Here is a 57,671-nt window from a genome sequence, read left to right on the forward strand (position 1 = left end):
CCCATCAGATTGAAATACTGGACTTATTATTTGAATTAAATGAGCAAGAAGGCCGTACCATTGTGATGGTGCTACATGATATCAATTTGGCTTGCCGATATGCACATCACATCGTAGCCGTTCATAACAAATCCATTTATGCAGAAGGAAAACCGGAGCAGATCGTTACGCAGGACATGATTCGTACTGTGTTTCAGATGGAATGTGAGATTGCTGTTGATCCGTTGTTTGGGACGCCGACCTGTATCCCACATGGAAGGGGAAGAAAGTTAGACGGCGAGAAGCGTTACACCCAACTGGCTTAAGGATGAAGAACTGCAAGTGTCGATATCCTGGTATCGTCTGACCTAGGAACCATTGACCCAATCAGGCATCCTCGATGCTATTGACCGACATGTCCCAAGATGAAATATAAGGCAGCTGCTTGATTTGTTTCTTTTAAACTGACAAACGTCTCTAGGTTTCATAGTGGGGCGTTTGTCTCTTTTCTCCCATTGACTATTACATATACCCTCCATATCTAGCCTCAACCGTATCTTAGACTAAGTAAATCAACTTTACCTAGCCATACTACAATCGTTATTTTAACCCACCCTACGATCGTATCTCAGCAATATCACAACTCAAACACCGAACCAATCACCGAATCAATCAACATAAAGACTTATGATCATCTGCGTATCAAACACCCATTCTAAATATACTTAAAATTCCTTTAAAGTTTCCAATTGACATAAATACTATATTTACCATAAAATAGATTTAGGTGATATTGATAATCATTATCAAAATGAACCAACTAAAAATCGGATGAAGCAGAGGCTAGAGTGCGTCTTCATTGGATCGGGGAGGATTTCCAGTGTTTCCGAAAGGGATTCAGAATCTGCAAAACCGACTCATTCTAAGCAAAGCCCTGGAGATGGGAATCGACTGCAAGCCACTCCTTGCAGGCTGTGAGGATTTTCTGGAACTCTCGTCCCAGGATAGAAGAATCATCATCAACAAGACGAGGTCTCATCATCTACCGCTAATTGCCGGACTACTGGCGAAGAACAAGCAGGTGTGTAACATGCTGTTAGAGCAGCAAGGAATGCCTGTACCTTCCTTTGTTGTCCTGAGTGAAATGGGAGATGAGGCTGTTCATTTTCTAGAAGTGAATCAGTCGATTGTCGTCAAACCTCTTGATGCAAGTGGCAGTGCTGGCGTCACACTTGATGTACGGACTGTTCAAGAGATGGAGACCGCGATTGATCGAGCGTTAGCCCATAGTACAAGCATTATGCTCCAGCGCTTTGTGCGAGGGATAGATTATAGGGTTCTAGTCATTAATGGGGCTATTGCCGCTGTCAATAAATATCGTCCTGTCTTCGTGGAGGGCGACGGTATCTCAACGATTAAGGAGTTAATCCAAAGGTTGAATCAGGAAAGACTTCAATTGACCCATATCGGAGAATATGAAGCATTCCCGGAGCTTGAAGAGGATTCCGCACAACTGCATCAAGCCTTGCGTGCACAGGGAGTTATTTCTGAGGATGTGCCTTCCTTAGGCAGACAGATTGAGCTGTACCTTCTACGTAATTCAGCCGCTGGGAATATCAGTGAGTTCTATATGGATTGTACGGAAGATATGCATGAGGCTAACGCTCTCATGGCGAGCCAAGCTGCGAACGCACTACAGATTGATGTAGCCGGGATCGATATCCGCTGCTCGGATATGCGGGTCCCTATTACGAAAGAGAATGGAGGCATTTTGGAGGTAAACGCACTTCCAGATATGACGCATCACGTCTTTCCTCATGGAGGCACTACGCGTGATGTTGTGCGCATGTACTTAGAGTATCTTGTTCAGCATGAACTGTAGTTCATCTCAAATCGATCATAAGGAGCGTAATATGCAATGTCAGTAGAAGTGCAGTCCGACTATCTGAAGCTTCAAAATGAAAAGGAATCGAATGCGCGCTCGTACCCTAGACACTTTCCACTTGTGATCAGTAAGGCTAAAGGGATTACGGTTACCGATACTGAAGGTCGTGACTACTACGATTGTCTTGCAGGTGCAGGAACGCTTGCCCTAGGGCATAACCATGAGACCGTTACGGATGCGATTCGTGGTGTGCTTGATCAACAGATTCCGTTACATACCTTGGATTTAGCAACACCATTGAAGCTTGCATTTATGCAAGAACTACTCTCCATTCTTCCGAATGAACTAAAGGATACGGCCAAAATTCAGTTCTGTGGGCCAACTGGAGCCGATGCGGTAGAAGCGGCAATTAAACTAGTCAAAAACGCGACAGGTGGCAAGTCCATCCTTGCCTTCCAAGGAAGCTACCATGGTTCAACCCAGGCGACTATGGCGATGAGTGGCAATCTGAGCAAAAAGCAACATCTACAGAGCCTTTTACCCGATGTGCATTTCCTGCCGTTTCCCTACGAATATCGCTGCCCATTTGGGATGGGGGAAGGTATGACCGCCAAGCTTAGTGCCCAATACATTGAGAATCTGCTGGATGATTGCGAGAGCGGTATTGCGTTGCCGTGTGGCATTATTCTGGAAACTGTGCAGGGTGAAGGCGGAGTAATTCCTGCGGATATCGAATGGCTGCGGCAATTGCGCCGTATTACGTCTGAGCGGGGCATTCCACTGATTATTGATGAAGTTCAGACAGGCATTGGCCGCACGGGGCGGATGTTTTCATTTGAACATGCTGGGATTGTACCGGATGTGATCATCTGCTCCAAAGCGGTAGGTGGCAGCTTACCCATGGCCGTTGTGATCTATAAAGAAGAACTGGATCAATGGCAACCCGGCGCGCATACGGGAACCTTCCGAGGTAACCAGCTAGGGATGGCCGCAGGTCTTGCGACCCTTCGCCACATGCAAGAGCAGAACATTCTTCAGAACGTGCAATTGCGCAGCGAGCAGTTCATGCATCGATTGGAGCAATTGAAAGGGCAGTATGCAGAGATTGGAGATGTTCGGGGCAGAGGACTGATGATTGGGGTAGAGATCGTTAATCCTGCTGGCTCGAAGGATCGGTTAGGACATTATCTACAGAATGGAGCGTTAGCTGCATCCATCCAGCATGAATGCTTCAACAATGGCTTAATCGTGGAAGTCGGTGGTCGTCATTCGGCTGTGATCCGGTTCCTGCCACCACTCAATATTACAGAGCAGGAGACGGCAGCGGTACTGGGGATTTTTGAGAAATCCGTGCAAGCAGCTATTGCTTTAACGACAGCTACGGCATGAAGTTATCGCTACTCAAGGGTCATGCCGTTCTGTGGGCTATTCTTACGGGCGCCTTTGCTCTCGTGCTGACGAATAGTGCGTTTAATCTGCTGTTACCCTACTTTGTCCAACACTATGATATTTCGACGACAGCAGGGGGATGGATCATTGTATTGTACATGCTTGCGATGACGCTGACGATGCCGATGGCCTCTCTGATCGTGGATCGTTTGGGTAGAAAGCAGACCTATATGTTAGGCATATGTTTATATGGCATATTCTCCATCATTGGTGCACTGTTCCATGCCTATTTCGAGGTCTTGTTGATCGTACGTTTCATGCATGGCGTGGCGGCAGGTTTGATGATTCCGTTATCCCTTGTCTTGTTATTTGACTATTACGGTACCGAAGTGCGAGGCAGGATCACAGGAGCGTGGGGAATGCTCCTAATGCTTGCTCCAACGGCTGGTCCGACCTTAGGTGGATTCATCGTTGAGTATGGCAGGCTGGAATATCTATTCTGGTTAAACGTTCCGTTCGCTGTATTCTCCTTAATCTTATGCGGCAGATACATCCAGATGTATCTGCCAGCCCGCCGCAAGCGGTGGCATCTATCTAGCATGATCTTGTTGATCGGAGGGATAGGCGCTCTTAGTCTGGGACTTCAACTATATGCTAGTCCTATTGTGGGTAGCGGAGTACCTTGGAGCCTTATGGCCGTAGGGATTGCACTGCTCATCCGTTTTATTCAAACGGAGAATCGACGGAAGGAACCATTAATTCGCTATCAGCTTTTACGCCGGAATAAGGTGTTTCCGTTAACTGTACTCATCTCCACCATTCAGGATTGCGTGATGTTTGGGGTGATATTTGCTTTACCGCTGTTATTCCAAGATGTCTTTCACATGTCACCAGCTCTATCCGGTGCGCTGTTCATTCCGCTGTCGATCTGCACAAGTCTGTTCATGTGGATTGGCGGCAGTCTGATGGATCGTGGTCGGTCGTTGCAATTTATCGCATGGGGCACCGCTCTTGTGGCGTTCTCGATTGTATCGTTTGCCTTCCTGCCGCTGAATACCCCGCTTATTATTCTGGTCTTGCTTATGGCCTGCCGAGGAATTGGAGTTGGACTGTCAGGCATGAGCATCTCGGCTCTAGGATTACAGGCGTTATCGGAAGAGGATATGCATGAGGGATCGGCATTGTCCACGACGATTGAACGTTTAGCTTCATCGTTTGCGATCATGGGATTGACGTTGTTCTACGATATGCGATGGCAATGGCTTGCTCAGACAGGGGCATCGGTAGAGATGGCCAAGTGGGGTGCGCTACGAGAAATATGTATCGTGCTGGGAAGTGCGATCCTGCTAACTCTGCCCCTTGTTTTACTTATAGAGGTTGTTCAAAAAGTCCGCTTTTGATTACGAAGGATGCACGAGCGGCATCTCAGCGTCGAAGATGGAATTCAGCCGAAATGTCTGTTGCTCACGTAGGTTTGCCTACGCTCCGCTACTCCATTTCTATCTTCATCCCATTTTCTTGGTACTGAAAACCGCCCTTTTTGAACATGCACTTAAAACACGAAAGAAGGTTGGCCTCATTGTTCGAGATGGAAAACAAGCTCCAGTCTGAGGCGAAGCAGCAGGCGAATATACACTCATCCAAGCTGCTTCTCAACACGTACATTCGTGAGCTTGCATACAAGAAGCAAGATGATATACAGATCAATGCGATGACGAAGACGTTCCAAGTGTCGTTTCGGGTAAGTGATGTCATCGTTACTGGACGTTTATCGTATTACTCCGCCATGGGTGAGCATGAGTACGATACCATACAAACTCTCAGTGGACAGATGGTGTATGTGCAGAATCTGGTTCGCTGGATTACCCGTGAGCTGAGTGCTGAGGGAAGTGAAGGGGTCATCTCGCAGAAACATAAACAGGAAGTAGAAGAAGGAGTTCATGACGATCTCGTCCGTGATTTTGCCGAAAAGGTAGACAATAGCCTCGCGAACTTGACGCTGTTCATTGAAAAGGCTGGCGCCTTCGAAATGCATGATTACTGTACATCGGAACAGTCTCTATTGTATGGACATCCATTCCACCCGTTTCCCAAAAACTCACGTGGGTTCACTGAACAGGATGTGCTCAGGTATAGCCCGGAGCTACGTAATGCCTTTCCGCTTTGTTACATTGCCGTGAGGAAGGATGTGTATCGAGAAGAATGGGTGGAAGACCATCATCAGATTGAATGGCATGAGAGTGTTCAAGAACAGTTGGCACAAGTCGTGGAAAATTCATCTGAGCAATATGGCGTACTGCCCGTTCACCCTTGGCAATATAAGCACATCTTGGGTATATCCAAGGTGCAATCTTACATCCGGGAACGAAAAATCGTACTGCTTGGCAGCTTTGGCCCACTCGCCTATCCAACATCCTCAGTACGCACCGTATATGTGCCTGATATGAACTGTAATATCAAGCTGTCGTTGCATATGCAAATTACGAACATGATTCGTACGAACAGTGCGGAGCAGATGCGGAGAACGCTGGATGCTTCACGTTATTTGGTACAGCATGATTGTTTTGATCAGGACGAGCATACACACATTGCATATGAAACGGGAGTAACGACGTGTCACTTCATAGATGAAGGGTTGACCAGTTTGTTTACCGTAGCTTATCGCCCGATTGAATTCGATCCTTCGTGTACGTTCGTTGTATCCAGCCTAGTAGAAGCACCATTGCCAGGAATGCCATCCCGGTTGATGCGGATGCTCGGCGGTGGACGGGTAGAGGCAGAGCAGTGGTTATCCCGTTACTTGCGAATATCTCTCTTACCATTGGTGCGTGCAGGTGGGGAGCGGGGCATTCATTTTGAAGCTCATTTACAAAATACACTGGTGACCCTGCAAGAGGGTTGGCCTGTTGCCTTTATTGTGCGTGATCTCGAAGGGGTTAGCGTCGATATCGAGCATGTGAGATCGGGTGAACGTGACCGTTCTGAGCTGCTTTTTTATCCACGGGAGAAGGCGTGGGCAAGGACATCTTACTATTTTATGGTTAATCATCTGGGTTCACTTATACATGCACTTGCTAGGGATGTGGGTGTGCAGGAAGAGCATTTCTGGGAGATGGTGCGTGAAGTGCTTGAAGAAGAACTGAAGCGTACCGGGAATGCCTATGTTCAGCATTTGCTCAAGGCAGATGCATTTATGGCGAAGCAGAATCTGGTGAGCTGTCTTCGAGGAATCAGTCAAACACCGGATTACGTGGCCGTTCAGAATGTAATGAACCGAATAGGAGTGAAGTAAGTGGGAGCCTTTCAAGTCGAGACTGAAATCAAGGACAAAACGGAAGTACACAAGGATGTGCAGGAACGCATTATGCGTCAGGCACTGGAGGCTTTATGGTTCGAGGATATTATTGAGTGTAGGAAGCAAGGCAGAGAGTGGGGAACTACCGGAATTGATGGACAAGGGAAACCTGTTCAATACATCTGTGAAGCACAGCAGAAGTACTCGTTCGGTAGAGTGAAGATAGTTAAAGGGTCGATCCAAAGAGAAGGCGTGCCTATGACCGATCTGAATCGATTTCTGGAAGAAATGGTGCTGAACAAACTTACAGGAGTTCATGTCGATTCCTTCATTCAAGAGTTGCTGGAGACATTGGCGAAGGATAGTCAGTGCCGAGCTGTATTGGCAGAGTCGATTCCGATCGCGGATCATCATTATGATGCACTCGAAAGTCATATGACCGACGGTCATCTCTATCATCCAAGCTATAAGTCGAGATTAGGATTCACGCTAAAAGACAACCTGGCCTATGGCCCCGAATTCAACATGGATGTGTCGCTCTATTGGCTCGCGGTGAAGCAGACGTTGGTGCAGATGGCTCTCTCCAAAGGTTGTACATCAGATGATCTTGTGGGACAACATTTGACGGAGGCGGATGTATATCGGTTTAACCGCATTCTGCAGGGAGAAGCTGGCCTAGAGCTTAGTGATGTGGATGTTGCTGAGGGTGGTATTGCTGACAGTACCAGCATTAGTAGCACTACCAATAGTAGTAGTGGCGACAGTGATAATATTAGTAGCAGTAGCAGTAGCAGTAGCAGTAGCAGTAGCAGTAGCAGTAGCAGTAGCAGTAGCAGTAGCAGTAGCAGTAGCAGTAGCAGTAGCAGTAGCAGTAGCAGTAGCGGTAGCAGTAGCGGTGTTAGTGTTAGTGGCAGTAACAGTAACAGTGATGGAGTTGGCGTTACCCACGTTGATGCTCATGGTAACCCTTATGTGTTCGTCCCGGTTCATCCTTGGCAATGGGAGCACCAATTGCAGTCGGTATTTGCTGTTCAATTATTGGAGAAGGATATTATTTTCCTCGGGGCATCATCTTCTTCATATCGCGCCCAGCAGTCGATCCGTTCTCTCTCCAATCGGGTTAATTCTAGTGCTCCTTATATCAAACTAGCACTTAGTATTACGAATACATCAAGTACTCGTATTTTGGCTCAGCATACCACCCAGAATGCACCGCTGATCAGCGATTGGTTGGAACAACTTATTCAGGAGGATGAGCTGTTGCAGCAGGAGCAGTTTGCCATACTGAAAGAGGTCATGGGATTGTCCTTCAGATATGAGCAACTATCTGTGATCCTATATCGCCGTGCGTACGGAACATTCGGTGCAATTTGGCGCGAGAATGTATCCACCCATCTGCAACCGGGGGAGACGGCGTGGCCATTAAATGCATTGATGCTGGTGCAACCAAACGGTGTTCCTTTCATTCAGGCTGCAATCGAACGTCATGGTATTGCAAAGTGGAGCGAAGCGCTTGTTCGCACGATTACACTGCCAATCATTCATTTGTTGTATGCTCATGGCATTGCACTAGAGTCACATGCCCAGAATATTATTTTGGTGCTGGAGAATGACCTGCCGAAACGGATTATTGTGAAGGATCTGCATGATGGGGTTCGTTATGTACCAGATAAACTGCTTCATCCAGAGCGTGCACCAGAGCTGCATCCTGTACCGGAGACTCACCGTAAGTTCAATCGGTATTCCTTCATCTATGCGGATGATGTATCCGAGGTTCGAGACTATACCTATGATGCATTCTTCTTCATCTGTATGACCGATATTGCTCTGGCACTGGAGTCCTTCGGATTATCCGAGGAAGATTTCTGGCAACTGAGTGCGGGTGTCATTGTGGACTATCAGCAGCAGCATCCGGAATATAGCGAGCGCTTTGCGTGGTTTGACCTATTTGGCGAGGATGCGTTAATCGAAGAGATGACAAAGCGGCGCCTCTACGGTGATGGGGAACTGTATTTCCGCAAAGTCAGCAATCCGTTGAAGCTGGCGAAGGAAACATTGGTATGAGAACAAATACGTTGAAGGAAAAAATATCGCGAGGGCGTCCTGTGTTCGGCTTGTTTGTATCGATTCCACATCCGGTCATCATCGAGATGATCGGACATGCAGAATATGATTTTGTCATCATTGATCTGGAGCATGCAACCACGAATATGGAATCGTTGGAAGAGATGATTCGGGCTGCTGATCTATGTGGCATGACACCGCTCGTACGCATCTCGAAGGTAGAGCGGGCAGAGATTTTGAAAGTGCTAGACTGCGGGGCACAAGGCATTGTGATTCCTCACGTGGAAGGACGGAAGCAGGTGGAAGAAGCGGTTCATCACACCTACTATCATCCACTGGGGATGCGCAGTCTGAATAGTGGACGTGCTGGTGTATTCGGTAAATATCCACTTACCGAGTACATTGGACAGGCGAATGAGCAGATCATGGTGATTCCGATGATTGAGAGTGTGCAGGGCATCCAGCAGAGCGATAACATTTTGTCTCATCCACAGGTCAGTTTTGTGTTGGAAGGAGCTGCAGATCTATCGCAATCTCTCGGTGTACCTTGGCAGACGGATCATGCAGATGTCCGGTCTGCACTGACGGTCTTACATGAACAAGCGCAGCAGTATAATGTCCCGTATGCAACCGTGACGAGAGGTATCAAGGATATGACGCTGTGGACAGAGCGAGGGGTACATATTTTTGTGTTAGGGGATGACCGGAATACGGCTTTTCGTGCATATGTACGGAAACGGAATGACTATGGGAGTGTAGGTGGCCAGATATGATATCCAAGGTAGAAACTGTGATTCGCCAGATCCAAGAGGGCAGTGAAGAGCCTGTATGTGCGTATCTCTACGACCTCGCAGGAATCCAAGAACAGGTGAGCCAGATGTTACAGCACATGCCGCAACATACCTCCTTGTTCTACGCGATCAAAGCGAACCCTGATCCACGAATCATTGAAGCGCTTCTGCCATGGGTTAAGGGATTTGAGGTTGCATCGATTGGCGAATTGCTCAAGGTAAGACGTATTAGTGCCCAGGTTCCTATTCTCTTTGGCGGACCCGGCAAAAAAGAAGCCGAGTTAGAACAAGCGCTGGAACATCAGGTCACCTTGTTGCATGTGGAAAGTTTGCTAGAGCTGCGAAGACTGATTGCTATCGCGAAGAGAAAAAAGAAGGTCGCCAGTATTCTGCTGCGAATCAATCTGAGGAGCAGCACACTGCCACGAACCAAGATTGTGATGGGCGGTGGGCCAAGCCCGTTTGGATTAGATGAGGAGTGGATTGAGCAAGCGATACAGATTATACGTGAGGAAGGTGCAGGAGCCGTACACCTGCGCGGGTTTCACTTTCACTCGTTATCCAACAATACCGATGCGAGATTACATGCCGAGATGATCGAATTGTATTTAAACAAAGTACAGGCATGGCGAGACGCTTACGGTATACAGGTTGAGGTGGTTAATGCAGGCGGTGGGTTCGGTGTGACGTATGACGGCAGTCCGGGGTTTGACTGGCCGTTATTCACTTCTCTGTTGAATCAGAGCGAGGCGAGAAAGCGGCTTGACGGCGTTCAGCTGTACTTCGAGCCAGGACGGATTCTCGTCGCAGATCATGGTTATTATGCAACAGAGGTTACGGATATCAAAGTTTCCCATGGAGAACAGTTTGCCGTGATTAGAGGGGGAACACACCATAATCGGCTGCCTGCCTCATGGGGGCATAATCATCCTTTTCACGTTATGGCTACAGAGCACTGGGCGCATTCATACGCAAGACCAGAAGTGAAGCATAATAAGGTGCATATTGTAGGCGAGCTGTGTACACCGAAAGACCGGATGCATTCGAATGCAGAGGTAGAGCTGCTCCACGTCGGGGATATCGTTGTTTTTGAGAAATCTGGAGCATATTGCTGGACGATCTCGCACCATGATTTTCTGGGGCATCCGCACCCGGCATTCCATTATTTGACGGAGGGAAACAACCATGTCAACAGTGATGAAGCTTTCCAGTCTGCAAGCCGCTGAGCACCAGATCATGGAGGATCTGATTAATGCATTTCTGGCAGAGGGGCTATTGCCGCTTTCCGGCAATACCTTGATTGAATTGTCTGCTGCTCCAGAGAAAATCCGCCGAATGATGGAACCGTATCAGATCGGGCAGCGGGCAGGTTGGCCGAAGGATCAAACGTTGGGTAGACAAGAACGCACATTGGAAAACCAGCGTACGTTTGCAGAAGAAGGGGCATTGGAAGGACAGCGGACGTTGGAAGAGAGAAGGCTGTTGAACGATGAACAGTCACTTCGAGAAGAGGGAAATAGGTCGTCTCATGCTGGATTACAGTGGGAAGATGCTAGAAGCATAAAGGCTGGCCAAGCTCCTAAGTTTCTAGTTCATCTGGAAGGGATCGTATTCATGGTTCAGTCTAGCATTAGGCAGGGCAAACAGTGGGTACAGGGCTCCCCGATATATACTCAAAACACTGAAGGTGAATGGATTATGCTCTCTACACCGTTAGCCGTTGGACATGCTGTACTGCGGCTCGCACTTTCGGACGAAGCTTATGCGCATCCAGGCGTAGCTGAATTTGTGGATAGCATCGAGACGGCAACTGAGCAGTTGGCCTTGGGGCTAGAACAAGTGGATCAGCTGCATAACGTGAAGCCTTCCAATGCCTACGAGTGGTTCATTAAGGGAGAACGAATTGCGGCATTACGGGATCGGCCTTTCCATCCAACATCCAAAGCAAAGATTGGTTTCACGGAAAAGGATGTTCGTCGTTATGCAGCAGAATTCGGAGAGAAGATACCTCTGCGCTGGGTTGCAGTGCGTAAGGATGTCGTGCAACAAGGATGTGAAGATAACAAGGCGATATCAACACTTGATATATTGGATGAACCCCAGCGAAAGATGGTGGAGGAGGCATTCCAGCGTAATGGAATTGATCTGAAAACATATATGCCTATGCCGGTTCATCCGTGGCAATTGGAGAACATCATTCTCCCGCGTTATGCAGCGGAGTTCAAGGATCGCACGATCCTTGTGCTTGATGTAGAAGCTGGTGAGGTTCAGGCGACATCTTCTCTTCGCTCGATGTCTTCTGTGACAGCATCAACTTATATGTTGAAGCTTCCTGTCAGCGTGTTGTCTCTTGGCGCGGCACGTTATCTTCCGGTCGTTAAGCTATTGAATGGTTTGGCTGGAGAACGGATGTTACGTCAGGCGGTCGCTTGTGATGATTCCCTTGCCGGGAAAGTGTTCTTATGCCAAGAACAGAACTGGTGGGGCTACATGCCCGAAACGATGGGGCTATTTGATGATCATCCTCGCCATCTTGCAGCTCAGATACGGATCTATCCGCCAGAGCTTCTGCAGGAAGGGGTGAAAGTCATCCCGATGGCTGCCCTTGGGGTGTCACTGGATGGTCGACATCTGCTATCCGAGCTATTAGGTGAGGAGCTATCGAAAGATGATGTGATTGCCTTTTACACCAAGCTGGCTGGGTTATTTTATGATGTGGTCATGCGGCTCTTCAAGGTAGGAGTTGTCCCTGAAATCCATGGACAGAACTGCTGTGTGGTCTTGCGTAATCAGCAGGTGAAGGGGCTGTTGTTCCGTGACCACGATTCCGTGCGATTGCATCAACCTTACCTGGACAAGCATGGTATCGCTGATCCGGCGTATTGGATTAGACCGGGATACTCTAATAGTCTGTATAATGAGACGATTGAGAAGCTTATCTTTTATGTGCAATCTTTAGGGACACAGGTCAATCTGGCTGCCATTATTGAGGCACTCGTTGCAGTCTATGATCTGCCTGAAGCAAAGTTATGGGACATTACGGAGCAGATGTGGAAGGAAGCGTTACACCGTGTGCAGCTTCCGGAGGCTGACCGGGCTGAGCTATTCCGCCTAATATTTCAGAGGCGGGAATGGCCCGCGAAGTTAGTTGTCCGTCCGCTGTTAGAAGCGGATGGGGTGCCTGGGGCAATGCCATCGGGCAAAGGCGCGGGGCATAATCCTTTTTACATTGGATGAAATAAGAGGATTGGGGTGATCTGGCTCTGCCGGGTTGCCTTTTTTGCGGTTATGCAGGTGTGTATAAATTGTTCGTTTTATATTCAATCCTATGCAGTCACTAGATGGATCAGATGGTATAATCGGGTAGAGTAGGTGGGCTTATGTGACGATGATCGAAAAGGTTATCGGTGTAGCTTCATTTTTTATGTAAACGCAATCATATTGGGACAGGATGTGACAGAGCGATGAATTCGAGAAAACTCTTTAATGATGGATGGGCATTCGCCAAAAGTGGACTAGATGTTACGGAGCCTGGGGGATTAACGTTCGAACCTGTGGAGCTTCCGCATGATTGGTTAATTTATAACACATTGGATCTGTATGAGGATAGTATTGGCTGGTATCGCAAGTCGTTCCAGGTTACGAAGGATGATAAGCACAGAATGTTGTGTTTTGACGGGGTGTATATGGATTCATCCGTGTATGTGAATGGGCAGTTGGTAGGGGAATGGAAGTATGGGTATTCTGCGTTTGAACACGAGATTACAGCGGCCTTGGTCGAGGGAGATAATGAAATCATCGTCAAGGTGGTGCATCAGAGCCCTAACAGCAGGTGGTACTCGGGCGCGGGGATCTATCGTAATGTATGGCTGAAAACGAGGGATCACAATCATATCGTCACCAATGGTACGTATGTATCCATGCAGAAGCAGTCCGATGGCTGGCAGGTTGAAGTGGATACAGATGTCGTTATTGATCGGGACGCACAGCTTATGCACACACTGCTCTATGAGGGCAAGGTTGTAGCAACCACAACGGCGGCTGTGACGCTGGATACTCAGCAAGTTGAGGATGGTTATATAGCTAATGCTGGTTATGATAGTAAATCTAGCAATGCTAGTACTATTACGAATCGCCAGCAATTTGTAGTAGAGAACCCGAATCTGTGGGGTACGGAAGAACCGCATCTCTATCAATTGGTGACCGATTTACAGGTGGCGTCAGTGGATCACGACCAGACTCACGCTGCAGCTCAAGCTCAAGCTGAGGCTGAGGCGGGGACTGAGAGTCCAACTGAAAACCAGAATGCTCAGACGCAGATACAGCATCAGGGTAGCCTAGGTTATGAAACGATAGAGAGTTTCACCCAAAACGTTGGTTTCCGAGAAGTTAGGTTTGATCCGCAGGATGGCTTCTTGCTGAATGGGGTCAAAATGAAAATGAACGGTGTCTGCGAACACCATGATCTGGGTGCTTTGGGTGCAGCATTCAATCTTGTCGCTCTGCGTAGAAGGTTTGAGTTGTTACAGGATATGGGTGTTAATGCCATTCGAACCGCTCATAATATGCCTGCCAAAGAGTTCATGGAGCTTGCTGATGAGATGGGCATGCTGGTTGTTTCAGAAGCTTTTGACATGTGGGAGCGTGCCAAGACCCCTTACGATTATGCGAGATTCTTCCCAGAGTGGGCGCATACGGATGTAAAGAGCTGGGTTATGCGTGACCGCAACCATCCAAGCTTGATGATGTGGAGTATTGGTAATGAGATCTATGATACGCATGCAGATGAGCGGGGACAGGAAGTCACCCGGATGCTGATGGATTATGTGCTGGAATTCGATCCGAAGCATAATGCGCGTGTTACGATTGGTTCGAACTATATGCCTTGGGAAAATGCACAGAAATGTGCGGATATCGTGAAGCTTGCGGGATATAATTACGCGGAAAAATATTATGATAAGCACCATGAGGAACATCCGGACTGGATTATCTATGGCAGTGAGACGGCATCTGTGGTGCAGAGTCGGGGAATCTATCATTTCCCATTCGAGCAATCCATTCTGGCTGATGATGATGAGCAGTGCTCCGCGCTGGGAAACAGTACAACAAGCTGGGGAGCGAAGTCGGCAGAGGCGTGTATTTTGGCAGAACGGGATACCCCTTATTCGCTGGGACAGTTCCTGTGGACAGGATTCGATTATATCGGTGAGCCAACACCGTATCATACAAAGAACTCTTATTTTGGACAGATTGATACGGCAACTTTCCCGAAAGACTCCTATTATATCTACCAATCAGCATGGACGGATTACAAAAAGGCTCCAATGGTGCACCTATTCCCGTACTGGGATTTCAGCCCTGGTCAGGTCATTGATGTACGCGTGTGCAGTAACGCGCCAAAGATTGAACTGCAGCTTAATGGTGATACGATCGGCACGTATAACATTGACCATGCTCATGGAAAACAGCTTGTTGGCTGGTGGAAAGTGCCTTATGTCGCTGGTGAGCTGAAGGCGATTGCGTACGATGAAGTGGGCAATGTGATTGCAACCGATGTTCAGCGATCTTACAAGGATGCACAGGCTGTTCGTCTTCAAGCAGACCGTGAGCAATTAACTGCGAATGGGAAGGATCTTATTTTTGTCGAGATCAATGTGGAAGATGAGGATAGCAACCTGGTGCAAAACGCCAACAATCGTGTGCAGGTACGCGTGACGGGTGCAGGACGTTTGTTAGGGCTGGATAACGGGGATAGTACGGATTATGATCCTTACAAGGGGACAAGCCGCAGGTTGTTCAGTGGCAAACTAATGGCAATCATTGGCGCAACGAATGAACCCGGAACAGTGAAGATCGAGGTGTCCTCGGAAGGGCTAGTAGGGGCATCTGCGGAATTCCAAGCTGTGCATGTGAATGCAGGTACCGATGCTTCTGAGAATAGTACTCCGGGAATCCATGTTCAAGAATTAAATGATCAGGAAAGCGATGCTCAGGATACGAAAGTACAGGCTGTATTCGATCGTAATGAGGAACGGGCTATTCATACCGGCAAAGCAGAAGAAATTCCTTTGCGCAAAATTGAGATTGTAAGCCCAGAAGGACAGTTGTTAGACCCTTCAACGCCAGCAATGGTGGTGCAAGCGAAGTTGTACCCGGAGAATACATCGTACCGAGATATCGAATGGTCTGTGGTGAATGATGCGGGAATTGAGTCGAACATTTCCAAAGTAGAATTGCTCGATTCGGACTCGGTTGGGAATTCGGCTGAAGCAGGCCAAGTGAAGGTAACTGCGCTGGGAGATGGTGCATTCCGCCTTCGAGCTACGAGTAAGAACGGCACGGACAAGATCAAACTGATCTCCCAGCTTGAATTCACTGCCACCGGACTTGGAACGGCATATCACGATCCATACGCCTTTATCTCCGGTGGGCTCTATGATTATTCGAAGGGCGACGTGGGCAATGGGAACGAACGTGGTGTAGCGACGAGCCGAGATGGGGAGACACATGTGGGCTTCCGCAATATCGACTTCGGTGCATATGGTTCGGATACCATTACGATTCCGATCTTTGCTCTATCGAATGAAGAGTATCCCATTCAGATCTGGGAAGGTATGCCTGGTGAAGAGGGAAGCACATTGATTGCTGATGTGGTATATCAGAAGGAATCCAGATGGAATGTGTACCAGGAAGACACGTATACGTTATCCAAACGGCTGCGTGGAATTACATCGATTTGTTTTGTACTGAAGCAGAAGATTCACATCAAGGGCTTTACCTTTGAACGCCAAAGCCGAGCCTTTGAGCAGAATGCCGCTGCATCGTGTGACCAGCTGTATGGAGATACGTTTACGATTCAAGGGGATTCGGTTGAGGGGATCGGGAACAATGTCTCACTGGAGTTCGATCAAATGGACTTCACGGCAGCAGGTACATCCAAACTTGTAATCTGCGGTCATTCGCCTATCGACAAAAACACGATTCATATTCGTTTCTCAGGACCGGATGGGCAGAGCAATCAGCTCGTCGAGTTCACACAGTCAGAAGGGTATGAGGAGCGAGTGTTTGAGCTTGAACAGGTGACAGGTGTGCAAAAGGTGACCTTTATCTTCCTGCCAGGCAGTCAGTTTGACTTTGGCTGGTTCCGTTTTGAGTGATGAAGAACCCGGTAACAAATGTGACTTTGGTTAACGTCAAGGATGACCGAAACTACAATTACGAGAAGATTTTCAATCTTAAGAGTTACCCTCAGATTTTAGTTTTTCAGGACAACAAGGTCATCATGGAATCAAGTGAGCCGCAAGACATTATTGATTTCCTAGAAAAAAAGAATGATTAACGTCTTTCCAAAGTAGTGCAGCAGAGTAAACCCCTTCAATTAAACGTCTCCTTTAAGAGGCTGTTCACTTGTAGGGGATTCTTTGTGTTTTTTTGAACTCATGATAAAGTAAGGAAAACGTACCTTATGAAGATGAAGAGGGGTAGTCCTGATGACCGACAGCAGATTTAATCCGAAGGTTGATGAGTATTTAAGCAAAGCCAAGACGTGGAAGGAAGAAACGGTGAGACTCCGGGAGATTATTTTGGACTGTGGGTTGACCGAGGATTACAAGTGGATGCATCCATGCTACACGGTTCAGAACAAAAACGTGGTGTTGATCCATGGCTTCAAAGAATACTGTGCGCTTTTGTTTCATAAGGGAGCCCTGTTGAAGGATACAGAGGGAATCTTAGTGCAACAGACGAATAATGTACAGGCTGCCCGCCAGATTCGATTCACCAATGTTGAGCAAATAGATGAAATGGAACACCTGATAAAAGCATATATTCAAGAGGCCGTTGAGATTGAAAAGTCCGGCCAGAAGGTGGAAATGAAGCAAACGGCAGAGTATGCCATTCCGGAGGAACTTTCACAAAAGTTCGATGAAATGCCTGAACTGAAAACGGCATTTGAAGCTTTGACCCCTGGGAGACAAAGAGCATACATCTATTATTTCTCGGACGCTAAGCAATCGAAGACGAGAGCCTCCAGGATTGAAAAGTTTGTGAAGCCAATCCTTGATGGTAAAGGATTAAATGATTAGAGAATATGATCAACAGTTGACCCAGTATCGATCATGATGCTGGGTCGATTTGTTGATGGAGCTGTATCATTGGAGAACTAGTATTAATTTGATGATGTATCGTTTGAAAACTTTATCATATAGATGCTGAACTTTATTGTAGTAAATGTACTTTTCGCAGTAGCGGTAGTGTTGTTATCTTTTGTTGTTGATGGATTATTGTTCGTTAGTATTTATGTTCTCCGTATCTTCAATCGTCATCATGCCTCTGGTTGCTTCCCATGACACCTGCAAGCCTAAAGCTTCAAATGCTTCATAAGGTACCGTCGTTGAACCAGTATAATTATTTATCGGTTCGGGTAGTGAAATTTCTTCTTGTTGCACTGCCGTAACTTCGTCATACGTTAATTTTGCTAGCGTCATATTAGGGTAAAGTGTGATCGTTCGACCTTTATAGTTCAATAAATAAGAATCAATCGTTCCTTGTGTCTTGTGTACATCAAACCTGGCTCCAATCGCCGTAGCTATTTCTTTGGCAGGAAGCTGAACAGTCTGGGAAGTAACAACAGCACCATACATGGATTCGAAGCGTTCTCCGTTAAGGTATACATCTGTTCCTAATGGGGCTTGTACAGGTTTATATACCATTCCACCTGATGAAGTGGCAGGTGCGCCAGCCTCCTGATATTTATCGGCACCCCATCCCCATACGCTTCCCTCAGTGGAAAGCGCCAGATTGTGAGAGTAACCTGCTGCAATATCTGTAATATTGGATAGCTGATTCACCTTGCCCTCTTTTCCCGTTACAGTTCTACCATAGGTGTATACAGCTCCGTCTATGGTCAGTAACAGTATATATCCTGAATTAGCATCAATCTTCTTAACATCCAGTTCATGATGATAACTCGTTTTTTTACCTGTATCATCTAGACGCCAGACCTTGCCGTTCTTATCGAGAGCAAGAAGAGAGGTTTCTGTAGGTGTAACAGAGGTGATCTGGGATAGTTGTTTCACTTTCGTGGGTACAGACGGTGATGTACCTGGTTGATTGGACTCAGTCCACTTCCACACCGAACCATCTTTTTTCACGGCATATAGATCTTGACCCGAAGCTGCAATTTGAATGATGTTGGTTAAACTGCTGATAACTTGAGGTTTCCGTGTAAGTTCTACATCTGAACTATAAACCGGACTTTTCCAAGTCCATACAGTTCCATTACGGAGCAGAGCGGCCGATGAATACGCATCTGTAATAACTTCCTTCGCGTTGGTGATACCTTTCACTTGAGTAGGCATTCTGCCACCACCCCACTCCCAAACGGTTCCATCCGCTCGCACAGCCGCGTTATTACCACTGCCAGAAGCTGAAATAGCGATTACATTGTCCAGCTTCGGTATGCGAATGGGGCTGTACGTATGGCGATAGCGAATGTTCTCACTAACACCCAACTCTCCAAAAAGATTGCGGCCCCATGTCCATACTGACCCATCACTTCGTAAGGCAACTGTATAATGGTTAGCTCCTTTGATGGCTGTATAGTGAAGTGGGCTGGTGCTCTGATTAAAAGTCGAGCCTGTTTTGGCGTCATATGTAGCTGTTGGTGTTGTATGGGGCAAGTCAGCCGCTAGAACCTGCGATCCATCTGTTAATGCGGCGAGTACAATAGATGTAATTAATGTACCAGTTGCCAACGTTCTTAGGCTAAGGTTTGCGAGCATGATAACGCCTCAATTCTTTTAAATTTTTAGTAATAAAGTTATAACGTTAGTTAGAGGTATTAAGTTATACGTGCAGCTATGAAAAGATAATATGTTAAAGTAATAGGAATATATTGGTGTTACATGTTTGAAAGGAGATAAACTAAGGTGAAAATAATATATTGCAGTTCTCCGCTGGATGAGCGGAAAGTAGATGAGAGTTATGAGGAAGAGTATACATATGCGAAGCAACTAGGTCTGGATGTGGGTTTAATTCACCTGGAGTCACTGCTTGTGGATGGCAAGCCGAAGCGGGCAATTAAGAATCTAGTTGCCGCGATAGAGCCAACCCTGACGGTATACCGTGGATGGATGATGAAGCCAAGTGAATATGAGACGCTGTACAATGCGCTTACCTCAATCAATCTGTATCTGATTAATACACCTGAGCAATATCAGCATGGCCATTATCTGCCTGATTCTTATGATCTAATTAAGCCATACACCCCACGTTCCGTTTGGATTCATCAGTCTGAGATGGACAAGTCGGCGGATTGGCTAAGAGACACAGTCCAGACGTTTGGCAAAGCGCCTATTATGGTCAAGGATTATGTGAAATCGAGAAAGCATGAATGGCATGAAGCATGTTATATTCCAGATGCATCCGATCAGGCACACGTGCAAAAAGTGGTACAGACCTTCCTTGAGCGACAAGGCTCTGACTTAAATGAAGGACTTGTATTCAGAGAATACGCCCAGCTGGCATTCCTATCGAATCATCCGCAGAGTGGCATGCCCTTGTCCGAAGAGATGCGAGTCTTTGTCCTAGATGGCAAGCCGCTGTACGTGTCGAACTATTGGGATGAAGGAGAGGATCAGGACTTTGTCGCTCAATTAGAGTCGTTCATGGGCATAGCGAGCACGATTCAAAGTCGTTTCTTTACGATGGATTTTGCCAAGCTCACGGACGGTTCATGGATCATTCTTGAGCTTGGAGATGGGCAAGTGGCCGGGTTACCAGATTATGCAGATGCCCAGCAATTTTATATGAATTTGAAGTCAGCAATGATTGAGGTTTAATGAGTCACATTCACCGGAGTATAGAGTGTTAAATGGTATGGAGGTTAGGAGGAGGGATATGCGATGGAAAGAATATTTGAAGTCGGTTGGATTCAGCGTAGTGGGGCACAGCTCATATGGGTGATTCTAGCTGTGTTGGTATTGCAAATACTGCTCTCCATTCGAAATCGTATGTCAAAAGGCAGTTATACGGACGAGGAAATCGAACAGGCTGATCCACTATTTCTTGCTTATGTGTTCAATAAAGGTAAAATGCGGCTACGGGACACCCTTGCTTCATTATTTGCTCTGACCCGTTCAGGGATATTATCTCTCCGCGTTATACCAACCAAAGGACGCTATCAAGATGATCAATATGCGCCTAATGTGACGTTGGAATTTCAGAAGACGAAGCAGATCGGTCAGATCATGCCGGACGAAAGTGAATTAATCCAATGGTTTATTGGCGAGCATGGTTTTGGAGCACAGAAGTTCCGTCTAGACACGTTAGCTGGTCCCAGCTCACAGGAAAGTAAAAGTGCCGAGAACTTGTATTATTACCGTGAGAGAGAGAAGCTGGATAGCAAAAGGTTACGGCAGTGGGTGGCACAGATTCGTGAATCAAGAGGATGGGAAGGCATCGTTCGAACGCCATTATTACTTCGATTACTGGTAGGGCTTCTTTACCCGGTTCTCTTTATACTCGTTGCTGCATTAGGTCAAATGGATGGGTTAGGTATAATTGATATTTTAGGATTAAGCCTAGCACTGCTGTTATGGCTATTGAGTTGGAGGCGTGTGTATGTACGTTGGGTGTTCCAGCTTGCGGTATTTAGTTTATTCATGACGACTGTATTGATGGAGGGCGTTGAATTTGCATTTCGATCCGAGGTGCTGACCGCAATCATAATCATGTTATTCGTTCGTTTGTTCCTTCCAGGACGAGAGATTGCACCTATGGCTCGTGAATGGTCAAGATCACTGCACCGCTGGCGTAGGAAGTATAAAAAAGGGATACCTACAGAACGGCTCGGAGAAGCAGCGGAGTCGCTGGAACGAGTGTTGCAGACCGCTCTTGTACTACGAATTGGCTCACGTTGTAGCCGAAAAACGGATTGGACTCACCTCCAGAATCAATTCGAACCGGAGATTAGACAGATGCTACAGAAGGAGCAGAAGAAATCATCCAGGGCGGCGGTATCTAAGAACATATCGGCAACGCCTTTGCTCCTGCTGGTTCTATCTCTCCGGGGCGAATATCGCCCATTGTTTGCTGCCGAATATCCATACGAACGTCTGAACTACAAGGTTGGTGTATTCGAACATGGTACCCAAAAAAGAAATAGAAAAGCTAACTATCACAAAACGAGTGGTGCAAGCAGCAGTGGTACCTATACATCTTCATATGATAACGATAGCTCGTATAGCTCAGGGAGCGACAGTGATTCGGGTGGAGGCGGCGATTAGTCTCCGCGCTTCGTGCATTTATAGCATAATGGATTCTCCTGTAAAGTGATTTATTCCATAATAGTATAAATGTAACATATATTATAATGTGGAAATGGATATTTCATCTGTTGAAGGGGGAAGATGGGGGATGAGCTTCTGAATCACTTCCATGAACCCAAAGAAATTCTTCAATATGTTGAGAATGAAAAAGACCAAGAGAAAGAGTGAGATGCAGACCCTAGTTGATAAGTCGGGAGTTTCATTGCTTTCCAAGAGAGGATATGTAATATGAAAAAATGGTTTGTACTCGTTGTAGCGTTAATGCTTCTAATCTCCGGTTGTGGTCAGAATGATAAAGAGAAGGCCATCGATTATTTGGTGAATGGTCAAACGAATGATGTCTCGGTGATCGTGTTCTCCAACCAAGATTCTGATCGCGAATTTGTCGAGGGTTTGCTGAAGAAAATACAAGATATTAATACAAGCGTAAGGGCAGACAAACCGATTCAGCATATTAACTTCTATGATGTTAGTGTGGAGCAGAAGTTTGATTATGAGAAAATATTTGATCTCAATACCTATCCGGTCATACTTGTATTTGAGAAAAATGAAATCGTGTTGAAGGCAACGACCCCTGATGAAATTGTTCAGTACTTTGAGGGGAAATAAGAAGGTAAGAACTTACGTGAGTTACTGCTCGTTCAGTAAGTATCCAATCAAATACGAAGCTGTAAAGCCAATAAGCCGTATAACCACTCGCTAGATGATAGCTGGTGTGTTAACGGCTCTTTTTTTGCTATTATGCCTTACCTTCCTCATGCAACTGGCGCAAAAATTTCTTGATGTTCTCGGGAGCGCGGATAATCCCGTAGATTTTCACTTTACCAAATGCAGCTTGGGCTAATTCTAGCGATACATCCTTCGAAACAATTAAGCCACCAATGACTTTGATACTAAGCTTGGCACCGTTCCGCAAAACGTCTTCCAATCGTTCGCGATCAAAATCCATAATTCCCATCACATAATAGTACTCTTCTCTGAACTGCTTCAGATCTGCTGCATGACTATCCAATTGGTTACGAATTGCTATGCGGATCAGATCGGTACGATTCGTATAATACCCTTGGTCTACCAGCAGGTCGATCTGCCCCAAGTCAACAGGCCCGAGGTTAATGCTGACTTTCTCTAAGTCTGCCATTCTATCATCTCCATTAAGAGAACGCTGTATTCTCCAAGATTTGGCGGCTCTCTTTGTTATGTGTGCATGTACATCTTATGTGTATTAATTAAGTCATCGTCCTCTTCATATTCATTGAATTTAGCCGTGTTGTCAAGGAAAGGTGAAATAATGCATATTGAAATATTTGGAATTGTGTAATAATATATACTCCGATGAGATTCCCCTTGGATTCCAAATGGAATCTATATGGATTCTCGACTAGTTATAATCCAAAATGAGAAAGGTGGATCATATGAAACCAAAACACACGATTTGGCGTTTAATGAGTTATTCTCTACAGTACAAGAGTAGTTACGTTATCCTATTTTTCACGATGATTCTGGGTATAGGATTGGATCTGGGGATGGCTTGGTATCTGAACCAAGTAACGAATGCAGCCATTGCGGAAGGTCAGGTTTTATGGAAGTCTCTTGCCTTAATCGGGGTCATTATTCTTCTGCTCAATGTGATTAACAGCTATGTCGATACATACTTCAAAACCAGAGTATCCTCCAAGATCCGTAACCGTATTCGTCTGGATACATTGAAAAAATTACTTCGTTTGCCTGAATCACACTATAACGAGAATCATTCAGGTGAGTTGCTGAGCCGTATGACCAGTGATAACCAAGCCATTGGCCGTGCATGCACAGATACGATTATAGATCTCGTTCGCAGTCCGTTACTTGCCATCTTAGCTTTTGTCTATCTGTTAACGATCCAGTGGCAACTAGCCTTAATCTGTGTAATCATCGGTCCCATGACCGTACTAATCGGTGCATTATATGGGAAATCCCTCAGGAGAAATTCACAGGAACTCCAGACCGGTGTCGGGAAAATGACATCTCTTCTGCAGGAGATTTTCGGCTCAAGTATTGTATTCAAAACCTTCGGTTTAGAGAAAAAATTGTTCGGCAGATTCCATAAGAGCAGTGAGGACATCAGTCGCTTGGAGGTTGAAGGCGGGCGTATTCATGCTTCGCTGTCCGCTACAGCCATCGCGGTAGGACATTTTTCTTTTATTATTACATTCGTTATGGGCGCTCTCTTTGTGTCGAATGGCTCAATGACGATTGGCGGATTAATCGCATTTATCCAGCTTCTGAATCACCTGACTTGGCCGTTCACAGGCATGGCTTCACTCTGGGGAGATTTACAACAAGCCCTTGGAGCCGCAGATCGTATTTTCAAATTAATGGATCAAAAGCATGAGTATACAGAGTTGCCTGAGCAGACGATTAATCAGCAGCCTGCATATTTGGAGGTAGATCATCTCACATTTGCCTATAATCCGAGTCATCCCGTATTACATCAGATTTCATTCGCTGTGCAGCCAGGACAGGTGACTGCAATTGTAGGCTCTAGTGGCGGAGGAAAGTCGACGATCTTTAAGTTGTTATTAGGGCTATTCCAGCAAAATGAAGGGCAGATTCGAATCAATCATACGGATACGCAGTCAATGAAACTGGAGGAATTGCGAAGTTACTTTGCTCTCGTGCCTCAGGATAACATCCTATACAGTGGCACGGTTCGCGAGAATATTGCGAATGGCAATCTGAATGCCACGGAGGACGAGATTAGGTCAGCGGCACAGGATGCCAATGCGCTTGATTTTATCTTGGAACTACCAGATGGATTCGAGACAGACATCGGTGAGGGGGGAACCTTTTTATCAGGAGGACAGAAACAGAGAATTGCGATCGCCAGGGCACTACTTCGGAATGCTCCAATCCTTCTATTAGATGAAGCAACGGCTGCTCTGGATCGGAAGTCGGAAAGCTTAATACAGGAGGCATTGGAGAGATTAATGGTAGGGCGCACCACAATCATCATTGCTCATCGGTTGTCCACGATTCAGAATGCAGATGAAATTATCGTATTAGATCAGGGAAGAATTGTGGATCGTGGCAGTCATGAGCAGCTTCTGGCGGCTGGAGGGTTGTACCAGCAGTTAGTTCACAAAGGCAATCAGACAGATGTCATCGTGGATCCTAACGTGGGTGGAGTGAGTAACGCATAAGATGCATAGTGACCGATACGGAAGGAAATGGTAGGATGATGCTATATGAACTTCGGATATCAGGGAGGCAATCTAGCAGATGAGTGAACTGAAACTACACGATGATACATTGAGAGAAATTATAACGAAGGCGAAGGACTTTTTCAAAGCAGAGATTGTGCCTAGTCATCAAAAGAATACGGAGAAACTTCGGAGATTAAAGGAATTTAATCTGAATCCTTTTCTAGATAAGTATAAGGCAAGCTTTCTAACAGGGAAGGATGACCCGGTGAGTATCGCAAGAGCCTTAGTGTATCCTCGTGTGTTGGGGACATCCATTAATACTATTTTTGGAGATCGGCTTCAGAAGTTCTGTAGTGAAGTGCTGGAAGGATTCGCATCGACTACATCGGGCATCGATATTGAATTCATAGATAAAGTGGATGGACGGAAGAAATACTGTCAGATCAAAGCCGGACCCAATACGATCAATAAAGATGATATTGAGACGATCAAAGGTCATTTCAAAGCCGTTAAGAACCTTGCTCGAACGAATAAATTGAGTGTAGGTACAGAGGATTTAATCGTTGGTGTATTCTACGGTACTCGGGAGGATCTCAGTAATCATTACAAAGTTATTGATGCTGAATATCCGGTCATTATTGGGGAGGAATTCTGGTATCGGTTAACGGGTGAAGTGGATTTCTATCAGAGAATTACCGATGCTATAGGGGATGTCGCTTCTGAAGTCGATAGCTCTGAATTAATAGAAGATGTGATTCGCTCCTTGGCGAAGGAGATTGAAGAGACATTGAAACCGAAGAAAGTTTTAACTGAGATTTAAGTAGACTTTATGTGGAATTAAATTCCAATTTAACTAGTGGAAGATAAACGTGCTGATTGCTATCTATACGATGTGTTAAACGAAATATTGAGTGGAACGAGTTTTCTTGCGGCAGCAGTCGTTTTTGGAAAAAAAGATTAAAGTGGGGAGCCTAGTCCTCCTTCATGTATACCAAAAGGGGATGTCCCATAAGTCATGAATATGACGAGAGACATCCCCCTTAGTATTGTGTTGGTGTAATGAACCTGACACACGCTATTCGCTCCTATTTTCCCGGATCTGAGACCTAACGAATCGCAGAGGCGTTATTTCGCCGATTCAGTCGATTTTTTAGGTTTCTACACCGTTTTGTGACGAAATAGCATTACTGAGGTTCGTTAAATTTTGCATACATAGTTAATCTACTGTTTAAGATGCGTTAGGTTCGTTAGCGCTAGGAGCGAAAAGGAATTTCTTTCGAAAAGAGCCCCTCTGAAAAGAACTCCTCTATGATGTACTTAGTTCATCTGATTCAATACATTAACAATGGACAAGCCTACTGCCTTCGCCATGTTCACTGGAACGGCATTACCGATCTGTTTGTAAGCATTGTTCATGGAACAATCGAACACCCAGTCATCAGGGAAGCTTTGGATTCTAGCATATTCTCTAACGTTGAATGGTCTAGTTTCGTCAGGATGACAGCGCTCCGTCTGTTTCTGAGCTGGGGAACACGTTAGCGTGAGTGAAGGCTCATCCCAAGATAGTCTGCGAGCCATGCCTGTTCTGCCTCCGCCGGAGTAATAACTTTTGCCCATATACTGCATCGCGATGTTATCAGGTAGATCTCTCCAGTATCCACCAGGAGGCACGAGATCAAGCACTGTGCGTTTGGATTCGGGGTACTTTGCACCTTCGGATTCAGGAACGTTCTGCAGCACATCTTTCAAGGTTAATTGGTAACCGTAAGGCTGAGGAAGTTCATATTTCAGATCATATTGTTCAACGAGATCATTCCGAATACCGATCATGACAATGCGTTCTCTTTTTTGAGCGACATCATAATCCAGCGCCCGTAAGACTTTCCATGTCACGGTGTAGCCGATCTCGGAGAATACTTTGAGCATAAGCGCGAACGTTCTGCCTTCATCATGACTAATGAGTCCTCTTACATTTTCCGCTAAGAAGGTCTTCGGCAGAAGCTGCTTAAGGAGCTGAGCATAATAATAGAACATCGTACCGCGTGCATCGGATAAGCCCATTTTCTTACCTGCATAACTGAACGCCTGACAAGGGTAGCCTCCAGATAACAGATCGAGTTCTCCGATCCCAATGTCTTTTACAAAATTCTTAATTCCTTGCTCTGTAACCTCGATAATATCCTTCTCGATGACGTTCCAATCAGGTCGATTCTTTCTCAGCGTCTTACAGGCGTATTTATCGAACTCCACGAGTCCTTTGGATTCAAAACCTGCCTGTTCCAGCCCTAGTGCAAGCCCGCCGGCACCTGCGAATAGTTCGATGGCAGAGTATTTTCTGTTAGCGGTGATGTTATGAATATCAATGAAGTCTTGACCCTCAAAGTCATCCACATTCACTTCTAAATCCTCATCATGGGACTGTTCCACTAGCGTATCCGCTTCAAAGGGGAATTCAATCTGTTCGGACATTAGAATCTCTTCGAGTTCCACGTCCAAAACTTCACATAAACGCATCGCGTTCGTTTTAATCGGGTTAAAGTTCGGCGAAAGCAGCATCGACAGCTGATTCTTGCTGATACCTAACTGATCGGCTAATTCTTTCTGCGTGCTAATGCCGTGTTTATTCATATGTTGTCTTACTTTTTCTTTGCTGAGTGTATACAATCGATAACCCTCCAATAGAGTTAAAAAAATATTTAACTTTAATAGGGTTATTATATTGGAGCGAATCGGGATAGTCAATGAAATGCTAGAACATTCGTTTGGTTGTTCAACTTAGAAACTTAGGTCAACAGATAAGATTTACACGGGTCACTCCGATGACAGAATAACCTTCAGATCGCTGTTACCCCCAGATTTCTTTGATTCCCTTTTACAAAGGGTGAAATCCGGGGATAAAGGCGACCGCTCCGCTTCTTCCGGTTATTTCTGTCCTCTCCGTTAACGTGTAAATGTTAGGGTTGAACAGATTTGTAAGTTGAACTGGGTGGGAGGAGGGAATTACACGGGTCACTCCGAGAACAGAACAACTTCCAGATCGCTGTTATCCCCGGATTTCTTTGAATCCCTTTGTCAAAGGGGGAAATCCCGGGATAAAGGCGACAGCTTCGCTTCTTCTGGTTATTTCTGTCCTCTCCGTTAACGTGTAAATGTTAAGGGTTGAACAGAATTTGAAGTTGAACTGGAGGTGGGGAGAAGATGAGGGGCTTGTAAGGGAGCAACAGGGCAAAGTATCTATCAGTGTACTCTCTTACTAAAGATTGTTTTATTTTCGGATATTATTTTTCCGCCTGTAGCAAACTCCAGCAGACCAATCAGCAAGAACACAATTAAGAAGTACCATAATTTAGAGAAATCGGGGATGAATGCGAGTAAGGATTGAATCACAACAAAGAGACTATCTGCCATGAGACAGATGCCAAAAGCTACGCCTACTTGTGCACGTTTTCCCATCATGAATAGAGCCCCAGTTAACACTGTTGCTGCGGCAAGAATGACTGAGGGAAGGTGCCATAATGTGCTTAATTGCTGATTATACAAGATGAAGTAATCATCCGTAATGAAATGCATTAGGTCATTATATCCTCTACTAACCACCAAGATCATGACAATAATTTTTGCGAAGAGCCAATCATTTTTCATAGGTATGTACCTCTGCATTAGTTATAATGTTGAGCTGTCTATTGTATCTAATGGACTTCAATCAGCGTAACATATGGTGTACAGAGAAACTACCGTTATCCATACATTTTGTTAAAATAATACATATGAACTAGAGGATTTATAATTCTACTTTGTCAGGTGTTAAGCATTAGGATGAGTGTCTGGTGGAGAGGCATGGATCAACCCTCAGGAACAGACTTGTACAACGTATACGTGCCTCCCTCATCGGAATAGACAAACTCAGGTTGTTCGATAGAACGATATATTTGGGTACCTGTGGGCAACACAGAAGCTGCTCCTGACTGGAAGTTTTTGTTCTTCTCATAATTGTGAGAAATACTTCCATAGGGTGCGGTATTTACAGAGTTAAATTGTTCTTCATTAATTTTTTCGACTTTCTTATACAGGATCGACTCCAATATAAATATGTCGCTGTTCTGATCCTCTTTCATTATTGTTCGAGCCATTTCTTGAGTAGCGCTGGTCTCTGATGTACAGCCGGTGATACTTAATAGAGTGAGAGATAAGATGAGAAAATAAAATATTCTAATTAGCATCTGGAGTCCTCCTTTTTAAAATTAAGTAAAACTATTTATTTTAGAATTTTTGGCCTCGGCAGATCGACGGATGAAATATGAAATGAAGATATATAGATAAGAATACATAATAAAATATTTGATATTCTTTGAATGCTTCGTCTTCTACAGCCTCTATTAAGACAAAGAAGTACGAAAGAATACCTCATCTCTAATGTAAGACAAGATCTGGCCGTTTTGAAGACTTCTATTACGAACAATGAGATGATTTTGGACAGGAAAATAGCTAATGGCACATTATATGATGAGATCGTTTAGGCTGGGAGCAAATGATTTTATTGAGTGTGACTATAAATGATGCATAATTACGCAAATAGATTAGTGGGAAATAAGTTGTTTATTCTTTTCCATTACGACCTAGAATATGAATCTTCTGTTTGATTCTAATCCTTTTTCTAAATTGTTAAAATTTAGGGAGTACTATATTCGGGCTGGTGGTGAGAGTATCGATGCAACGAATTGAAGTTCATCCAGATCTGCTGGATAAGAAAGCCCAACTCGTCCAGCAGAAAAGGCAGGAATTAGAACGCATGGTAAGGGAGCTTGAGAAGTCCATCTACTATTTGCAGATGGAATGGTCTGGGGCGACAAGGGAGAGATTTTTTGCGGACTTCATTCGAATGAAGGAAGTTTTTCCTGCTACTTTAAAGCACTTGGAAGAAATGCAGAAGGATCTTACCTCTACATCAATGTTATTCAGAACAACCGACGAGAGCGGTAATTCTTTTGTGCGTCTTCCAGAACTAGAGCATAATTTTCGTAAAGGTTTCCTAGATAAGTTCTTTGGAGAACAATTAATCGGTTTAGGTCATACGACGAAGGCATTTATTAATGATCCTTCGGGTACAGTGTCCGATATAGCCTATGCCATGACAATCGGTAAGGTTGTTGATGCAGGCCGAGGTATCAAGTTTGCATGGGATGCCGCTTGGGGAAATGGAACAGCTAGATCTGAAGTGGAGCAAATTGTGGCTGAACAGAAAAAACAGATGGACGAGGAAGGTGTACGTTACTATAGTGGATCAATGACAGGCCAGGTTGTAGCTTATTTTATATTTGGTAAAGCCCTTCGTAAAGCCGACAGTAAGCATAGCGATCTGGGAGGATCGGGTGGAGGGAGAACGGATAATAGGCCAGGGGAGAAAAAAAATACTGAGCTTTCTGAACCAATGAAGGTTAAAACAAATAAGGGATTAGAGGTTAATTTTAAAAATCCCTCTGGAAACACAATTCATTGGGTAGAGCAAAACCCAAACAATATACGAAATGCAATTAGAGAATCATTAAAAAGTCCGAATGCAGGCAAAGCCCTTGAAGGGAAAGTAGGTGAGCATGTTAACAAAATAACAGAAGTAACCGGATTTGGATTAAAAGCAAAAAATATCACAACAAATGAGCTCGCAGGTGATTTAGATGTTGTGACCATAAAACAAATTATTGAAGTAAAAAAGTCTACTGCTGCACTGGACATGGAGCAAATAGATAAATATATTAATCCTGATAACCCTAAATTTTTTAATTATGATATGAAAGAGGTAGTCGTGTATTTTGACAAGCCCATTGATATGAATAATAAATATGTTTCAGAGAACATAAATCATCTTAAAGATTCAGGAGTTACCGTAGTCAATTCGTTAGATGAATTAGGAGGAATATTGAAATAATGGGAACTTCGGCGGTTATTCTATTCAATAGTGGAGAAACTCCAAAAATTAATGAGATAATCCCACGCTTAGAGAAGTTATTTGAGAAAGAAGATCTATTCTATAGTAGAGAATTAAATAAGGTCGATGGAACTGGAAACGTAAAATATTGTGAGTTTTGTATTAGTGATATCCCATTGGAAGAAAGTTATGAGAGACAAATCTGTTTAGGGGTAGCAGATGAACCTTACCCGTTTAAACTTATAAATTTTGATTGGGAGGATCCCGAAAAAGAATATTTCAAAACAATAGTTATAAATGATTTTGATGAAAATGAAGACTTATTATTTACTTTTCTCTTAGCTTTCTTAGAGGAGTACATGACTGCGAAGGTGTGGATTGAAGAGGATTGGTTCTATACCTTAGAAGATCTTAAAAATACTAGAGATCATTATCAAAATGACTGGAGTTATATTAATCCCCAAAAACAACACTGAAGTAGTGGTTCATTTGGAATATTATAAAGGAAAATAATAATTTGGGGTCAGTAAATCTTAAAAATTAATTCGATCCAAGAAGATTCACATGAAAATTTTTTGGTATCAACGTTACAGAAGTTTGTAGTCTCTCAAAAGTTAATAATAAACATGTTACTTATGAATGGATTTTCTATGTGATCTAATGAAAAGGATAGCTGAGAAGCTTCCTTTTTAAAAATAGAAAGATTTTTGTTTATCGTACCTTGATCAGCTTTGGCTGTTCAAGGTTTCTTTTTTAGGAGAACTTACCCAGTGCGAAAGAGGCGCCTATGAAATAGATAGAAAGGCATGCTTTCATTTGGAAACAGCTCCTGCAGATACAGTAATAATACAATTAAGAGAATATAAGAAGAGATGAAAACTGAATTCATTAACCAAATGACGTTCTAAAGTCTTCACCATCTAAAGCTCGAATGATATGATTATGTGAACTAGTTCAACAAACACCGGGTTCATGGTTCACTAAGTTACATGACACCCGTTCAGTACAAAGTTTCAACTGTGCTTCATGGCCTTCATCCTTAGCCACACATCGCGTGAATTCGCGGTCATTCCAGTAACTCTCGAAGGCCGCTTCAATCTTGCGCAGCACGTCGAGTGAATCCTTCTCCGTCACCTTGAGGTTCCACTCCATACCACTGGTCAGCGCCGGGTTGAATAGGTTGGAATAGCCGACATGCGGCTCTGAATCGCAAAAAAGATCAATCCAAACACTTCCACCTCGACATTCAGCCTTACGATTATCAAAAAGAAGTACTGGAGCAGCTGCACGCTCAGCGTACGCTGTACGGAGGAACGCGCAACCTGATCGTCGCCGCCACTGGCGTATGTATGGCGACTGCGGGAAGAGATGCCTGCAAAGATGGTGGCGGTGGCGAATAAGTGTATTGTTTGAAGATTTTTTGAAAATATAAGTTATATTATAAGTTGGAATGGAGCTGTAAGAAAGTGTGGAGTCAAATTGCGGAATGGTCAATAATATCAAAAATTAGTGGTCTGGGAAGTATAATTGTTTTCATTGGAACTTTAGTTGCTTTTATAAGAAAAAATCAACTAATAACTACTGTAACGTCTACTAAAATCGAGCAATTATTCTTTACTAAAGAAAAGAAGTTATATGTTAGAATGTTTAAATTTTTCATGAATTTTATTTTTTCTGTTTTGTGTAGTTGCCTTATAATTATTTTCTTTTACGAAATTAAAATTAGTTCGTCCATCGTCTACTATATTTTATGGGGAGCTATTACTAGTTATGTTGTTCTAATTTATGTATCTTATTTTAAGATAGATGTTTTTGATAGATTACTTCCAAAAGCCAATAAATTTATTGTGGTATGCATAATCTTTATTTTTCATATTGGATGTTTGTTCTCATTTATACCTGGTTTTTTAGTTGTGACAATTTTAGAAAGTCAATTATCTATAAACTTTAATGTAATTGAACAGTTGTTAGGTGCTATTATAGCTATTATTATAACCATTACCTTCGTGAATATTTGTTTTGTTGCTTTGACAATTCAGACAGCAACGCAACTATTGAAGAAATACAATAAATACTCTGAGGAGTGTTTTTACATTAAGGCTCCCGACAATATAAAATGGTATATCTATTATCCTATTGATAATGAGTATTTTTTACTTGGTAATGAGTTACATATTGAGGAGGCAACAATATTCTGTACAAAACAACGATCAGAGATACTCTCTGAAAAAATTTATTTTTTAAGATTATTGAGAAACGGAGAAGAATCAATAGAATATCACATATAAGAATCAGATGAATTAATTTCAATTACAGGCGGTGCATCTTGATCATATACAGCAGCAACGCATTAGCTTTCCGGGAATCAGTTGATAACAATCAAATTACAGTTCAGATTGAAGAAGCATTTATTAAAGGGATGGGGAAAAGACCTAATCAAGGAGAAGTACGTGCTTGGAACAACTCTATGCAGTTTATGGAAAAAATTATCCGTAATTCGAAGGTAGCAGATGACTGCGGGATATTAATTGAGTACAACATTCCTTCTACAAGTAAACGAATAGATTTTATCATTGCAGGTCAGGATGAACAAAAGAATGATAACTTTGTAATCGTTGAGTTAAAACAATGGGATGCAGTAGAGGCTATGGATCGCGAGGATGTTGTAAGGGCCTTTATTGGAGGTAGAACAAGAGAGACACCGCATCCTTCATATCAAGCATGGTCATACAAACAGTATTTGAGTGATATGAATGAGGCCGTATATTCCAAAGATATTAATGGATACTCATGTGCATATCTACATAACTACAGGACAGTACAGCCGGACCCCCTTCAATATAATCAATATCAGGATATCATCCGTGAAGCTCCTTTGTTTTTAGCCGATGATGCATCTAAACTTCAAGATTTCCTAAAAAGGCATGTGGGTCAAGGGAATGGAGTTAATTTACTTTATTTAATTGAGAATGGTAAAATTCGTCCTTCCAAGAAGCTAATTGATCATATCGATGGATTATTTCAAGGGAACTCTGATTTTGTTTTACTTGATGAGCAGAAGGTTGCATACGAGGCCATTATGAGCCTTGCCAAGCAAACAGATGTAAAACGCACAATCATTGTGCAAGGTGGGCCTGGAACAGGTAAATCAGTGATATCTATGAATGCCCTTGGTGGATTACTTAAAAATAAGTTGAATGTTAAATTCATTGCCCCAAATGCTTCATTCCGGACGGTTATGGTAGAGACCTTGACTCAGCGACAAGCTAGAAACAAAACTAGGACAAAGATGTTATTTACGGGATCAAGTCAGTTTTACAAAGAGCCAGCTGATATGTACGACGTACTTGTTGTGGATGAGGCGCATCGCTTAAAAGGTAAAGGAGCATATCAATATCTTGGGGAGAATCAGATCGAGGATATCATAAAAGCATCTAAAGTGAATGTGTTTTTCATAGATGATTTTCAACGTATTCGTCCTGAAGATATAGGTTCTATAGACGAGATTAAACGTTTAGCTGCCCTATATAATTCGGAAGTGCATGAATATTCACTAGCAGCACAGTTCCGTTGTTCTGGAGCAGAAGGATTTTTGAATTGGGTTGATGATGCTTTACAGATTCGTCCCACCGCTAATTTTGATGGTTGGGATCAAGATTCTTTTGAATTCAAACTAGTAGACACGCCTAACGAAGTATACGATCTAATCAAAGGTAAAAACGATCAGGGGTATAAGGCGAGGATGTTGGCAGGTTTTGCTTGGAATTGGACAGCTGATAAAGAAGGTAATCGCAATGGGGAAATTCCGGATGTAACTATTGAAGAACATCGTTTTGCTATGCCTTGGAATGCACGTTCTATATCAAGCACCTGGGCCATTCATGAGAGTGGTATAGATCAGGTTGGGTGCGTTCATACGTCTCAAGGTCTTGAGTTTGATTATGTAGGCGTTATCATAGGGAATGATCTTAAATTCGATTCGGAGAAAATGGAACTTTATTCAGATTATGATGAGTACAAAGATAGAATGGGAAAACGAGGACTTAAATTTAAGAATGAGGAACTAACAAAACTTATCAAAAATATTTATAAAATCTTGATGTCTCGGGGGATGAAAGGTTGTTATGTTTACTGTCGGGATAAAGAATTGATGAATTATTTATGTAGCAGAGCAAATTCAAAATGATGTGCACCATGGACTGTGCAAAGTAGAGAGCAACCCTATCATTCCATAAATGGACGGATAGGATTGCTGTTTCACATCAATATTCCTTTAATAACATTTTTAGCTACACGAATATTATCAGAAGAAGAATCTCTTAGTAGTTGTACAATTTCTTTGATTTGTTTCTCATCTTCAGTTACCTCAAACTCTTCTTCTATATAAGCAAATAATTGAATCAAATTAACTTCCAGTGACTCAGCGATCTTTGCCAGGTTCACCAAAGAAACATTCTTTTCTCCACGTTCAATCTGTCCTATGTATGAAAAATGAAATCCGCCTTTTTCTCCGAGGGATTCCTGTGAATACCCTCTTTCTTTGCGTAGTGCACGAATTCTGGCTCCAACCAGTTTCAAAACTTCTCTGTCCTCGTTCATGGTATTCACCTCTCTATGTTCAAAAGTGTAGACAAGTTTCCTGAAGGTAAACACCAAACGAAGAATACAAATAAATTATTTGATTACTATAGGTATCATTTTATTGTATAATACTGGTATTAACTCTTTGGAGGGATGACAATGGCAAGAAATTGGTTCAATACCGAAGCGCATTGTAATCACCAAGTAGATTTTACCCCACGTTTGCAAGATCATGATATTTCCACACGACCTAGGTTCAAACATACTCCTGCTTACCATATGCTACGTACCACATTAATGGCCTATCACAAACATGCTAAGTATCATCTCAAACTTGCCACCATCATGCGTAATCAAAATCAGTTCAAAGCCTGCCTCATTCTCTGCGATTGGGCTCTAGCCTCCATGATCAAGGCACTATATATCTATAAGTATCACTCAGTACATCCACCCAAGGAACTCACCATGAACGAAATCTTGCCTTTAGTGCATACGGACACTGAACCCGGATTGGATATCGCTTTGTTCATCGGTACGATACAACATATTTCTTCTCTAGCAGATTACCCGAACGACCAGTCAATAGAACTGAACAACATCGAAAAGCTTCTTCAACGAACAGAAGAGATATTGGATGAGTTGGCCACTCGAATGAAGGATGATTCATCAGAGTAAGATATTTTTTTAATTGATCATTTCGGTTAATTGTTTGGTTTATCTGTGTTACGCTTACAAGATAATATCATCCAAATAAAGGATATATGTTGCAGAGATTACAAAGGATTTTCTTTGCTTTGCATCTGGAATGTAGGTGTACATTTTGAAAAGAGTAATTGCTATCGCGTTTTTCATATTATCTGTAATGGAATTGGTCACATTGATCCTAGTCGGTAAAAGCTTGATGACTGGGTATATGGAACCGAGTACGTTTAGCGGGATAATTATATTTCCACTATGCGCTACGTATCTCTCGATATGGATGTTCTTTTCACGGCAAGAGTTTACCGGAGGACGAGTCGCGGGACAGATCAGTTTTACAGCGGCATTGTTGACGTCGTGCCCGTTGGTGTGTTTGTTAATCATTTTCTATTAAATCCATTCATCCCTTCTCATAGCAAATGGTATAATTGCAAAAAGGGAGATTCTGGCGCGAGGCTTGAAGGCTCTCACAGCAGAAAGGATGTTATGTCATATGCCTACATACAACAAATTGGTGCGGGACAAGATTCCGCATATTATCACATCCAGTGGGAAGGAATGCCGTACACGTATTCTTGATCCTGAGGAATATAAGCAAGAACTGAGAACGAAACTGCGTGAAGAAGCAGACGAATATGCAGAGGCAGCTAACGATCAAGACGCACTGGAAGAGCTGGCTGACATGCTCGAAGTGATTCGCGCTTTGGCTGAAGTGCATGGGGCGAATGTCGCACAACTGGACAAGCTGCGGGCAGATAAGGCAGAGGCACGTGGTGGATTCCAAGAACGGGTGTATCTAATCGATGTCGACGAAGCTTAACGTTAAACTCATCACGGATAACTTGGCAGATGAACTTATTGCCCGGATGCAGCATGCGTCCGGGATTTATATTATGACGTCCTTTATTATGCAATCGGGTGTAAGGCTGCTTGCACCACATTTGAAAAGCGCAGTTGAACGTGGTGCCGAGGTGCGAATGCTAGCTGGAGACTACTTATACATCACTCAACCCGAAGGGCTACAGGCATTATGCGATGTAGATGAACGGATTGAGGTACGACTGTGGCGGAGTATGGGAACGTCTTTTCACCCCAAGGCTTATTTGTTTGACTATGATAACGGGGAAGGGTTGCTGATTGTAGGCTCGTCCAACTTTTCGCTCTCTGCACTAAAGACAGGTTATGAATGGAATCTAGCAATGAATGCTGAGGCTGAACCGTATACATTCCAGATGGCACTGGATAAGTTCATGCAGAGTTTCTATCACGAAACAACCTTACCTGTTAACTCAGATTCTATCTCTCTGTACGAAGGAGAGTATCGTAAATATCATCAAAAAAATCCTGAGCTAATTCAGCGGATTACCGAGCTAGAGGAAGCAGAGTTTGGGAATCGACTACCGGAGGATGCGGAGGAAATGATTGCTGAATTATCTACGGAGATGATTGAACCGAGAGCCGCACAATCAGCAGCTTTGGAAGCACTCGAAGGCATTGTGGAAGAGCAGTATGATAAGGCGATGGTTGTGATGGCGACAGGACTTGGGAAAACGTATCTGGCTGGCTTCTTCGCTCGTAGCTTTAAAAGGGTACTGTTCATTGCACATCGGGAAGAGATTCTGTTCCAAGCGAAAAAGTCTTTTGCACGCATCATGCCAGAACGTAGCTTCGGCATCTATAACGGTCAGTACAAAGATGGAGAGGCAGATTGTGTATTTGCTTCGATCTATACGCTTAGTTTACAGCGACATCGGGATGTGTTTGCACCTGATGCATTCGATCTCATTATCGTAGATGAATTTCACCATGCGGCTGCAAAGTCGTATATGTCTGTCATTAAGCATTTTCAGCCCCAGTTCCTACTTGGCATTACGGCTACGCCAGATCGACTGGATGGTAAGGATGTATACGCCCTGTGTGATGGGAACGTAGCGTACCAAATGCATTTTATTGATGCGATTCGGCGAGGCTGGCTTTCCCCATTCCAATATTACGGTGTTTTTGATGACACGGATTATTCGCAGATTCGCTGGATGGGCACGAAATATGATGAAGAACAGCTCATGGCAGCACAGTTGCATGAGGATCATGTGGAGAAAATGTATTCGGCATGGCTTCAACATAAGCAGACACGTACGATTGGCTTCTGCTCCTCCATCCGTCAGGCAGATTATCTGGCTGCGTATTTTCGCAGTCAGGGAGTGAAGGTGCTGAGTCTACATTCGCGTACATCGGAGATGTCTCGTGAAGAAGCTATTCGGCGGCTTGATGAGGGCGAACTAGAGATTATTTTAACGGTGGATCTGTTCAACGAGGGGACAGATATTCCTCGTGTGGATACGTTGTTGTTCGCGCGTCCAACCGAATCACTTACAGTGTTCACCCAACAGTTAGGACGTGGTCTTCGGTTAGCGGAAGGTAAATCTCATTGTGTCATCATCGACCTCATCGGGAATTATCGGAATGCGGACATCAAGCTGAGTTTACTGGATATGCGTGACCACGAAGAAACAAGTGGGAAAAGAAACGATTCTTCTGTACCTGAGGTTCCCGCTAACTGTGTTATTCATCTGGATACCCAGGTCATAAACCTGCTACAGGAGTTAAGCCGGAAGAGGATGCCTCGTCGAGAGAAGCTGCATCAGGACTTTCTGGATGTGAAGAGAGAATTAGGACGTATTCCGACATATCTCGAGCTGCATCTGATGGGACGTTCCAAAAGCATTGGGTATCGAAGCGACTTTGGATCGTATATTGGTTTTCTATACTGGGCAGAGTTACTGTCAGCGTATGAGGGTGAAGTTTATATTCGTCAGGAAGCATGGCTGAGAGATGTGGAGAAGACCATCATGAACAAAAGCTATAAGATGGTTGTGCTACTTTACATGCTGGAACGTGGAGAGGATCACTGGATGGAGCCGATAACACCAAGCGAGATGGCGAGCTTTTTCCATACATACCTGACCGAGAAGGCATATCGGAAACGCAAAGACTTTTCGGATAAAGGTAAGCTCAAACTCTGGGACTGGAATGAGAAGACGGCATTTGAGATTGAAAAATTGATTATCGACATGCCGATGTCCATGTGGAGCGGAGCGAAGGGCAGTATGACTCGTTTCGTGGACGGAGTGTTTTCACTGAATGTGCAAGTGCAGAATGCAGACGAACGATCACTGTTATATCGTTGGACGAAAGAAATCTGTCTGTACAGATTGCATGCATATTTCGAGCGGGGAAACTCTAGTATACAAACTTAAGGATAGAAAAACCCTATCTAGAATGTAATTGAATATACCAACTAGGATGATCTAAACGAAAACCAGACTACTCACACGAATCTATGACATGTAGTCTGGTTTCCATTTTTTTGATTTCTTGAGCTCCATAGCGTGCAAACATATTGTACTTGTATCTCAATCGGAACTAACCTCTTCCTCGCTCTTTCGTTTATCAATGAATTCTCCAGGTCCGCCAGCTGTCTTAACTTCTAGGGAAGGTAGGTAAAAAGACAAAGTGAGAGAAGTATAGGGATCATCTTTAACATTACCATGCAATACCATTGTAGATGACATGGGTAAATGAATTTCGTAACCTTCAAATTCCACATCAGCATCGTAATACTTTTCGAAGTATTCTTGTCCAATAGGAATGGCCTTTTCATATAATTCTTTTCTTTCAGTTTTTGAGAGGCTACTGCAACCAGTCATAATAACTATAACTCCGAAAGTTAACAATATTAAACGAATGCTTTTGATGAAGTATTCACCTCTTTTCCAATTATCTAATAGCTATAAAAACTTGACTGCAAGGGGATATTACCTTTATTGAATCCTTTTTTTTATAAAATCCTCTGGGCCTTTAGCTGATCGTATTTCCATAGATGGAATATCTAATGATAGAGATATATTGATCGTTTGATCGTTTTTTACATAACCATAGAGGAACATAGTAGAAGAGTTAGGTAAGTTAATGTCATAGTCCGTAAATATGATTTCTACATCATAATGTTCTTGGAAGTATTTTTGTCCAATAGGAACAGCTCTTTGATAGTAATCTTGCTCTTCTTTATCACTTAAACCTCCACAACCAGTAAGTATAGTGATTAAAATAATAAAAATTAAGCCGCTACGGAGAGAGGTAATCATTTGAAATCAAGTCCTTTATTGGAAAAAAATAATTACTAAGGTATACTATACTTCAAAAAGAAGGTTATATGAATGGTAAATTATATTATACAAGTGAAAGTGCTGGATGACGGACATTGGCCTGCACCATGAGGGGGAATGGAAATTGAGTAATAAGATCATAGATTTCTATAAGGGCTACGAAGGTGAACCGGAGATACAGATCAGTTACAGATCCAAAAATGAAGGCAGCGTAACTTTACGAATTTGGGAAGGTTATTTTGATAATATAATGATGGGGATTAGAGCGGATTCTAATCATTGGACAGCCTTAGCGTATTATTATCATTTGCACGAAGGATGGTACGAGAATAGTCCGTGGGCCATTCCTGATATTGATGCGGCACTAGAGCAACTAGAGCTGGTTAATAAAGCCGAATTCTATGATGAGACTCAGGAGATACTTAAACATTTTATTGAAATATTGTTGAATGCCAAATCAAATAACGAGGAAGTTTGGATTGCATATGATTAATTGTAGTGAGCCCCGTTCTGTTATTGAAGTGGCTACTGTAAATATTCTTTAGTTGAATATATATATATACCATATACCGAAACCCTGAAAGGAAGACGCTCCAATGAAAAAGGTGGTTATGTTCATCGCTGCACTATGCGTGGTCACGGTGGCGGGGGCTTTATATGCTTCGGCAGGCAAAGTGAGCGCAGCGGCTCCAACGTATACGTTAACCGTGAATGGAAAACCGATGCAAGTAAGTAAATCTGAGCTGATGCCTTATGAGCAAAAAGGAACCGTCTTGGTGCCATTACGTGCTACGGCGGAAGCACTGGGCTACAAAGTCAGCTGGGTTGCTGCTGAAAAGGCCGTATCTGTCGAAGACAGCATACAGTCTGCTCTGGTGAAGAACGGCAGTACCCAAGTGACGTTTACAGGCAAGCTGAAAATCATCAACTTGAGTCAGGATATGGAGTTACCAGTTCCTGCACAGACCAAGAAGGGTACGATGTATGTGCCAGCTTCGTTCTTCGAACCTTTCTTCAATGAAGTTGTGGTGAACGAGGGCAACGTTTCGATCTCGGCACAGATGTCTTCGATTCAATAAAATTAGCGCCTGTACTAGCTCTACCACAGAAAGACCTTTAATGACTTGCAGCCTCTATAGGGAGGCGAGTCGTAAAGGTCTTTTGTCGTTATATATAAAATGAATTCCTTACTTACACGAGGCGCGATTCGTCACCTTCTCCTTGCGCATAAACCAGAATAGCTTGGTACAAAAACCTTAAAAAATACTCATCCCCAAACTGCTCAAAATATAGGGCATATCGGCGATCTGTCGTATAAGTCTCTGCGATACAGACCAGAATCTCAGGATCACAGACCATAAAGGATTCAAGCTGCTTTTTCCATTGATCTATCAGTTGTTGCACCTCCGTAGAAGCGGGAGAGTGATCCTGATGTTTCGCCAATTCATAAAATACTGTCTCCATGTTTACAGAGAACTGCTGGTAGGCTTTTTGCTGATCTTGTGCGGATAGTCTGTTCATATTGGCTTCGAATTCCTGATATTTAGAGGTGTCCCCATAGACGAACTTCGCCTCAGATTCATACTGTTCTTGAATGGTCATGATGGGAGAATCGTCAAACAGTTGAAGTTGAGAGATATCCGTTCCATTCACATATTCGTCCAACTGGTCAATGATCGTTTGTAGCTTTTGTTTTCGTTGCACGAGTGTACCGCGATGTTCTTTTAAAAGTTCCTTTTGTTCATCTTTGGATAATTTCATCATCGTTGCAATGTCTTTCAATGAAAAATTCATTTCTTTGAACAGAAGAATCGTTTGCAGATTCCCCAGTGCTTCCTGATCATATAACCGATAGCCATTGGCTTCAATTTTACTCGGTTTCAACAGATCCGTTTTATCATAGTAATGCAATGCGCGCTTGGTTACGCCGGTGATCTGCATAATGTCTTTAATGGTGAAATAGGGTGTCTTCATTCCAAAATCCCTTTGTTTCAGCAAGAATAATACTTGCCGGAGTAATGGTGGCTTCCATAATGGATGAGCCTGTTTGGTTCAGATAGTATTGGATTAAATGGTAGCCACAGGCATAGCCAGCAGCATAGGGCATTCCTACTGGACTGAAATTTTGCAATTTCGCCAGTTCATCGCCATATAGGTACGGATTAATCTGGTCGAATCCAGTCACTTGAAGTTGATCCTTCATGTTAGGTTTAATGATGGAATTCAATGTTTCCACGTTTGTTTTGGTCACCCAAGGTCCCAATAACTCTTCTCCATATAAGAATGTAGCAAAGTTTTCAGCAAGCCCCTCACTAACAATCATTTCTCCCAGGGTAATCTGTGGGTTCCACTGGATATATTGATATCTTACGTTATGATTGCATTCGTGAGCTAACACAGATTGGATTCGAGGTAGAGTATAGCTATTGGGGATGAGGTTCGCAATAATATACCCCGGAATGCCACCATCTCCGCTAATTCCTTCGTTCATCGTAAGGGAAGGACTATTCTTGTCACCTAATAAAATCGTGTACAGATATTCAGAGACGGATAACGTAATCCCGCTCTCCCTAAAGGTAGATAGACTCCTAGTAACGGCTTCATGACACTTTTGCCAAAATGCTTCAGACGAAATCGCTGCTAACGGCTCGCAGATCTCAGCGGTTATATCCTCAGGGGAGATATTCATGAAATTATTCATCATAATAACATCAAACCCATGTGGCTCACTCGCGCGAAATGGGATCTGCTGAATGTTCCATTTGTTCATAAAAGGCTCCATCATAAGTTGCCGGTACAGCTCTAACTTTTCCTCAGGTGCGGCTTCCATTATCGTTTTATAAATCTGATCTGAACGCAAAGCGGTAATCTGCATTAGTCATCTCTCCTTTTGGATAAGCTAGAGCCTATTATCAAGGATGACGTTACGTTACAGTCAAGGATGGATTATTAGCTTGTTGGGATATGTTCTTATATGGCAAAAAAACCTCTGATCCACTCCACGATTCCGGAGTTCACGATCAAAGGCTTCTAACCTATTCCAGTTTACCGCGCATGGTACGATTACGGCTTGATCGCATGTTGCCCCATAATTGATACAAGAATAGTGCGGCGAGTACACTCGCTGGTAATAAAAGGGGCTGCAACAGATTACCAATCGGCAAGGCGGAGAATCGAGATACGATATAACCAGCAATTCCAATGGTGGCGATTAGTACGGTGTTCCAAATAAGGAAAGACTTTAGCGTCGAGCCCAATCGCCGAGAGAGGTATACACTAAAAATGAATGCACAACCGAATAACGCATAGAATACCACTTCGGTCGTCGTTGACCAAGTGCCTACAAGTTGAATGGGTATCACATCTTCATTTGAAAGTTGACTTGAGGCGAGCCAGTACTGAGCCTGATCTAGGCGGTATTGTTCAATCCAGATATATGCACCGTAGACGAACGCCATTAGAATTAGATAGACCAGAGCTAAGAAGGAAACTCCCTTTGGAGTGGTTTTGCTTGTTTTCATCATTTCGTTGAACGACCTCCTAATATGACGCAAACGTACCTCAGACTAGAGGGTAGATTGTCACCAAAAATGGATATCCTTGTAGTATAATTCATCTCGAACTGAATCGAAACCATAAATTGTATATGTGAGATATTACGTTGCTTTTTCTGATATCCATAGAACTAGAAAAGTCGCCACCCAGCGGGACAGGTGTTTAGACGTAAATATTTCAAAAAACGCTTACAAAATTTCAATTCTGCCCTACCTTTTCGTCTCGGAAGCTGAGATAATGGGGAAGGCTAAATCAATGAAGACATTTAGGCTATATCAGAGATAGCGGTTACTAGACCGCTTACATATGAAATGGGAGGAATAGAGATGACCACACAGGTAACAGAACTCATTCAATCAAAACAGGGACAGGCATTGCTCGCGCAAATGTACGGGCCACAGCATGTCGAAGAGCAGGGTGCGCGTTATGTGAAGCTGGATGCTTCATTCCGTGAGCACTTTGGTGAGCAGGAGCAAGTTCAATTGTTCAGCTCCCCGGGGCGCAGCGAGATCGGTGGTAACCATACAGATCATAACCATGGTAAAGTTTTGGCGGGTAGCATCACGCTTGATACCATTGCGGTGGCTGTACCAACAGACGATAATGTGATTACGTTTTATTCCGAAGGATACGACAAGCAGTATATTATTGATCTCGCTAACTTGAAGCCGAACGCGGAGGATGACGGTACAACTGGACTGATCCGTGGTATCGCTGCTGGACTCGTGGAATTGGGACACAACATCGGTGGATTCAAGGCAGACATCTCCAGTAACGTATTTGCGGCTTCTGGCGTGAGCTCTTCTGCATCCTTTGAGATGCTGATCAGTGCGATCCTGAACCATTTCTACAATGATGGTAAGCTGGATGTGGTGACGCTGGCGAAGATTGGACAATATGCGGAAAATCACTTCTGGAATAAACCATCCGGTCTTCTGGATCAGATGGCTTGTGCCTATGGTGGATTGATCTCCATCGATTTTGCCAATCCGGCTGAACCTGTGATTGAGCCTGTGGAATGGAATTTCCAAGAAAACGGATATTCCTTGGTCATCGTGAATACAGGTGGTAACCATGCGGATCTGACCGAAGACTACGCTTCGGTGCCGAACGAGATGAAAGCAGTCGCACAGGCGCTTGGTAAGGAGTATGTTCGTGAAATTACGGAAGAAGATATTTATGCGAAGCTGCCAGCGATCCGTGAAGCGGCTGGAGATCGTGCGGTGCTGCGTGCACTTCATTTCTTGTCGGAGAACCAGCGTGTAGATGGACAGGTGCATGCACTGCGTGATGGACGTTTTGCTGATTTCCTATCCCTGATTACGGCATCCGGTAACTCATCATGGAAATGGCTCCAGAACGTATATCAGAGCGGAGCTTCCCGTGCACAGGAAATTTCGGTGGCTCTCGCGCTGACAGAGAACTACCTCAGCAAGCTCGGCGATGGCGCATGTCGCGTACACGGCGGTGGATTCGCTGGCGTAATTCTGGCGATTGTACCAAATGAGAAAGCAGAAGAATACATGAACTGGATGCGCGGTATGCTGGATACTCCAGTAATCGTAGTTAACGTACGTCAGCATGGTTCCATCTGCCTGAATGCGGAACTGAACAAGGCATAAGAGAGCATGCATCATTAATATAGAAGCAGCGATACACCTAAACATGATGTTTGGTGTTTACGCTGCTTTTTTGTGTAGGCTAATAAAGTGGATTTAGTCCTCATACATCGAGTTAAGAGGTTGGATATCATCTGGTACTGAGCCTGTTTTGACTTCATATGTATCATAGTCGACCATTGCAAATATTTCTTGAGATGTATTTCCTTTAACATGCCCCGTCAGTGATACGGTATGGGATAAGTCAGACGGAATGAATCGGTGGCCTGTAAACTCCACATCAATTCCATAGGTTTCTTTGAAATAGATTAGGCTGGCAATTTCAGCTTTATCAACTATTTCTTTTTTCTCACTGGGCATGCAAGCTGATAATAACACGATGATTAAACTAAACGTGAGGAACACGTTTAGAGGTGACCGCCTTTTATGATCAAACATATCTACTACTCCTTGCTGGAAATCACTTGATTTTTTTGTCCAATAACGCTCTTGGTACAACGGCTGTCTGAACTTCAAACGTATTATAATCAATCAGGATCGTAATCGTAGTTTCTTTGTTATTTTTAACATGTCCACTCAAACTGATATTGTTACTCAGATCCTTTGGCATGAATTTATGCTCAGTAAATTCCACTTCAGTATTATAGTGATCAATAAAATATTGATGACCCACTTGAGTGGTTTCTTCAATAACCTTGTGTTGATTGGGAATTGAATTGCATCCTCCCAATATGAAGATGAAGAATATAAAAGTGATTGATATAAATTGAATATTTTTTATAAAAATATCTTCAACCCCCCATATATGTGAAATGAATACTTAATAATTAATATACGTTAACTTTTTAACTCAGTAAACAGCGGTTCATAGGTGTGAAACATGTTTAACATTCGGGCCATTAGTCTGCCTATGGTTGGTGACTTCAGGATAATGGATACAACGAAATTCATGCAGCGGCTCTTTGACCACTCGAGGGTCAGTCGGGAACCGCTGTTTGTTGATGTTCTTGATTAGATCGGTTAGATAGTCGATTGAACCTCCATATGATATGCTCAAGGAGATACATTGCATCAGGAATTGCGGTGGATGTACATGTTAAGGATCTCTTCAACAGTACTTGATACATACATAATTACCCGTTGCCTGTGTGCAGGTGGCGGGTCTTTTAGATATAACTTTGGATTGCAGATCAGCGTGGAAGGAGAAGTGAAATAGAATGTTGTCTACGTTATATGAATGTCAGGAGGTTCGTAAAGTAGCTGATACTGGAACGGTATTTCCGATTCGTCTGCGAGTGTCCAATCCGACGTTAGTGATTCCCTTATCCGGAATTCATCTTCGTGCGGATGAGCGTGAGTACACGCTAGGGAGTGGGAAATGCATTTTTCTTCAGTCCATGTCTGGCGAACTTAAGTTGGAGCCCATTGAGCTGGAAGCGATGCATTCCGTATATATTATTTCGTTTCAGCGTTATCAGCTTGTGGAACAGACGGGAGATAGTGTTCAATATCAGCTCAGTGATGAGCAATTGCCGGAGAATGGCAGGGTAATGAAGTTTGTTCGGCATCTACAGGGCAGTCTTCAGGAGCTGGTAGAGCGTGTTATGCATGCGGCCAACCCTAAGCGTAATCCTCAAGTGAATCTAATGTTAAATGAATTACTTCAACAGGTGTTTATTCATTGGGATGATGCAGAGGGGAACTATGTGCGGGAACGATCCATTAAACAAGTATGTACTTATATGCAGCACAATCTGGACACCAATCTGACCCGGTTACAGCTTGCACAGATGTCGGGATTTAATCCAAGCTATTTTTCATCCTTGTTTCGTAAGGAAACAGGGTGGAGCTTCGGGGATTACCTCAATCGCCTTCGTCTGGACGAGGCCAAACGTCTCTTACTCACCACATCTGATTCAATCCAGACAATTGCACTTAGGACAGGGTTTTCGGATAGTTCATACCTGAGCAAAACCTTCAAAAAACATGTGCATATCACGCCAGGGGCCTTTCGTAGCTTGCAGCAGACGAAGCAGATTGCAGCTTTGCAATTTGTAGGAGCATTACTTGCGATCGGCATCACACCCATCCTGACCACAAATGAAATATATGATTCATCCGAGCTGCTTCATGATGAACTGCAACAAACGGTCGTTACCGACAATGCCAAGTTGGTCGAACAAATGAGAGAAGTGCGTCCTGAGCTTATCTTAGCGCCAACGTATTTTTATCATTTTCCAGATGTGCTGACAGCGTTAGAAGAGATTGCTCCGGTAGTTACGCTCGAATGGGGGAAGCTGGACAAGATCGAAGAGGTGGAGAAGGTTGGAGCATTGTTCACTAGAGAACAAGCATCTCGGGAGTGGATCTTTCAGTACCAATCTAACGTGAACGAGACACGTCGTTTATTGAAAAGTGTTATTTTGCCACAACAAACAGTGGGCATCTATGAACTGAATTACGATCAGCGATGGTTGATTCCGCATACGAAGGTGCGTTCCGCCTACAATTTATATCAGGCTTTGCAATGTGCTCCCCCTGATCGGATTCAGAAGGAGGTATTGGACAAGGACAGACCTTTATTTATTCAGGAAGAAGAAATGATAGAATATGCCGCAGATCATATGTTGGTCATTATACCTACTTCCTCTCATGAGAATGGGCTTGAGAAGTTAACTTCCAGACAGGTGTGGCAGCGATTGATTACAGAGCTGGGATGTCGTGTATATCCTCTGGTGCTGAATGAATTCTGGATGGATGATGGGCTGTCACTGGATAAACAACTGGAAAAGATACGACATGCGTTACTTTCTTCGAATGAATCCAACGATTGTACAGGCATGAAACCCGACCATAACACATCGACGATCCGTTAATCTGGTCGTTATAATAATGATTGTTATAGAGAATGATAATCATTATTAATTGGAGGGTGTTATGCAGACACAGAGAAGAGGTTTACATATTTTCAAAATCGTTATACTCATGATGCTAGTCTTGATGCTCGCTGCTTGCGGTTCAGCAACGAATACAGCAGCGACGGAGCAGGGAACTGAGGCGGATACAAGCACAGTGGCAGCGAATGGAGAACAGACAGATGGAGAAGCCAACAGCTCCGAAGAAGCTGGCAAGGAAACACATATCATCGATACGCCGAATGGAAAGTTGGAGTTACCTGTTCACCCGCAGCGTATTGTCGTAGATGGCTACCTGCCAAATATGTTGGCACTTGGGATCAAGCCGGTAGGTGCAACGAGATGGGAATTGGAGAACAAAGTCATTCAAGATCAGATTGAGGGCATTGCGGATATTGGTGAACGTTCGCTTGAGAGCATTTTGGAGCTGGAACCAGACCTCATTATTACTTGGGTGAATCCGGCGGCAGATGCTCAGATCATTGAGCAGTATGAGAAGATAGCGCCAACCCTTGTCATACCGTATAACCATTTTCCGGATATCCATGAGAATATGCGCTATTTCGGAAGTGTCTTTGACAAAGAAGCGGAAGCTGAAGAATGGCTTACAGGACTGGATCAGGTTGCTGCGGATGCACGTGAACAGATTAGCCCTTACATCACGCCAGAAGATACATTTGCTTTGATGGGTGTGTTTGTAGCTGATAAAAACTTCTATGTCTACGGTAACGGTGGCTACCGGGGTGGCGAAGCGATCTACACACATCTTAAGCTGAACCCACCAGAGAAGCAGCGTAATGAGATTATTGGCAAAGAAACGAACAGACAGATCTCATACGAGGTAGTTGGCGAGTATGCTGGCGATTTCATTTTCCTGGATCAAGGGGAGATGCTTCCAGAGGTGTGGGGCAGTAACGAAGGCGTATGGAAGACACTGGACGCGGTTAAAAATAATCGAGTGTTCCAACTCGATCCAGACTTGTTCTGGGGTAATGATCCGATCTCATTAAAGCTACAGATTCAAGAGATTGCGAAGATGATTGTGGAACGAGAGCAATCCAAATAAATGCTAACGAAGAGCCTGGACAATGTGTCCGGGCTTTTTTTTGATAATAGACTGTGCATAAGTTTTCACCGGAGCTGAACCATTCAATTATCGCAAGAAAAATGACAACAAAACGCGGTCTGTCTTCTTTGAAAGTACGATGATAGGTGTTTTTTATGTAAATATGGAGCCTGTTGAATCCCACACTTATACCTATTCTGTAAGAGTATATTTTCCAAATTAAGGTTGTGAGATCTGAGTAAAAAAGGTAAACTTTCCTTTCAAAGGATTTAGGCAATTGCAGCTTAAAATAGAAAGCATATACACAGCGTTCAGCATATCGCATCCATTTTATAATCGTGATAAGGAGAGTGAGTTTCTTGTCTATTACGACACCGATTCTGCAAAACATCAATATGCTCGGAATCCTTTTGTTGTTAGTGTGTAACGCGTTTTACTTGATGCATCTTCGTAAGGTCAGAAGAGAAAGAGCGTTAACAATGAGGGAGTCGTTGCTGGTTGTTATGGCGCAAGCAGGTTATTTACTGTGGGCAGGGAGCCATTTGCTTGAGATGCTATCTACTTAAGTGCAGGTAAGTATTTAGAAAAAAAGCAAACTTCCTCCACTTTGGAGGTGTTGATAAAGTAGGGTCTATGCGTAGATGTGAATAGATGGCATCGTCGTGTTATAAAAGGTTGGCTAATTTTGTGTTTATTTTCAATACGAGGGGAGAAAACGCAGAATGAGTACAAGCACTTCATGGGATCAGGAAGAGGAACGGATGTACAGCGAGCTAAAGGCTCTAGTGGAGGAAGTTGAGGGACAGGAGCAACGGAGAAAGATGTTGAATCGTATGATCAAACAGCTCCGAAACGCCAGATGGCGGAAGAAGATTCTGAACATGGACAATCATCCTTTCTCCAATCTGAGACCTGCGCAACTGGGAATTATGATTACGACTGGAGCACTTACTCCTATTGTATTGTTTTGCATTTTTATATGGGTATCACTATGGGTTGAATGATGTCGTTATAAAGAGAGCAACCGGTAGCAGGGAAAAGGATCTTTCCAAGCTAACGATTGCACTGATAGAGAGTGGCTCGCCATCCTCTATGAAAATAGGTTAATGTGATTCTTGGCTGTGGCCTTGATCTTGAGCCTGGATATAGTTTTGCATATATTGGTGATACTCACGGAAGCTGCTGATGTGATGCAGGGCATCTGATTTGGAAGCGGATTGCAGCTTGATCTTCCCATCACTAGGATGGTCTTTCATCTGAGCTACCACGGATTTGGAGCCTTGAATATCAATCGACATCTCTTGAATTCGTTGTAAAAGTGCCGGATGTCCGCCATATTGAAGCATCTCAGCAAGGGGTCTCATCTCCTCCAGTTTCTGACTGGAGCGCTCAAGTGTAGTCATCACCTTATCCCCATCGGTACTTGCACTCAGGGAAACCATGCGATGAATATGGTCTTTTTCCATCCGCTCCAAGGCTTCTAGGTGAGAAGCTTCCAGCCGTTTGGGATCACCGAAGCCTTGAGATTGAACGGTGTCATTAGTCTCGGCGGTATGATTCGTATTTCCGTTCCCGCATCCCCATAATAGGGACGAGCAGGCGAGAACTGCTCCAACGGCAACGATGCTTTTTAAACGCATATTGTCACTCCTTCAACATTTTCCTGAAGGTAGTATGAGCTAGAAGAATGAAAATAATCCCTTTTTATTTTACTTTTATTACAGACAATCAAGGAGACATCATGAACATATATACGAATCCGATCTGGAAATGGGCGATTACAGTCCTGTATCCGATTTTTTGGTTTAGCGTTATGACTTGGAAATCGCCACTGAACTCCTGGTTTATGACCATACTTATACTTATTCTCTTTTGCATGGTATGGGCAGGTGTGAAGGAAATGCTTATTTCGACAGGACTGACCTGGCTCGTTGCCATTCCAAGCTGGTGGTTTTGGGTCGCGCGTCCAGATCCATCTGCCACTGCTGCCAATTTTGCCGCACATGTATGGATCATTCTTGTTATTTATATGTGCGTTGTGTTTCTACCTCAGATGCTTATTCTCACAACACGAATGCGGGTGATGCTCTATTATTCCAAATGAACAGGGTAGGTCAGCCGCTACTATATAGAGCATACATCAGGGGAGGACTACGATTGAGGAAACAAATATTGAACAATAAGGAAACGAGTCATACGTATATCGTCGTATTTACCTTCTTATACGGTATGACGTTGCTAGCATGGCCTTTCGTTGCATTTGCTATTGGTATGTCTCTTGGGGCACCGACGCCAGTAGAATTTCAAGTTGCATCGGATTGGATGGGTAAAATTGTAGTCTCATATCCAATAAGTGTGATTGTGGCTATCATCGGAGGATGGGCTTCATATCGATCAGAACGGTATATCTTTCCTTACTGGATGATGCAACTACCTTTATTGTGGATTATTGCATTCTTTACTGTTCAGAGATTTGGAAAGTATCTACACTTTTTGGGTTAACGAGGGGAGACGCACATGAATATTCCTCAAAATAGAAAGAAACGTGGATTAGGAATAGGCTTGTTGATTGCAGCAATAGTTGGTGTACTGCTATTAATATTGAATACATATGGTTTTTCCAGAGATTTGCATACCATGCTTAACGAATATAACATTCAGCCTGAACAAGTGAAGGTTGTGGCAGATATTGATTCCAGAACTCAACTCGTTTTTTATGATAACTATGCTACAGAGGGCCTTTCCCTTGCTTTTGCACAGCAGAAGCGATGGTCTTCTGAGTTAAGGTTAACTGGAGGTTCTCTCTATGACGACCCTAGCGAAAGGGTAAATACCCGAATCTCTGCATTAAAGTGGTCGGATACGGACTATAACACCATCCTGTATGGAAAAATTCATGATCCGGACATTACACAGTTAAAAGTGAGCTATGACACAGCCTCTGCCTCAACTCCAATTGAAGCAAACATTGCCCCTTTAGCGAATGAGGACAGGCTCTGGTACGTTATCCTTACAGAACCCTTAACAGAAGTGAAGTTAAACATGGTTGGTTTAAACGAAGCTGGAGATACAATCTATACGTATGGAGATTCCGAGATCTAGGGCGCATCTAAGTAAATTCAAGCGAGCTTGCACTCAGAGCTGAATCATCGGCACGTCGTTGCCAACGTTATAGCTCCATCTATATAAATGGTTATTTTTTGGTATTTTTCATAGAAAGCTGCAATCGAGATGGACGAACCCGTCGGAAAGGATTAACATTAAACCTATCACGATCCTTGAGATAGCACGAGAAGAAATAGAGATGGTTAAGGGAGGAAACCTACGATGGCACGATCTAAGGTACCAGGAGAAGTACATGTTGGCTTTATTGGAACAGGTGTGATGGGCAAAAGCATGGCAGGGCATATCCAGCAAGCAGGCTATCCGTTACATGTCTATACCCGAACTGCAGCCAAAGCAGAAGCTTTGGTAAAGGAAGGTGCGGTATGGCATGATTCACCTGCCAAACTCGCGGCTGCCTGTGATGTAGTTATCACCATGGTTGGATATCCGAAAGACGTGGAAGAAATCTATCTTGGCGAGGACGGATTAGTGGCGAATGCCAAACCGGGCTCGTACTTGATCGATATGACTACATCTAGCCCATTGCTGGCTGCTCGGATCTATGAAGCGGCTGAAGCGAAAGGGCTGCATGCTCTGGATGCACCTGTATCAGGCGGCGATATTGGCGCTCGTGATGGCAAGCTCTCCATTATGGTTGGTGGATCTTCAGAGGCATTCGAGGCTGTTCGTCCTCTGTTTGAGCAGATGGGTACAAATATCGTATTGCAAGGCAAAGCCGGAGCTGGTCAACATACTAAAATGTGCAACCAGATTGCGATTGCTTCTGGCATGATGGGGGTATGCGAAGCACTCGCCTATGCGAAGACTTCGGGATTGGACGCGGAGAGCGTGCTGAAGAGCATTGCCACCGGTGCAGCCGGCAGTTGGTCGCTTAGTAATCTCGGACCGCGGATGATCGCTGGCGATTTCGAGCCAGGATTCTATGTGAAACATTTTATTAAAGACATGGGGATTGCCTTAGAATCGGCGAAAGCCATGGGCATGAAGACACCAGGGTTAGCACTGGCAGAGTCGCTGTATCAAGAGATTGCCCAGAATGGATTCGACGAGAAAGGTACGCAAGTCCTCTACACATATTATCTTCAAGCATAATAACGATCATAGTTACGATGATGACAAAGGTCGTGTGTTCTTTTTTCTTCCGATTGGAGAAAGGCACACGCCCTTTTTTTAGATAATAGAATTCATACGTTTTCAGCTGAGCTGAGCAATTCGATTATCGTAAGAAAAATTTCACTTAAGCGCGGTCTGTCTTCTTTGAAGTACGTCGATACAAGTTTTTCTTACAAACCCCCTCATATTTATGCGTCTAAAGTCACAGTATTGGTTAAATATCCATGTATAATGGAAGTGAAACTTGAATTTTTGGCGTATATCCCTTTAATTCTCCTGCTTTTTATCCGACATAAGTAATAGAAGTTTACATAATCAAGTTCATCATCCTCCAATGGATATTGTTCCGCTTCCCGCAAAGACCCGTAAACCTACACTAAATAGAACGGAGCTTGCCCATGTTCAAAAAAATAATGTCTCTGTTCAAGTCACAGCCAGAGCTAGCAAACTCGATTACTGCTTCAGCCCCGTCGATGTCTGCAACAATCCCAAGTCGGACACGGATGGCTCGTAGTCGTCGCAAAACGGAAGGGGACTGGACCCAGCAACCAGAGGAACCAAGTACGGCGGAGCAGCTGTACCGTCTTCCTTCAGCGTACAAATGTTTGCATGATTTACTTGTAACCAATCCCAAATCGCGCTCAGGTTACTCGCAGATTGATCATGTGGTCATCGGGCCAAGAGGGATATTCGTCATTGAGACTCGTAATTTAACCACAGGAGAGATTCGTGGGGGAAGAAGAGAGGCCAATTGGACGGTTAGCAGCAGCCGAATTAAGATGTACAATCCGTTAATGCAGCATCGCGGACATGTGGAGGCCATTCAAGCACATCTAGGGGATTACAAAAGGGTTCGCCTCATCTCCATGGTGACGTTCACCAATCGTTGCCGAATCAGCGTCGATCCTGCTGTTCGCTATGTTCAATCGGATGAACTGATCATCTATGATCATGAACTCGTAGAGACAATTCTGCGTAAGACAGAGAGACTTGAGTCAGAAGTCCCGGAGACGGTGTACAAGGAGCAGGACATTCAAGCCATCTATGAGATGTTATCCTCCGCGAATTCGACAGATCCTCAAGTTCGAGCAGAGCACATGGAGAAGGCGAAAGGGATTAAGTAGACTCGAGCCCTCTGTATAAGTTGTACAAGTAACAAGTGATTGACCTCAATTCAATCGGCATTCATGAACACCGTTGTCTTCTACTAGATAACGGTGTTTCTTGTTTTTCGGTGCGATATGGGTGGGTAGATTAGAGACCCACATGGCACAGGTATATCGACGTATACACCCAAGATTTAACTTATGCTAAAATACAAACCATATGTAATTGTGAACTATGCATGTTATGTGAATCAAATTGGTGAGCTATGGTATCAATCCATATGAATGGATTGCGTTCGGAAGTTCTATTCATTCTTTGATGTACAGGTTAATGAATCTCAGAGACAATCACAAGATAAGGGGAAGATCACACAATGAGTTGGAATCGTTCAATTAAAATGTTCGTTGCATTGTTTAGCTTGGCGGCTGTGTTGACCGCCTGCGGCGGAGGAGCAAAGGAAGCGAAGACGGCGGAGCCGACACAGGACTCCACTCCAGTAACGGCGGCAACTGAAACGCCAGCGGATCAGACAGCAGCTAGTTCGGATGCCGATACTTCATCTGATTCCAACACAAGCGAGACAGATTCTTCTGTAAAAGAGGGGCAGATCGGTCTTGATTCAACGATGGATGAACTCGTTGAGAAGTATGCGGACAACGTGGGATATATCCGAATTCCGTTAGATGATCATCCGGTGCGCCGTGTAAGTGAGAAAGATTCCAAAAACGTGAATATTGCCAACTATAGTGATGCTGTAGTCGATGTGAATACGGGGAGACCTATTCATACAGATTCACAGCCATTAATTGATGATGCATTTCCTTTTTTCACTACCGTTCAAGCACCGAATGAATCCTATATAACATGGGAGGAAGCGACTAACCTGGAGCGTGCTATGGTTAAGACGCTATTTATCGCTCGAGAAGGTCTGTTAATTACCGAGGAGGCGATGAATAACAAGGATTACAGCAATGCATCCTTCGTTAATACATTGCGTTTCTTCCAACAGTCCTCCGAGTTTGAATCAATGGCACCTGTTGCACAGACGACGGATGACATCACGCTAACCACGTTGTATGACAAGGCTCGTACATCATGGGCCAAGCTAGCTGAGATCGACCCTGCGCAGGATGAAGCTGCGTTTGCCGAGGTGTACAAGACAGCGAGAACGGATGCAAACAATGCGATGGGATTCCTGAATGTCCTTTTGTCTACGAACAAGGAAGAGCGAATCAAAGAAATTTACGGGGAATAATGACAGCTTGACCAAGAGCAAGTCTGGTCTGGTTGTACAATTCCATTACTTCGTTTGCAATATGCAACGCGATTCAAATGTGTTCAAACTCTGATTGCCGCTTCTGTGGTTGTCAGAGTTTTTCTGTTTTTTCGCATAGGGGTATGATATGTTTTTACAAGAAACTGGTAAGGAAGTAAGAGTGAGGTGCGTGTATGTGAAGTGGTGGGATGAAATTTGTAAACGCTTTAAATTCAGAACGAAGCTCATTTTGTTTTTGTCGGCGGCCACGGTAGTCATCTCAGGAATTACGGGGTTAATCACCTACCGCATACATATCGACCTTTTTAACGAAGAAGTGAGTCGTCAGTACAGCCTTACCGCAGAACAGATCCTTGCACGTCTAGATTCCCGGGTCAATGATATGTACAAAGTCACCGATTATATCACCCTGAATCCCTCCGTCAAAAATGCCATTAAGGCACAAGAAGCAGGCATCTCCTCCTATGATCAGATGAAGCTGGAAGATGAATTGGATGATCAATTGTACCAGGTACGATTGGATGCACCTGAGATTATGGGTCTCCGTATTTATGATTTGAAAGAAAATGTGTTTAATCTCGGAGCCTTTGCTGGTTCATTTCAACAGATGAATCCCTCCTATCTGGCAGAGATGGTTCATAGATTAGAAGGAACAGGTGGTGAATATGTTTGGAATCGTCTGGAATCGGATGCATTTATACAGGAAGAGAAGACCAATTGGATCTTAGCAGGACGATTAATGCGCTCTGTTGATCTGGAGACGTATGGTGTGATGTTAATACTGTTTAACACCTCGCTGTTTGAATCGTATCTCAAAGACCTGCGGCTAAATGATGAAGTTGCGGTGTATCTATTCGACACCAATGGTGAGCTTCTATATGCCTTTCATAATCAAGATGCTGATCCACCGCCCTTGAAGGAGTTGAGTATAGGGGCAACCGAGATTAGGGATGAACAGGGCACGACGCATTTGTATACCAAACAAACCTCAGACAAGGCTAATTTCACCTTGGTCAGCAAAGTATCACTAGCTCAGATTCAGAATAAAGGCAAGATCATCGTAAAAGTCGCTGTCTTCTCTGCGGTTGCTAGCATAGTATGTTCCTGGCTTATTATCACAATCATTAGTGGTAGGTTGTTGCGTCCGCTGGCGAGTATAGTCAATGCGATGAAAAGAGTGCGTGATGGACAGTTCAATACACGGGTGCAGATTGAGACCCGGGATGAGCTAGGTTTCATCGGTGAACGATTCAATGCGATGGCTTCCCGGATTGACACACTGATCCATGAAGTGTACGAGCGGGAACTCAGTGAGAAAGAAGCGGAGCTCAAAGCAATTCAAGCACAGCTAAACCCCCACTTTTTGTATAACACACTCAGTATGTTTTTCTGGAAATTCTATATGCTTGGTGACGAGAAATCAGCTCGCCTGGTCACTGCCTTGTCCGAAATGCTGCAATATACGCTTGAACCTGTACAGCGATTAACGACCTTACAAGACGAGATGAACCAGATCGAACATTACTTGCAGATCCAGCAAGCACGTTACCAGGAAGCGTTGTCGATTGAAATTTCCGTTCCTTCAGAATTGCTCCGTTGCCAGGTGATTCG

51 protein-coding genes and 1 pseudogene (2 of these 52 cut by a window edge) are annotated in these 57,671 nt (G+C 43.9%); 37 read left to right on the forward strand and 15 right to left on the reverse strand.

All coding sequences use genetic code 11. The features are described 5' to 3' along the window. The 11 genes from V6W81_RS04620 to V6W81_RS04670 all read left to right on the forward strand — a co-directional run. A protein-coding gene (locus tag V6W81_RS04620) for an ABC transporter ATP-binding protein (protein WP_338541790.1) crosses the window boundary here: on the forward strand, window positions 1–305 show its 3' portion. Its footprint begins 517 nt before the window's first position; the window shows 305 of its 822 coding nt (coding positions 518–822); its start codon lies beyond the left edge, outside the window; the stop codon is at window positions 303–305. 554 nt (window positions 306–859) lie between these two features. Continuing rightward, window positions 860–1,861 carry an ATP-grasp domain-containing protein gene (locus tag V6W81_RS04625; protein ID WP_338541791.1) on the forward strand — a complete coding sequence of 334 codons (1,002 nt, stop codon included), beginning with the start codon at window positions 860–862 and terminating at the stop codon, window positions 1,859–1,861. Window positions 1,862–1,897: 36 nt separating this feature from the next. Then, on the forward strand, window positions 1,898–3,253 hold the full coding sequence (locus V6W81_RS04630; RefSeq protein ID WP_338541792.1) for a diaminobutyrate--2-oxoglutarate transaminase: 1,356 nt from the start codon (window positions 1,898–1,900) through the stop codon (window positions 3,251–3,253). Further along, window positions 3,250–4,653 carry an MFS transporter gene (locus V6W81_RS04635; protein WP_338541793.1) on the forward strand — a complete coding sequence of 468 codons (1,404 nt, stop codon included), beginning with the start codon at window positions 3,250–3,252 and terminating at the stop codon, window positions 4,651–4,653. Before V6W81_RS04630 ends, V6W81_RS04635 begins: the two co-directional genes overlap by 4 nt. Before the next feature lie 188 nt (window positions 4,654–4,841). Beyond that, window positions 4,842–6,545, forward strand: coding sequence for an IucA/IucC family protein (locus V6W81_RS04640; protein WP_338543940.1), 1,704 nt, complete (start codon window positions 4,842–4,844; stop codon window positions 6,543–6,545). Further along, window positions 6,546–8,612 (forward strand): IucA/IucC family protein, encoded by a 2,067-nt coding sequence (locus tag V6W81_RS04645; protein WP_338541794.1) that lies wholly within the window; start codon window positions 6,546–6,548, stop codon window positions 8,610–8,612. Continuing rightward, complete coding sequence (locus tag V6W81_RS04650; RefSeq protein WP_338541796.1) at window positions 8,609–9,385, forward strand: HpcH/HpaI aldolase family protein; 777 nt, start codon at window positions 8,609–8,611, stop codon at window positions 9,383–9,385. Before V6W81_RS04645 ends, V6W81_RS04650 begins: the two co-directional genes overlap by 4 nt. Then, on the forward strand, window positions 9,382–10,629 hold the full coding sequence (locus V6W81_RS04655) for a type III PLP-dependent enzyme (protein WP_338541797.1): 1,248 nt from the start codon (window positions 9,382–9,384) through the stop codon (window positions 10,627–10,629). The genes V6W81_RS04650 and V6W81_RS04655 overlap by 4 nt, the downstream gene beginning before the upstream one ends. Continuing rightward, complete coding sequence (locus V6W81_RS04660; RefSeq protein ID WP_338541798.1) at window positions 10,589–12,640, forward strand: IucA/IucC family protein; 2,052 nt, start codon at window positions 10,589–10,591, stop codon at window positions 12,638–12,640. Before V6W81_RS04655 ends, V6W81_RS04660 begins: the two co-directional genes overlap by 41 nt. 227 nt (window positions 12,641–12,867) lie before the next feature. Further along, window positions 12,868–16,560: a glycoside hydrolase family 2 TIM barrel-domain containing protein gene (locus V6W81_RS04665; protein WP_338541800.1), complete on the forward strand. Its 3,693-nt coding sequence runs from the start codon at window positions 12,868–12,870 to the stop codon at window positions 16,558–16,560. A 333-nt stretch (window positions 16,561–16,893) separates the two neighbouring features. Then, the gene (locus tag V6W81_RS04670) at window positions 16,894–17,487 is read left to right on the forward strand and encodes a YdeI/OmpD-associated family protein (RefSeq protein WP_338541801.1); all 594 of its coding nucleotides are present in this window, start codon (window positions 16,894–16,896) and stop codon (window positions 17,485–17,487) included. A 195-nt stretch (window positions 17,488–17,682) separates the two neighbouring features. Here the strand turns inward: V6W81_RS04670 and V6W81_RS04675 are convergent, their stop codons facing one another. Further along, window positions 17,683–19,185, reverse strand: a complete 1,503-nt coding sequence (locus V6W81_RS04675) for a stalk domain-containing protein (protein WP_338541802.1) — start codon at window positions 19,183–19,185, stop codon at window positions 17,683–17,685. A gap of 147 nt (window positions 19,186–19,332) precedes the next feature. On the opposite strand from V6W81_RS04675, the gene V6W81_RS04680 reads away from it, so the two are divergent. From V6W81_RS04680 to V6W81_RS04690, 3 genes are all read left to right on the forward strand, one after another. Beyond that, a complete protein-coding gene (locus V6W81_RS04680) occupies window positions 19,333–20,244 on the forward strand; it encodes an ATP-grasp domain-containing protein (protein WP_338541803.1) in 912 nt (303 codons plus the stop codon). Between the two features lie 63 nt (window positions 20,245–20,307). Then, a complete protein-coding gene (locus V6W81_RS04685) occupies window positions 20,308–21,690 on the forward strand; it encodes a hypothetical protein (protein ID WP_338541804.1) in 1,383 nt (460 codons plus the stop codon). 270 nt (window positions 21,691–21,960) lie between these two features. Next, window positions 21,961–22,341 carry a hypothetical protein gene (locus V6W81_RS04690; RefSeq protein ID WP_145049308.1) on the forward strand — a complete coding sequence of 127 codons (381 nt, stop codon included), beginning with the start codon at window positions 21,961–21,963 and terminating at the stop codon, window positions 22,339–22,341. 130 nt (window positions 22,342–22,471) lie between these two features. Here the strand turns inward: V6W81_RS04690 and V6W81_RS04695 are convergent, their stop codons facing one another. Further along, window positions 22,472–22,870, reverse strand: a complete 399-nt coding sequence (locus V6W81_RS04695; protein WP_128100465.1) for a CopG family transcriptional regulator — start codon at window positions 22,868–22,870, stop codon at window positions 22,472–22,474. A 274-nt stretch (window positions 22,871–23,144) separates the two neighbouring features. On the opposite strand from V6W81_RS04695, the gene V6W81_RS04700 reads away from it, so the two are divergent. Further along, the gene (locus V6W81_RS04700; protein ID WP_338541806.1) at window positions 23,145–24,911 is read left to right on the forward strand and encodes an ABC transporter ATP-binding protein; all 1,767 of its coding nucleotides are present in this window, start codon (window positions 23,145–23,147) and stop codon (window positions 24,909–24,911) included. A gap of 79 nt (window positions 24,912–24,990) precedes the next feature. After that, window positions 24,991–25,734 carry a PmeII family type II restriction endonuclease gene (locus tag V6W81_RS04705; protein ID WP_338541807.1) on the forward strand — a complete coding sequence of 248 codons (744 nt, stop codon included), beginning with the start codon at window positions 24,991–24,993 and terminating at the stop codon, window positions 25,732–25,734. 497 nt (window positions 25,735–26,231) lie between these two features. Here the strand turns inward: V6W81_RS04705 and dcm are convergent, their stop codons facing one another. The 3 genes from dcm to V6W81_RS04720 all read right to left on the reverse strand — a co-directional run bounded on the left by dcm (window position 26,232) and on the right by V6W81_RS04720 (window position 29,134). Beyond that, on the reverse strand, window positions 26,232–27,578 hold the full coding sequence (dcm, locus tag V6W81_RS04710; protein WP_251383553.1) for a DNA (cytosine-5-)-methyltransferase: 1,347 nt from the start codon (window positions 27,576–27,578) through the stop codon (window positions 26,232–26,234). A gap of 573 nt (window positions 27,579–28,151) precedes the next feature. Next, complete coding sequence (locus V6W81_RS04715) at window positions 28,152–28,556, reverse strand: hypothetical protein (protein ID WP_338541808.1); 405 nt, start codon at window positions 28,554–28,556, stop codon at window positions 28,152–28,154. A 200-nt stretch (window positions 28,557–28,756) separates the two neighbouring features. After that, window positions 28,757–29,134, reverse strand: coding sequence for a hypothetical protein (locus V6W81_RS04720; RefSeq protein ID WP_338541809.1), 378 nt, complete (start codon window positions 29,132–29,134; stop codon window positions 28,757–28,759). A 488-nt stretch (window positions 29,135–29,622) separates the two neighbouring features. Between V6W81_RS04720 and V6W81_RS04725 the strand changes: the two genes are divergently transcribed. Both V6W81_RS04725 and V6W81_RS04730 read left to right on the forward strand, forming a co-directional pair. After that, window positions 29,623–30,837 carry a WXG100 family type VII secretion target gene (locus V6W81_RS04725; protein WP_338541810.1) on the forward strand — a complete coding sequence of 405 codons (1,215 nt, stop codon included), beginning with the start codon at window positions 29,623–29,625 and terminating at the stop codon, window positions 30,835–30,837. Continuing rightward, window positions 30,837–31,313: a hypothetical protein gene (locus tag V6W81_RS04730; protein ID WP_338541811.1), complete on the forward strand. Its 477-nt coding sequence runs from the start codon at window positions 30,837–30,839 to the stop codon at window positions 31,311–31,313. Before V6W81_RS04725 ends, V6W81_RS04730 begins: the two co-directional genes overlap by 1 nt. A 535-nt stretch (window positions 31,314–31,848) precedes the next feature. Here V6W81_RS04730 and V6W81_RS29160 read toward each other — a convergent pair. Beyond that, window positions 31,849–32,034 (reverse strand): annotated as a pseudogene (locus tag V6W81_RS29160) (hypothetical protein); the annotation flags it as partial. Between the two features lie 269 nt (window positions 32,035–32,303). Here V6W81_RS29160 and V6W81_RS04735 point away from each other — a divergent pair. Both V6W81_RS04735 and V6W81_RS04740 read left to right on the forward strand, forming a co-directional pair. Then, the gene (locus V6W81_RS04735; protein WP_338541813.1) at window positions 32,304–33,125 is read left to right on the forward strand and encodes a hypothetical protein; all 822 of its coding nucleotides are present in this window, start codon (window positions 32,304–32,306) and stop codon (window positions 33,123–33,125) included. Between the two features lie 38 nt (window positions 33,126–33,163). After that, window positions 33,164–35,023 carry a DUF2075 domain-containing protein gene (locus tag V6W81_RS04740; protein ID WP_338541815.1) on the forward strand — a complete coding sequence of 620 codons (1,860 nt, stop codon included), beginning with the start codon at window positions 33,164–33,166 and terminating at the stop codon, window positions 35,021–35,023. A gap of 71 nt (window positions 35,024–35,094) precedes the next feature. Here V6W81_RS04740 and V6W81_RS04745 read toward each other — a convergent pair whose 3' ends face one another. Further along, window positions 35,095–35,436 carry a helix-turn-helix domain-containing protein gene (locus V6W81_RS04745; protein WP_145049336.1) on the reverse strand — a complete coding sequence of 114 codons (342 nt, stop codon included), beginning with the start codon at window positions 35,434–35,436 and terminating at the stop codon, window positions 35,095–35,097. A gap of 141 nt (window positions 35,437–35,577) precedes the next feature. On the opposite strand from V6W81_RS04745, the gene V6W81_RS04750 reads away from it, so the two are divergent. From V6W81_RS04750 to V6W81_RS04760, 3 genes are all read left to right on the forward strand, one after another. Then, a complete protein-coding gene (locus tag V6W81_RS04750) occupies window positions 35,578–36,093 on the forward strand; it encodes a HEPN domain-containing protein (protein WP_338541816.1) in 516 nt (171 codons plus the stop codon). A gap of 517 nt (window positions 36,094–36,610) precedes the next feature. Then, a complete protein-coding gene (locus tag V6W81_RS04755; RefSeq protein ID WP_338541817.1) occupies window positions 36,611–36,937 on the forward strand; it encodes a nucleoside triphosphate pyrophosphohydrolase in 327 nt (108 codons plus the stop codon). Beyond that, a complete protein-coding gene (locus tag V6W81_RS04760) occupies window positions 36,921–39,374 on the forward strand; it encodes a DEAD/DEAH box helicase family protein (protein ID WP_338541819.1) in 2,454 nt (817 codons plus the stop codon). Before V6W81_RS04755 ends, V6W81_RS04760 begins: the two co-directional genes overlap by 17 nt. Before the next feature lie 156 nt (window positions 39,375–39,530). Here the strand turns inward: V6W81_RS04760 and V6W81_RS04765 are convergent, their stop codons facing one another. Further along, window positions 39,531–39,824: a hypothetical protein gene (locus tag V6W81_RS04765; protein ID WP_338541821.1), complete on the reverse strand. Its 294-nt coding sequence runs from the start codon at window positions 39,822–39,824 to the stop codon at window positions 39,531–39,533. 114 nt (window positions 39,825–39,938) lie between these two features. Then, on the reverse strand, window positions 39,939–40,262 hold the full coding sequence (locus tag V6W81_RS04770; RefSeq protein ID WP_338541823.1) for a hypothetical protein: 324 nt from the start codon (window positions 40,260–40,262) through the stop codon (window positions 39,939–39,941). Window positions 40,263–40,407: 145 nt separating this feature from the next. Here V6W81_RS04770 and V6W81_RS04775 point away from each other — a divergent pair, with 145 nt between their 5' ends. Then, window positions 40,408–40,776: a dihydroorotate dehydrogenase (quinone) gene (locus tag V6W81_RS04775; RefSeq protein WP_338541824.1), complete on the forward strand. Its 369-nt coding sequence runs from the start codon at window positions 40,408–40,410 to the stop codon at window positions 40,774–40,776. 103 nt (window positions 40,777–40,879) lie between these two features. Then, complete coding sequence (locus V6W81_RS04780) at window positions 40,880–41,362, forward strand: copper amine oxidase N-terminal domain-containing protein (RefSeq protein ID WP_338541825.1); 483 nt, start codon at window positions 40,880–40,882, stop codon at window positions 41,360–41,362. Window positions 41,363–41,474: 112 nt separating this feature from the next. On the opposite strand, the gene V6W81_RS04785 is transcribed toward V6W81_RS04780, so the two are convergent. The 3 genes from V6W81_RS04785 to V6W81_RS04795 all read right to left on the reverse strand — a co-directional run bounded on the left by V6W81_RS04785 (window position 41,475) and on the right by V6W81_RS04795 (window position 43,807). Then, window positions 41,475–42,257, reverse strand: a complete 783-nt coding sequence (locus tag V6W81_RS04785) for a MerR family transcriptional regulator (protein ID WP_338541826.1) — start codon at window positions 42,255–42,257, stop codon at window positions 41,475–41,477. Next, a complete protein-coding gene (locus V6W81_RS04790) occupies window positions 42,232–43,158 on the reverse strand; it encodes a DUF2268 domain-containing protein (RefSeq protein WP_338541827.1) in 927 nt (308 codons plus the stop codon). Before V6W81_RS04790 ends, V6W81_RS04785 begins: the two co-directional genes overlap by 26 nt. 160 nt (window positions 43,159–43,318) lie before the next feature. Then, complete coding sequence (locus tag V6W81_RS04795; RefSeq protein WP_338541829.1) at window positions 43,319–43,807, reverse strand: hypothetical protein; 489 nt, start codon at window positions 43,805–43,807, stop codon at window positions 43,319–43,321. Between the two features lie 357 nt (window positions 43,808–44,164). Here V6W81_RS04795 and V6W81_RS04800 point away from each other — a divergent pair, with 357 nt between their 5' ends. Continuing rightward, the gene (locus tag V6W81_RS04800; RefSeq protein WP_338541831.1) at window positions 44,165–45,460 is read left to right on the forward strand and encodes a galactokinase; all 1,296 of its coding nucleotides are present in this window, start codon (window positions 44,165–44,167) and stop codon (window positions 45,458–45,460) included. Between the two features lie 93 nt (window positions 45,461–45,553). On the opposite strand, the gene V6W81_RS04805 is transcribed toward V6W81_RS04800, so the two are convergent. Both V6W81_RS04805 and V6W81_RS04810 read right to left on the reverse strand, forming a co-directional pair. Continuing rightward, window positions 45,554–45,895, reverse strand: coding sequence for a hypothetical protein (locus tag V6W81_RS04805; RefSeq protein ID WP_338541832.1), 342 nt, complete (start codon window positions 45,893–45,895; stop codon window positions 45,554–45,556). A gap of 22 nt (window positions 45,896–45,917) precedes the next feature. Then, a complete protein-coding gene (locus tag V6W81_RS04810) occupies window positions 45,918–46,130 on the reverse strand; it encodes a hypothetical protein (RefSeq protein WP_338541833.1) in 213 nt (70 codons plus the stop codon). A gap of 544 nt (window positions 46,131–46,674) precedes the next feature. On the opposite strand from V6W81_RS04810, the gene V6W81_RS04815 reads away from it, so the two are divergent. From V6W81_RS04815 to V6W81_RS04830, 4 genes are all read left to right on the forward strand, one after another. Further along, window positions 46,675–48,333: an AraC family transcriptional regulator gene (locus V6W81_RS04815; RefSeq protein WP_338541834.1), complete on the forward strand. Its 1,659-nt coding sequence runs from the start codon at window positions 46,675–46,677 to the stop codon at window positions 48,331–48,333. Window positions 48,334–48,394: 61 nt separating this feature from the next. Beyond that, window positions 48,395–49,438: an ABC transporter substrate-binding protein gene (locus tag V6W81_RS04820; protein ID WP_338541836.1), complete on the forward strand. Its 1,044-nt coding sequence runs from the start codon at window positions 48,395–48,397 to the stop codon at window positions 49,436–49,438. A gap of 359 nt (window positions 49,439–49,797) precedes the next feature. Further along, complete coding sequence (locus V6W81_RS04825) at window positions 49,798–50,004, forward strand: hypothetical protein (protein ID WP_338541838.1); 207 nt, start codon at window positions 49,798–49,800, stop codon at window positions 50,002–50,004. Between the two features lie 156 nt (window positions 50,005–50,160). Continuing rightward, window positions 50,161–50,442, forward strand: a complete 282-nt coding sequence (locus V6W81_RS04830) for a hypothetical protein (RefSeq protein WP_338541840.1) — start codon at window positions 50,161–50,163, stop codon at window positions 50,440–50,442. A 99-nt stretch (window positions 50,443–50,541) separates the two neighbouring features. Here the strand turns inward: V6W81_RS04830 and V6W81_RS04835 are convergent, their stop codons facing one another. Next, entirely contained in the window at window positions 50,542–51,078 is a 537-nt protein-coding gene (locus V6W81_RS04835; RefSeq protein WP_338541841.1) for a hypothetical protein, read from the reverse strand. A 101-nt stretch (window positions 51,079–51,179) separates the two neighbouring features. Between V6W81_RS04835 and V6W81_RS04840 the strand changes: the two genes are divergently transcribed. From V6W81_RS04840 to V6W81_RS04870, 7 genes are all read left to right on the forward strand, one after another. Then, complete coding sequence (locus V6W81_RS04840) at window positions 51,180–51,542, forward strand: hypothetical protein (protein WP_338541842.1); 363 nt, start codon at window positions 51,180–51,182, stop codon at window positions 51,540–51,542. 53 nt (window positions 51,543–51,595) lie between these two features. Then, a complete protein-coding gene (locus V6W81_RS04845) occupies window positions 51,596–51,940 on the forward strand; it encodes a hypothetical protein (RefSeq protein ID WP_338541843.1) in 345 nt (114 codons plus the stop codon). A 15-nt stretch (window positions 51,941–51,955) separates the two neighbouring features. Continuing rightward, the gene (locus V6W81_RS04850; RefSeq protein WP_338541844.1) at window positions 51,956–52,540 is read left to right on the forward strand and encodes a hypothetical protein; all 585 of its coding nucleotides are present in this window, start codon (window positions 51,956–51,958) and stop codon (window positions 52,538–52,540) included. Window positions 52,541–52,765: 225 nt separating this feature from the next. Next, window positions 52,766–53,656, forward strand: coding sequence for an NAD(P)-dependent oxidoreductase (locus V6W81_RS04855; RefSeq protein ID WP_338541845.1), 891 nt, complete (start codon window positions 52,766–52,768; stop codon window positions 53,654–53,656). 419 nt (window positions 53,657–54,075) lie between these two features. Further along, on the forward strand, window positions 54,076–54,801 hold the full coding sequence (locus tag V6W81_RS04860) for a nuclease-related domain-containing protein (protein ID WP_338541846.1): 726 nt from the start codon (window positions 54,076–54,078) through the stop codon (window positions 54,799–54,801). Between the two features lie 356 nt (window positions 54,802–55,157). Continuing rightward, complete coding sequence (locus V6W81_RS04865; RefSeq protein WP_338541847.1) at window positions 55,158–56,039, forward strand: hypothetical protein; 882 nt, start codon at window positions 55,158–55,160, stop codon at window positions 56,037–56,039. 148 nt (window positions 56,040–56,187) lie between these two features. After that, window positions 56,188–57,671: the 5' portion of a cache domain-containing sensor histidine kinase gene (locus V6W81_RS04870; protein WP_338541848.1), read on the forward strand. The gene runs 385 nt beyond the window's last position; only the first 1,484 of its 1,869 coding nucleotides appear in the window; its start codon is at window positions 56,188–56,190; its stop codon lies off the right edge, out of view.

The organism is Paenibacillus tundrae (genome assembly GCF_036884255.1).
GTDB lineage: Bacteria > Bacillota > Bacilli > Paenibacillales > Paenibacillaceae > Paenibacillus.

Excerpts from the sequence above, each read along its gene's own strand:
- V6W81_RS04840 (WP_338541842.1), top strand. The coding sequence starts at position 51,180 with ATGAACATATATACGAATCCGATCTGGAAATGGGCGATTACAGTCCTG.
- V6W81_RS04765 (WP_338541821.1), bottom strand. The coding sequence starts at position 39,824 with ATGACTGGTTGCAGTAGCCTCTCAAAAACTGAAAGAAAAGAATTATAT.
- V6W81_RS04860 (WP_338541846.1), top strand. The coding sequence starts at position 54,076 with ATGTTCAAAAAAATAATGTCTCTGTTCAAGTCACAGCCAGAGCTAGCA.
- V6W81_RS04785 (WP_338541826.1), bottom strand. The coding sequence starts at position 42,257 with ATGAAGACACCCTATTTCACCATTAAAGACATTATGCAGATCACCGGC.
- V6W81_RS04630 (WP_338541792.1), top strand. The coding sequence starts at position 1,898 with ATGTCAGTAGAAGTGCAGTCCGACTATCTGAAGCTTCAAAATGAAAAG.
- V6W81_RS04640 (WP_338543940.1), top strand. The coding sequence starts at position 4,842 with ATGGAAAACAAGCTCCAGTCTGAGGCGAAGCAGCAGGCGAATATACAC.
- V6W81_RS04755 (WP_338541817.1), top strand. The coding sequence starts at position 36,611 with ATGCCTACATACAACAAATTGGTGCGGGACAAGATTCCGCATATTATC.
- V6W81_RS04670 (WP_338541801.1), top strand. The coding sequence starts at position 16,894 with ATGACCGACAGCAGATTTAATCCGAAGGTTGATGAGTATTTAAGCAAA.
- V6W81_RS04830 (WP_338541840.1), top strand. The coding sequence starts at position 50,161 with ATGAGTACAAGCACTTCATGGGATCAGGAAGAGGAACGGATGTACAGC.
- V6W81_RS04660 (WP_338541798.1), top strand. The coding sequence starts at position 10,589 with ATGTCAACAGTGATGAAGCTTTCCAGTCTGCAAGCCGCTGAGCACCAG.
- V6W81_RS04770 (WP_338541823.1), bottom strand. The coding sequence starts at position 40,262 with ATGATTACCTCTCTCCGTAGCGGCTTAATTTTTATTATTTTAATCACT.
- V6W81_RS04730 (WP_338541811.1), top strand. The coding sequence starts at position 30,837 with ATGGGAACTTCGGCGGTTATTCTATTCAATAGTGGAGAAACTCCAAAA.
- V6W81_RS04795 (WP_338541829.1), bottom strand. The coding sequence starts at position 43,807 with ATGATGAAAACAAGCAAAACCACTCCAAAGGGAGTTTCCTTCTTAGCT.
- V6W81_RS04635 (WP_338541793.1), top strand. The coding sequence starts at position 3,250 with ATGAAGTTATCGCTACTCAAGGGTCATGCCGTTCTGTGGGCTATTCTT.
- V6W81_RS04865 (WP_338541847.1), top strand. The coding sequence starts at position 55,158 with ATGAGTTGGAATCGTTCAATTAAAATGTTCGTTGCATTGTTTAGCTTG.
- V6W81_RS04800 (WP_338541831.1), top strand. The coding sequence starts at position 44,165 with ATGACCACACAGGTAACAGAACTCATTCAATCAAAACAGGGACAGGCA.
- V6W81_RS04725 (WP_338541810.1), top strand. The coding sequence starts at position 29,623 with ATGCAACGAATTGAAGTTCATCCAGATCTGCTGGATAAGAAAGCCCAA.
- V6W81_RS04720 (WP_338541809.1), bottom strand. The coding sequence starts at position 29,134 with ATGCTAATTAGAATATTTTATTTTCTCATCTTATCTCTCACTCTATTA.
- V6W81_RS04750 (WP_338541816.1), top strand. The coding sequence starts at position 35,578 with ATGGCAAGAAATTGGTTCAATACCGAAGCGCATTGTAATCACCAAGTA.
- V6W81_RS04815 (WP_338541834.1), top strand. The coding sequence starts at position 46,675 with ATGTTGTCTACGTTATATGAATGTCAGGAGGTTCGTAAAGTAGCTGAT.
- V6W81_RS04805 (WP_338541832.1), bottom strand. The coding sequence starts at position 45,895 with ATGTTTGATCATAAAAGGCGGTCACCTCTAAACGTGTTCCTCACGTTT.
- V6W81_RS04780 (WP_338541825.1), top strand. The coding sequence starts at position 40,880 with ATGAAAAAGGTGGTTATGTTCATCGCTGCACTATGCGTGGTCACGGTG.
- V6W81_RS04820 (WP_338541836.1), top strand. The coding sequence starts at position 48,395 with ATGCAGACACAGAGAAGAGGTTTACATATTTTCAAAATCGTTATACTC.
- V6W81_RS04855 (WP_338541845.1), top strand. The coding sequence starts at position 52,766 with ATGGCACGATCTAAGGTACCAGGAGAAGTACATGTTGGCTTTATTGGA.
- V6W81_RS04705 (WP_338541807.1), top strand. The coding sequence starts at position 24,991 with ATGAGTGAACTGAAACTACACGATGATACATTGAGAGAAATTATAACG.
- V6W81_RS04790 (WP_338541827.1), bottom strand. The coding sequence starts at position 43,158 with ATGCAGATTACCGCTTTGCGTTCAGATCAGATTTATAAAACGATAATG.
- V6W81_RS04850 (WP_338541844.1), top strand. The coding sequence starts at position 51,956 with ATGAATATTCCTCAAAATAGAAAGAAACGTGGATTAGGAATAGGCTTG.
- V6W81_RS04760 (WP_338541819.1), top strand. The coding sequence starts at position 36,921 with ATGTCGACGAAGCTTAACGTTAAACTCATCACGGATAACTTGGCAGAT.
- V6W81_RS04745 (WP_145049336.1), bottom strand. The coding sequence starts at position 35,436 with ATGAACGAGGACAGAGAAGTTTTGAAACTGGTTGGAGCCAGAATTCGT.
- V6W81_RS04675 (WP_338541802.1), bottom strand. The coding sequence starts at position 19,185 with ATGCTCGCAAACCTTAGCCTAAGAACGTTGGCAACTGGTACATTAATT.
- V6W81_RS04685 (WP_338541804.1), top strand. The coding sequence starts at position 20,308 with ATGGAAAGAATATTTGAAGTCGGTTGGATTCAGCGTAGTGGGGCACAG.
- V6W81_RS04690 (WP_145049308.1), top strand. The coding sequence starts at position 21,961 with ATGAAAAAATGGTTTGTACTCGTTGTAGCGTTAATGCTTCTAATCTCC.
- V6W81_RS04700 (WP_338541806.1), top strand. The coding sequence starts at position 23,145 with ATGAAACCAAAACACACGATTTGGCGTTTAATGAGTTATTCTCTACAG.
- V6W81_RS04665 (WP_338541800.1), top strand. The coding sequence starts at position 12,868 with ATGAATTCGAGAAAACTCTTTAATGATGGATGGGCATTCGCCAAAAGT.
- V6W81_RS04650 (WP_338541796.1), top strand. The coding sequence starts at position 8,609 with ATGAGAACAAATACGTTGAAGGAAAAAATATCGCGAGGGCGTCCTGTG.
- V6W81_RS04715 (WP_338541808.1), bottom strand. The coding sequence starts at position 28,556 with ATGAAAAATGATTGGCTCTTCGCAAAAATTATTGTCATGATCTTGGTG.
- V6W81_RS04835 (WP_338541841.1), bottom strand. The coding sequence starts at position 51,078 with ATGCGTTTAAAAAGCATCGTTGCCGTTGGAGCAGTTCTCGCCTGCTCG.
- V6W81_RS04695 (WP_128100465.1), bottom strand. The coding sequence starts at position 22,870 with ATGGCAGACTTAGAGAAAGTCAGCATTAACCTCGGGCCTGTTGACTTG.
- V6W81_RS04655 (WP_338541797.1), top strand. The coding sequence starts at position 9,382 with ATGATATCCAAGGTAGAAACTGTGATTCGCCAGATCCAAGAGGGCAGT.